Origin of the sequence: Subsaximicrobium wynnwilliamsii (genome assembly GCF_007997225.1) — a bacterium.
Lineage (GTDB): Bacteria > Bacteroidota > Bacteroidia > Flavobacteriales > Flavobacteriaceae > Psychroserpens > Psychroserpens wynnwilliamsii.
On record NZ_VORM01000014.1, the window covers coordinates 1 to 57671 of the forward strand.

General features: G+C 38.7%; 47 protein-coding genes and 1 tRNA gene (1 of these 48 running past the window's edge). 28 read left to right on the plus strand and 20 right to left on the minus strand.

The annotated features are described in order from the left end of the window. Window positions 1-313 precede the first annotated feature (313 nt). From ESY88_RS12235 to ESY88_RS12245, 3 genes are all read left to right on the plus strand, one after another. Window positions 314-1357: an alkane 1-monooxygenase gene (locus ESY88_RS12235; RefSeq protein ID WP_147086952.1), complete on the plus strand. Its 1044-nt coding sequence runs from the start codon at window positions 314-316 to the stop codon at window positions 1355-1357. Between the two features lie 290 nt (window positions 1358-1647). Then, window positions 1648-3159, plus strand: a complete 1512-nt coding sequence (gene gltX, locus ESY88_RS12240; protein WP_147086953.1) for a glutamate--tRNA ligase — start codon at window positions 1648-1650, stop codon at window positions 3157-3159. Window positions 3160-3249: 90 nt separating this feature from the next. Continuing rightward, window positions 3250-4176 carry an SPFH domain-containing protein gene (locus ESY88_RS12245; RefSeq protein WP_147086954.1) on the plus strand — a complete coding sequence of 309 codons (927 nt, stop codon included), beginning with the start codon at window positions 3250-3252 and terminating at the stop codon, window positions 4174-4176. Between the two features lie 168 nt (window positions 4177-4344). Here ESY88_RS12245 and ESY88_RS12250 read toward each other — a convergent pair whose 3' ends face one another. The 5 genes from ESY88_RS12250 to ESY88_RS12270 all read right to left on the minus strand — a co-directional run bounded on the left by ESY88_RS12250 (window position 4345) and on the right by ESY88_RS12270 (window position 9263). Then, window positions 4345-4554, minus strand: coding sequence for a hypothetical protein (locus ESY88_RS12250; protein ID WP_147086955.1), 210 nt, complete (start codon window positions 4552-4554; stop codon window positions 4345-4347). A gap of 248 nt (window positions 4555-4802) precedes the next feature. Next, window positions 4803-5963, minus strand: a complete 1161-nt coding sequence (locus tag ESY88_RS12255; protein WP_147086956.1) for a GNAT family N-acetyltransferase — start codon at window positions 5961-5963, stop codon at window positions 4803-4805. A gap of 252 nt (window positions 5964-6215) precedes the next feature. Continuing rightward, on the minus strand, window positions 6216-6698 hold the full coding sequence (locus ESY88_RS12260; protein WP_147086957.1) for a DUF1761 domain-containing protein: 483 nt from the start codon (window positions 6696-6698) through the stop codon (window positions 6216-6218). Window positions 6699-6718: 20 nt separating this feature from the next. Further along, on the minus strand, window positions 6719-7090 hold the full coding sequence (locus ESY88_RS12265; protein WP_147086958.1) for a helix-turn-helix domain-containing protein: 372 nt from the start codon (window positions 7088-7090) through the stop codon (window positions 6719-6721). 163 nt (window positions 7091-7253) lie between these two features. Continuing rightward, complete coding sequence (locus tag ESY88_RS12270) at window positions 7254-9263, minus strand: glutamine--tRNA ligase/YqeY domain fusion protein (protein ID WP_147086959.1); 2010 nt, start codon at window positions 9261-9263, stop codon at window positions 7254-7256. Between the two features lie 331 nt (window positions 9264-9594). Between ESY88_RS12270 and ESY88_RS12275 the strand changes: the two genes are divergently transcribed. The 3 genes from ESY88_RS12275 to ESY88_RS12285 all read left to right on the plus strand — a co-directional run bounded on the left by ESY88_RS12275 (window position 9595) and on the right by ESY88_RS12285 (window position 10319). After that, on the plus strand, window positions 9595-9804 hold the full coding sequence (locus tag ESY88_RS12275) for a zinc ribbon domain-containing protein (protein ID WP_147086960.1): 210 nt from the start codon (window positions 9595-9597) through the stop codon (window positions 9802-9804). Between the two features lie 2 nt (window positions 9805-9806). After that, on the plus strand, window positions 9807-10175 hold the full coding sequence (gene folB, locus ESY88_RS12280; RefSeq protein WP_147086961.1) for a dihydroneopterin aldolase: 369 nt from the start codon (window positions 9807-9809) through the stop codon (window positions 10173-10175). 73 nt (window positions 10176-10248) lie between these two features. Beyond that, window positions 10249-10319 (plus strand) — tRNA-Cys (locus ESY88_RS12285). A 296-nt stretch (window positions 10320-10615) separates the two neighbouring features. Here the strand turns inward: ESY88_RS12285 and ESY88_RS12290 are convergent. The 5 genes from ESY88_RS12290 to ESY88_RS12310 form a co-directional block, all read right to left on the minus strand. Then, window positions 10616-10966 (minus strand): ribose-5-phosphate isomerase, encoded by a 351-nt coding sequence (locus ESY88_RS12290; RefSeq protein WP_147086962.1) that lies wholly within the window; start codon window positions 10964-10966, stop codon window positions 10616-10618. 17 nt (window positions 10967-10983) lie between these two features. Then, entirely contained in the window at window positions 10984-11658 is a 675-nt protein-coding gene (locus ESY88_RS12295; RefSeq protein ID WP_147086963.1) for a LysE family translocator, read from the minus strand. Between the two features lie 66 nt (window positions 11659-11724). Continuing rightward, window positions 11725-12399 carry a head GIN domain-containing protein gene (locus ESY88_RS12300; protein WP_147086964.1) on the minus strand — a complete coding sequence of 225 codons (675 nt, stop codon included), beginning with the start codon at window positions 12397-12399 and terminating at the stop codon, window positions 11725-11727. Window positions 12400-12564: 165 nt separating this feature from the next. After that, entirely contained in the window at window positions 12565-12891 is a 327-nt protein-coding gene (locus tag ESY88_RS12305) for a YbjQ family protein (protein ID WP_147086965.1), read from the minus strand. Between the two features lie 280 nt (window positions 12892-13171). Then, the gene (locus tag ESY88_RS12310) at window positions 13172-15409 is read right to left on the minus strand and encodes a ribonuclease R family protein (protein ID WP_147086966.1); all 2238 of its coding nucleotides are present in this window, start codon (window positions 15407-15409) and stop codon (window positions 13172-13174) included. Between the two features lie 1026 nt (window positions 15410-16435). Here ESY88_RS12310 and rpiB point away from each other — a divergent pair. From rpiB to ESY88_RS12330, 4 genes are all read left to right on the plus strand, one after another. After that, the gene (rpiB, locus tag ESY88_RS12315; RefSeq protein WP_147087052.1) at window positions 16436-16870 is read left to right on the plus strand and encodes a ribose 5-phosphate isomerase B; all 435 of its coding nucleotides are present in this window, start codon (window positions 16436-16438) and stop codon (window positions 16868-16870) included. A 3-nt stretch (window positions 16871-16873) separates the two neighbouring features. After that, window positions 16874-17785, plus strand: a complete 912-nt coding sequence (locus ESY88_RS12320) for a cation diffusion facilitator family transporter (protein ID WP_147086967.1) — start codon at window positions 16874-16876, stop codon at window positions 17783-17785. 195 nt (window positions 17786-17980) lie between these two features. After that, window positions 17981-18745 (plus strand): SDR family NAD(P)-dependent oxidoreductase, encoded by a 765-nt coding sequence (locus ESY88_RS12325; RefSeq protein WP_147086968.1) that lies wholly within the window; start codon window positions 17981-17983, stop codon window positions 18743-18745. 70 nt (window positions 18746-18815) lie between these two features. Then, a complete protein-coding gene (locus tag ESY88_RS12330) occupies window positions 18816-19259 on the plus strand; it encodes a GNAT family N-acetyltransferase (RefSeq protein ID WP_147086969.1) in 444 nt (147 codons plus the stop codon). On the opposite strand, the gene ESY88_RS12335 is transcribed toward ESY88_RS12330, so the two are convergent. The 4 genes from ESY88_RS12335 to ESY88_RS12350 all read right to left on the minus strand — a co-directional run bounded on the left by ESY88_RS12335 (window position 19256) and on the right by ESY88_RS12350 (window position 22929). Next, on the minus strand, window positions 19256-20113 hold the full coding sequence (locus tag ESY88_RS12335) for an OmpA family protein (RefSeq protein ID WP_223270814.1): 858 nt from the start codon (window positions 20111-20113) through the stop codon (window positions 19256-19258). The two genes, ESY88_RS12330 and ESY88_RS12335, sit on opposite strands and share 4 nt — an antisense overlap. Window positions 20114-20179: 66 nt before the next feature. Beyond that, window positions 20180-21814 (minus strand): S41 family peptidase, encoded by a 1635-nt coding sequence (locus tag ESY88_RS12340; RefSeq protein ID WP_147086971.1) that lies wholly within the window; start codon window positions 21812-21814, stop codon window positions 20180-20182. Then, window positions 21814-22203, minus strand: coding sequence for a ribonuclease P protein component (gene rnpA / locus ESY88_RS12345; protein ID WP_147086972.1), 390 nt, complete (start codon window positions 22201-22203; stop codon window positions 21814-21816). Before rnpA ends, ESY88_RS12340 begins: the two co-directional genes overlap by 1 nt. 174 nt (window positions 22204-22377) lie before the next feature. After that, entirely contained in the window at window positions 22378-22929 is a 552-nt protein-coding gene (locus ESY88_RS12350) for a hypothetical protein (RefSeq protein WP_147129038.1), read from the minus strand. A 68-nt stretch (window positions 22930-22997) separates the two neighbouring features. Between ESY88_RS12350 and ESY88_RS12355 the strand changes: the two genes are divergently transcribed. The 4 genes from ESY88_RS12355 to ESY88_RS12370 all read left to right on the plus strand — a co-directional run bounded on the left by ESY88_RS12355 (window position 22998) and on the right by ESY88_RS12370 (window position 28060). Then, window positions 22998-25724 (plus strand): reprolysin-like metallopeptidase, encoded by a 2727-nt coding sequence (locus tag ESY88_RS12355; protein WP_147089861.1) that lies wholly within the window; start codon window positions 22998-23000, stop codon window positions 25722-25724. Between the two features lie 67 nt (window positions 25725-25791). Beyond that, on the plus strand, window positions 25792-26904 hold the full coding sequence (locus ESY88_RS12360; RefSeq protein ID WP_147086975.1) for an NAD(P)/FAD-dependent oxidoreductase: 1113 nt from the start codon (window positions 25792-25794) through the stop codon (window positions 26902-26904). A 9-nt stretch (window positions 26905-26913) separates the two neighbouring features. Next, the gene (mtgA, locus tag ESY88_RS12365) at window positions 26914-27612 is read left to right on the plus strand and encodes a monofunctional biosynthetic peptidoglycan transglycosylase (RefSeq protein WP_147086976.1); all 699 of its coding nucleotides are present in this window, start codon (window positions 26914-26916) and stop codon (window positions 27610-27612) included. Continuing rightward, entirely contained in the window at window positions 27602-28060 is a 459-nt protein-coding gene (locus tag ESY88_RS12370; protein ID WP_147086977.1) for a GreA/GreB family elongation factor, read from the plus strand. Before mtgA ends, ESY88_RS12370 begins: the two co-directional genes overlap by 11 nt. Before the next feature lie 172 nt (window positions 28061-28232). Here ESY88_RS12370 and ESY88_RS12375 read toward each other — a convergent pair whose 3' ends face one another. Both ESY88_RS12375 and ESY88_RS12380 read right to left on the minus strand, forming a co-directional pair. Next, window positions 28233-29636, minus strand: a complete 1404-nt coding sequence (locus ESY88_RS12375) for an RtcB family protein (RefSeq protein WP_147086978.1) — start codon at window positions 29634-29636, stop codon at window positions 28233-28235. Between the two features lie 156 nt (window positions 29637-29792). Next, window positions 29793-30320: a hypothetical protein gene (locus tag ESY88_RS12380; protein WP_147086979.1), complete on the minus strand. Its 528-nt coding sequence runs from the start codon at window positions 30318-30320 to the stop codon at window positions 29793-29795. Window positions 30321-31083: 763 nt separating this feature from the next. On the opposite strand from ESY88_RS12380, the gene ESY88_RS12385 reads away from it, so the two are divergent. From ESY88_RS12385 to ESY88_RS12450, 14 genes are all read left to right on the plus strand, one after another. Continuing rightward, window positions 31084-32217, plus strand: coding sequence for an NAD(P)/FAD-dependent oxidoreductase (locus ESY88_RS12385; RefSeq protein WP_147086980.1), 1134 nt, complete (start codon window positions 31084-31086; stop codon window positions 32215-32217). Further along, window positions 32214-32930 (plus strand): methyltransferase domain-containing protein, encoded by a 717-nt coding sequence (locus ESY88_RS12390; protein ID WP_147086981.1) that lies wholly within the window; start codon window positions 32214-32216, stop codon window positions 32928-32930. The genes ESY88_RS12385 and ESY88_RS12390 overlap by 4 nt, the downstream gene beginning before the upstream one ends. Before the next feature lie 102 nt (window positions 32931-33032). Continuing rightward, window positions 33033-34085, plus strand: coding sequence for a type III polyketide synthase (locus ESY88_RS12395; protein ID WP_147086982.1), 1053 nt, complete (start codon window positions 33033-33035; stop codon window positions 34083-34085). Between the two features lie 513 nt (window positions 34086-34598). After that, on the plus strand, window positions 34599-34913 hold the full coding sequence (locus tag ESY88_RS12400; protein WP_147086983.1) for a GIY-YIG nuclease family protein: 315 nt from the start codon (window positions 34599-34601) through the stop codon (window positions 34911-34913). A 201-nt stretch (window positions 34914-35114) separates the two neighbouring features. Then, a complete protein-coding gene (locus ESY88_RS12405) occupies window positions 35115-35912 on the plus strand; it encodes an SDR family oxidoreductase (RefSeq protein ID WP_147086984.1) in 798 nt (265 codons plus the stop codon). Window positions 35913-36518: 606 nt separating this feature from the next. Then, window positions 36519-38102: a DUF6377 domain-containing protein gene (locus tag ESY88_RS12410; protein WP_147129039.1), complete on the plus strand. Its 1584-nt coding sequence runs from the start codon at window positions 36519-36521 to the stop codon at window positions 38100-38102. 257 nt (window positions 38103-38359) lie between these two features. Continuing rightward, window positions 38360-41398, plus strand: coding sequence for a SusC/RagA family TonB-linked outer membrane protein (locus ESY88_RS12415; RefSeq protein ID WP_189702599.1), 3039 nt, complete (start codon window positions 38360-38362; stop codon window positions 41396-41398). Between the two features lie 12 nt (window positions 41399-41410). Beyond that, window positions 41411-42883 (plus strand): RagB/SusD family nutrient uptake outer membrane protein, encoded by a 1473-nt coding sequence (locus ESY88_RS12420; RefSeq protein WP_147086987.1) that lies wholly within the window; start codon window positions 41411-41413, stop codon window positions 42881-42883. A gap of 19 nt (window positions 42884-42902) precedes the next feature. Beyond that, on the plus strand, window positions 42903-44405 hold the full coding sequence (locus ESY88_RS12425) for a SusF/SusE family outer membrane protein (protein ID WP_189702600.1): 1503 nt from the start codon (window positions 42903-42905) through the stop codon (window positions 44403-44405). A 23-nt stretch (window positions 44406-44428) separates the two neighbouring features. Beyond that, window positions 44429-46189, plus strand: coding sequence for a glycoside hydrolase family 66 protein (locus tag ESY88_RS12430; protein ID WP_147086989.1), 1761 nt, complete (start codon window positions 44429-44431; stop codon window positions 46187-46189). Window positions 46190-46199: 10 nt separating this feature from the next. After that, window positions 46200-47114, plus strand: a complete 915-nt coding sequence (locus ESY88_RS12435) for a PKD domain-containing protein (protein ID WP_147086990.1) — start codon at window positions 46200-46202, stop codon at window positions 47112-47114. Window positions 47115-47434: 320 nt separating this feature from the next. Next, complete coding sequence (locus ESY88_RS12440; protein WP_147086991.1) at window positions 47435-48415, plus strand: SusF/SusE family outer membrane protein; 981 nt, start codon at window positions 47435-47437, stop codon at window positions 48413-48415. 8 nt (window positions 48416-48423) lie between these two features. Then, window positions 48424-50907, plus strand: coding sequence for a glycoside hydrolase family 31 protein (locus ESY88_RS12445; protein WP_147086992.1), 2484 nt, complete (start codon window positions 48424-48426; stop codon window positions 50905-50907). Window positions 50908-50919: 12 nt separating this feature from the next. Beyond that, a complete protein-coding gene (locus ESY88_RS12450; RefSeq protein WP_147086993.1) occupies window positions 50920-53037 on the plus strand; it encodes a glycoside hydrolase family 97 protein in 2118 nt (705 codons plus the stop codon). 250 nt (window positions 53038-53287) lie between these two features. On the opposite strand, the gene ESY88_RS12455 is transcribed toward ESY88_RS12450, so the two are convergent. From ESY88_RS12455 to ESY88_RS12470, 4 genes are all read right to left on the minus strand, one after another. Next, window positions 53288-54478 carry an ATP-binding protein gene (locus ESY88_RS12455; protein WP_147086994.1) on the minus strand — a complete coding sequence of 397 codons (1191 nt, stop codon included), beginning with the start codon at window positions 54476-54478 and terminating at the stop codon, window positions 53288-53290. Window positions 54479-54707: 229 nt separating this feature from the next. Continuing rightward, complete coding sequence (locus tag ESY88_RS12460; RefSeq protein WP_147086995.1) at window positions 54708-55151, minus strand: GIY-YIG nuclease family protein; 444 nt, start codon at window positions 55149-55151, stop codon at window positions 54708-54710. A gap of 314 nt (window positions 55152-55465) precedes the next feature. Continuing rightward, a complete protein-coding gene (locus ESY88_RS12465) occupies window positions 55466-56644 on the minus strand; it encodes a proline dehydrogenase family protein (protein WP_147086996.1) in 1179 nt (392 codons plus the stop codon). Then, window positions 56628-57671: the 3' portion of a cytosine permease gene (locus ESY88_RS12470; RefSeq protein ID WP_147086997.1), read on the minus strand. Its footprint extends 255 nt past the window's final position; 1044 of the gene's 1299 nt are visible here — the last part of the coding sequence; its start codon lies beyond the right edge, outside the window; it ends in the stop codon at window positions 56628-56630. Before ESY88_RS12470 ends, ESY88_RS12465 begins: the two co-directional genes overlap by 17 nt.

Genomic DNA, 57671 nt, shown 5'->3' on the forward strand with positions numbered 1-57671 from the left:
CTCGTTCCTCTTTAAAATGTGTACGACAGCTCTTTTCGTCTGTGAAATGAACTCCAAAATCAAATATATTCATAATCAACTGTTTTAATATCAAGTGAATATACGATAATTATTTCATTTTAGGGCTGTTTGCGGATATACAAATTTTATTTTAACCTACAATTGACTAACTTTGGTAAGTTTCTGTTAATTTCAATTCATTTACGTAGCTACTTATTTCTGAAAAGGACTTCGTTTGATTTTGAAAACTGAAACTCGGCGCAGTATTTTCAGATTCAACTAACCAATCGCAATAATCACAAAAGCTATTCTTATGAAAGACCTCAAATATTTAGCTGCCTTTTCTATTCCGCTCGTGGCTTTTATAAGCCTTTATTTTAAAGGTGCATTTGTATTTCTCACGCCTGTTTATGCTTTCATTCTTATTCCAATATTCGAATTGATTTTTACTGTGGATCCTAAAAACTTGTCTTCAGAAGAACATAATGCGCGCCTCAAACGAAAAGTTTTCGATTGGTTGCTATATCTCAATCTCCCTATTGTTTATGTCTTGATTGGCTTCGGCATTTATCAAATCACACAACAACCGCTGGCTACTTACGAAATTGTAGGAATTGTCATTTCCGTAGGTATCGTTTTAGGCGTCAACGGCATCAATGTCGCACACGAATTAGGCCACAGGCATACCACCAACGAGCGTTTTTTGGGCAAAGCGCTGCTGCTTCCGGCTTTGTACATGCATTTTTTTATAGAGCATAATTATGGGCACCACCTTCACGCCGCTACTGCAGAGGATCCTGCAACCGCCCGCTACAACCAGACCGTATATGGGTTTTGGTTTACTTCGGTATTTAGACAGTACGTCAATGCGTGGAGTATCCAGAAGACACTATTGAAAAATTCCGGTCGCCCTTTTCTCAGCCTAAAGAATGACATGTTTTGGTATAGTATCCTGCAACTGGTTTATTTAGCAATGTGTTTTTTGTTCTTCGGCAAAATGGCGCTTATTTTCGTAATCTCCGCAGCCATTGTGGGCATTTTGCTTTTAGAAACCGTCAATTATATCGAACATTACGGATTGTTGCGCCTCAAGACCAAATCGGGTCGTTATGAACGTGTTCAAGAAATGCACTCCTGGAACTCCAACCACGTCATCGGCAGAATCGTGCTTTACGAACTTACCAGGCATAGCGACCATCATTTCAAGTCGACCAAAAAATACCAGATTTTAGATTGCCATGATGAGAGTCCGCAAATGCCTTTTGGATATCCTACATCAATGGTTTTGGCGATGGTTCCTCCAATATGGTTCAAGATTATGAACAAGCGCGTGCCTAGACAGATGCTGCTGAATTGAAAAAAACAGTATAGAACATAGCGACTAGCACATAGATTCATAAGGAAATGAATCGTGCTTTTAGATTATCTTAAAAACCTTCGCATTTAACCTCATTTTGTGTGAATTCTTTTGATTAGGCTATGTGCGACTTCACTAGAGTCGGTTTTAAACGCCACTCGTTGCCAAAAACCCCAAACTTTCATATCGCAAGCTTGACCATTGAGGCTTGAACCTTTATCTTTGTTATTATAAAATCACATGCGGTCTTAGATCGTTGTGACTAATCGATAACCTTTCAATTCAATAAGATGAACAAACCTGTTCGCGTGCGTTTTGCACCAAGCCCAACTGGACCACTACATATTGGTGGGGTACGTACTGCCCTATTCAACTATCTTTTTGCCAAAAAACACAAGGGCACATTTGTGCTGCGCATTGAAGATACCGATCAAACTCGCTACGTTGCAGGTGCCGAAGATTATATTGTTAAAGCACTCAATTGGTGTGGTATTCCCTTTGACGAAGGCCCCAACAAAAATGAGAAATTTGGTCCCTACCGACAAAGTGAGCGTAAAGACCTCTATAAAAAGTATGCAGACCAACTCATTGAAAGCGGTCATGCCTACTATGCTTTCGATACCGCCGAAACCTTGGATTTCCATAGAAAAGACCATGAAGCCAAAGGCAAAACCTTTATCTACAATTGGCATAACCGGCAAAAGTTGGATAATTCCCTATCACTTTCAGCAGAAGCCGTGCAGCAAAAGTTGGATGCCAACGAGGATCATGTCGTTCGCTTCAAGTCCCCTCAAGACGAGACCCTTCATTTAACAGACATGATTCGTGGCGATATTGAGATTGACACCAATATTTTGGATGACAAAGTGCTGTTCAAAAGCGATGGCATGCCAACCTATCACTTGGCCAATATTGTGGATGACCATTTAATGCAGATTTCCCACGTGATTCGTGGCGAAGAATGGGTGCCTTCCCTAGCGCTTCATTATCAACTTTACGATGCCTTTGGTTGGGATATTCCACAGTTTGCGCACCTTCCGCTAATTCTTAAACCTACTGGTAAAGGAAAATTGAGCAAGCGCGATGGCGATAAAATGGGCTTTCCAGTGTTTCCGTTAGAGTGGACCGATGCTGAGACTGGAGCAGTTTCCGCAGGTTATAAAGAGAATGGTTATTTTCCTGAAGCCATGGTAAATTTTTTGGCATTATTAGGTTGGAACCCTGGTACCGAACAAGAAATTTTCACTTTGGAAATCTTGAGCAATGTCTTTGAATTGGAACGCGTCAACAAAGGCGGTGCCCGCTTTGATCCAGATAAAATAAAGTGGTTTAACCACCACTACATGCAAGAACAACATGATGCCGATTTAGCTAAAGCATACAAAGCCTCGCATAAAGCCTTAGCAGATATCGATATTCAATATATCGAACTTGTAGTCGCTTTAATAAAGGAACGCGCGACCTTTGTAAGTGATTTTTGGGAATTGAGCAGCTTCTTTTTTGTGGCGCCAAAAGATTTCGATGACAAAGCCTATAAGAAAGCAATAAAGGACGACACTCCGGAATTGATGACACAGCTCATACAAAAAGTGACCACCAATGCTGAGTTTACAATAGAAAGCCTTCAGGAGGATATTAAAAGCTGGATTACAGATAACAACATTGGCTTCGGAAAAGTGATGATGCCCCTGCGACTGGCGCTAGTGGGCGCTTTACAGGGTCCAGATGTATTCGATATCATGTTTATGATTGGTAAAGCCGAAACCGTGAAACGAATCGATACCTTATTGGCATCCATTTAATTTTAAGCTGAAAAGCCTAAACTACGTCAAAATATAGCTTATTTCAGTAAGAAGCCTAAGATTACAAACCCCCTTAAACCTTCAATTGCCATGGAAAAATTTATTTTAATACCCATACTCTTTTTCGGATTCATCATCTTGATCTCGGCTTTTTTTATAGTCAATCAACAAACCGCAGCCATTGTAGAGCGCTTTGGTAAATTTCACAGTGTGCGACAATCGGGATTGCAACTAAAAATTCCCTTGATCGATAAAATTGCTGGGAAACTGAGTTTGAAAATCCAACAATTGGATGTGATCATTGAGACCAAAACATTAGATGACGTCTTTGTGCGTTTGAAAGTATCTGTTCAATATCGTGTGATCAAAACCAAGGTTTACGACGCATTTTATGAGTTGGACTATCCGCATGAGCAAATCACTTCTTACGTTTTTGATGTGGTTCGTGCAGAAGTACCCAAAATGAAACTCGATGATGTCTTTGTTAAAAAAGATGACGTTGCATTGGCCGTAAAAGCAGAGCTCAACGAGGCGATGTCCACTTATGGCTTTGATATCATCAAAACCCTTGTAACCGATATTGACCCAGATGCGCAGGTAAAACAAGCCATGAACCGAATCAATGCTTCAGAACGTGAGAAAATCGCAGCACAGTTTGAAGGAGACGCCCAACGGATTCTTATCGTCGAAAAGGCCAAGGCTGAAGCAGAAAGCAAGCGTTTACAAGGTCAAGGCATTGCCGATCAACGTCGTGAGATTGCACGTGGGTTGGAAGAATCGGTTGAAGTGTTGAACCGTGTGGGAATCAACTCCCAAGAAGCCTCTGCGCTTATAGTGGTAACACAGCATTATGATACGCTACAATCGCTAGGTGAGGAAACTAACAGTAACTTGATTTTATTACCAAATTCGCCACAAGCCGGAAGCAGCATGCTTAACGATATGGTTGCAAGCTTTACTGCAAGTAACCAAATTGGCGAGGCCATGAAGAATGCAAGGAAGAAGGAGGATGACTAAAACCACCTCAAAAACCGATATTGATTTTTGCAACGTTACATAAACCCATTAAAGACCGCTCTACTTTTGAAATCCTGAGCGGTCTTTTTAATAGGCTTTAGAAAAAAAGATGAGATAAAAAAAATGCCTCAATTCAATTTGGGGCATTTTTATTGATGTGGAAGCGAATCAATGCTCCTCTTCGTATTTTTTGATCATTTCTTTTAGAGTATTCAAATACGTCTCAAGTGATTTTTCATCCATCTTGGCATTTGTGTTGGCGCCTTCTGGCAAAGTATCCTGAGTTTCATCCAAATATTTTTGGAGCTCGGGATAGTTTTCCTCTATGTCTCTGGCTACCGTTGAAATCTCGGTTAATATCCTACTTGCTTTATCCATGATTGATGCTGATTTTATAATGTGAGTTAAAAGTTAGTCATATTTGGGAGCCCATCAAAATGTTAAATTGCTTTTAACTGTAATTTCACAGAAAAACAGAACATAGAATGAAGAACCAAGAACAACGACTCAATTTCAACTAACTCATAGGCTACATTTTTTAGAGATATATTTTGATCATATACACTGTATTCTTTTTCTGAAATGCTTGAAATAGCACGTTTCAACAAAATTCCTAAATAAAAAATTCAATCCTTAAAAGGATGGCGTTCTTCCCAAACTTGCACAGGATTCATGTATGTCACAATCAATTTCAAAATGCGATTCGCCAAAAATGTATTGCTGTGTTTGATATAAACAGCCATAGCATAAGGTTTAGCACCCACAGAACTTTTGATTTCCATGGCGGTTCTTGCGAAAATAACACTTTCAAATCCCTGTTCTATCCCAAAAAAAGCCATGTCATACAACATATTGAGATACATTTGATGCTTGTGCTGCAAATTTTGATCATAACCCAAAAAATAGGTTTCCAAATGATTTCCGTTTAAGATCAAGCTATAAAAACCAACCAGACGCTCATCCATAAAATGACCGAACAGTTTAAATTTAATACCCAGCTGTTTTTTCAACTCATAAAAGTGTGTTTTAGGCAACTTAAATGAATTTACACCTGCATTGTCCGACACGCTTTCGTAGAGGCCATAAATAGCTTCTTTATGGTTTTCAATCTCCACTAAGTTGAGTTCTTTGCTAATTATTGGATCTGCCTTTTTCCTGGCCGTAGCGTACCGCCTTCTGTACTTTTTATTGAAAACTGCTGTATATTCGTTTGTAGATTTCCAATGCTCGGGAATGTTAAGAATCATATTGGGCTGCATCTGTACTTTGTATAATTTTTGACTTCGGAAGAAATCCGTACTTGCATGAAGCGTATCGTTTTCAAAATAATCCTTAAAGGCGATAATGCGAATTTTTTTACCGAACTGCAGCTTGATATCAGCAGAAAGTTGGGCGATCGCTTTCGTAATCGTTTCCAGAAAGTCCCTTTGCGAAATGGCTTCTGAAGCAAATGAAAGTCCGTGTTGACCTGTATGCATCAAATTGCCAACAACTAAAGCATTTCCCTTGGCAATCTTCGCTACTAGATCTTTACCCAATTGCTTGTACCAAAGCTTTTGCGATTTTCTAAAAATGTCTTGAGCATAAAGTTCCACACGCTGCACAATAGCAAGACCTACTAGGCCTTCCGCAGAAAAAACGCCCACATAATAGGAGCTTATATTGGCTGGACTGGCATGCTCCAAAGCCTTTAAAAAGGGTGTTTTTAGGAAGATATCTTCCGTAGAAAATGCATTCCATTCCTTCGGAAGATTCTCTACTGAATTATAAATTTTAAAGTGTATCAAGGCAGCAAATAAAACGGTTTGGCAGCAGTTTACAAAATTAATATTAGGTCATGAAATATAGAACACCGCTGCCTTAAAAGACTTAAACCCTAAGACATGATTCCAAATTACTAAATGCAAGCGCTATACTATCAGAATTTCAAAAAAAAAAGGCTATTGATGGTTATATACTCACATATCTTGGAATATTGAAATCATTAAATTCCCAGAGGACACAAACCTTATGCCTCGTCTCAAATCGATTAATTTGGACTAATTCCAGCCACAAATAATCGCGCCCATAATCGTTAAACTCAATGTCCAAAAGCCGGTATTGATGAAGATGTATTTCCAACTGCGGCGCTCAAATAAGGCATTGATCGCAATGACTGGAAAAAACAGAAACAACGCAGACAAAAACCCATGCAAAGCGCCATGTTTGAAGGTTCTAAAAGCGGTACCATAATCGTCCATAAAGGCCTGGTAAGAAGGCAACGCTGCTTCAGGGTTTCCTCCCATTAAGCTGTAAACTCCCATTTGGTGTATGACCAATAGTTGCACTGAAAATGCAAGCACAATGGCCAATAGCAAGCTAACCCCATAAATAACCGCTACGTTGCTGCTTCTAAATTTCTCTTCGGTCATGCCTGATTCTCGCATCCAAAGGATACCCAAGGTTTTAGGATGGTACCACAACAGACTAATTACGATTGGCACTGCAGAAGCCGCTAAAATAGCGAGATAATTGAATTCCATAAGATTGGGTTGTTTTATGATTATTTCTCGTTAAGTTGATAATTATGTACTAAAACCGATGCAGATAGTTGAAGTGTTTTTTCAAGTTCTCGAATCATCTCAACCGTTAGCCTCTTTTTTATATTCAGAATTTCTGACACCCTACTTTTTCCTCCTATGATTCCAACCAAGTCCTTTTGACGCATGTTGAATGCTTCCATACGTATTTTTATAGCTTCAATTGGGTCAGGTGCTTCGATTAAATAATGTTCATTCTCATAATTCTCAATTGATAAGGACAAAACGTATGCCTCATCACCTTCCTTAGTATCGATTTCTGCATCGAAAATGACCTCTAGTCGACCTAGGGCGTTTCGGTAATCAATTTCAGATTTATTAGGTCTCAATTCCATAATTAATTTTTTAAACGGTATTTGCGTCTCTAATTACGAATGTAAATATCAACCACAAACGGCCATTCAGCAATGAAAACTTTGAAGGCGTAAAGTGTATAGACCTAACTGGTTATGAAAACCTCTTAGGTCTTACAATCATTACGTAAAATGCCGTTAATCATTAACCAACAGCATTCGCCTCAACCACCAAAGTTGTGTTACTATCAGCTTTTGCACTCGCCAAAAATTCTTCGATTTCTGTGTTTCTTTCCTGACCGTTTTTAAGCAATACACTCAACATTAAAACCGTGGCGATGCGGGTTCCCGTTTTTTTGACAGAGGTGTTGAACAAGTCTTGAACCTCATCATAACTCACATCTTCAGCTAACTTGAGGATTACAGTCTTTGTTTTTTGTTGCTTGTCTTCTGGTAAGTTAGCGTATTTCTTACCTAATTTCTTTATTTCATCAATTGCTGGACGCTTTTGCTGCTGTTGCGCTTGAGGCGTGTTTTGCTGCTGCTGAGGCTTGGGTTTCTGTTTTGCCCAGGAATCCCTTAAACCAACAGTTTTGTTGAAAACCAGCAAATCTTCAGTAGAATCATCATCCACATTAAAATACCCCAAACGCTGAAATTGAAACCGCTCTCCTACCTTGGCTTCCGCCAAACTTGGTTCTACAAAAGCCTCAATGATTTTTAGAGAATTGGGGTTTAAAAATTCCATGAAATCGGTTTCAGGATGTGAATCTGGTGCTTCATCCCTAAACAAACGGTCATATTCGCGAACTTCAACCTTAATAGCGTGCTTAATGGATACCCAATGCAAGGTGCCCTTCACTTTTTGTTCGGTATCTGTGGAATAGGTGCAATGGATTTCTGTAATGTTACCATTGCTATCTTTGACCACAGTTTCGCCTTTGATGATATAAGCATTTTTCAGTCTCACTTGTCCGCCCAGTTTCAACCGAAAAAAATTGCTGCTTGCTTCTTCCTTAAAATCATCACGTTCAATATACAATGCCTTCGAAAAAGGCACTTTTCTGAAACCAGCACTATCATCTTCCTGATTATTTTCAGCCTCCAGCCACTCCTCTTTTCCATCGGGATAATTGGTAATAATCAATTTTACTGGATCTAATACCGCCATGACCCGTGGTGCAGAATAATTCAAATCCTCTCGAATACAAAACTCCAACAAGGACACATCGATCACATTTTCACGTTTTGCGACCCCAACTTTATCAATAAATTGGCGGATTGATTTTGGCGTATAACCACGTCTTCGCAAACCAGAAATGGTAGGCATTCTTGGATCGTCCCAACCAGAAACAACACCATTCTGTACCAATTGAAGCAATTTACGCTTGCTCATGATGGTATAACTTAAATTCAAACGTGCAAATTCACGTTGTTTTGGTTGCATTGGTAACTCATTTGAAGCATATTGATATACATGTTCTTTGAACCAATCGTAAAGTTCTCTATGAGGCTTAAACTCCAGAGAGCACAAACTATGCGAAATCTGTTCGATATAGTCACTCTCACCGTGGGTCCAATCGTACATTGGGTAGATGCACCAATTGGCTTTAGTACGGTGGTGTTCTTTTTTGAGCACGCGGTACATAATGGGATCACGCATCAACATGTTGGGGTGTTGCATATCAATTTTGGCCCGCAAAATATGCTTACCTTCGTCGAACTTCCCTGCCTTCATGCTTAAGAATAGCTCTAAGTTTTCATCGACAGTTCGGTTGCGATAAGGTCCATCAACACCTGGCTCGGTAGGTGTACCCTTCTGGGTTGCCATCGCCTCACTGGATTGGGAATCTACGTAAGCTTTGCCATCTTTTATGAGTTGAATCGTCCAATCGAAAAGTGTTTGAAAATAATCTGAAGAATAAAGCTCATTTGCCCATTCATAACCCATCCAAGCAATATCACGTTTGATGGCGTCTACGTATTCCTGCTCTTCTTTTGCAGGATTGGTATCATCAAAACGCAGGTTTACCGGCGCGTTATACTTTTCACCAAGCCCAAAGCTAATGCCTATTGCTTTTGTGTGCCCAATGTGCAGATAACCATTGGGTTCTGGCGGAAAACGAAAACGCAGCTTATCCTTTGACAACCCGGCTTTTAAATCCTCCTCTATAATGTGCTCAATGAAATTGAGCGATTTTGGTTCTTCTGACATGTCTTACGATTATAAAACAAAATTAAGTAATTATGTGCTTTTAAGTGCGGTTTTTAATCATTAGTGTCAGCAGACACTCAAGACCGTTAAGCCACCAGAATCTAGAATGATCTCAAAAGCTTTCGGGATGATACTAACTAACTGATAAACAAACTTACCCATATACATGTTTGAGCTAAATCTTGATTTTTGTACTATTTAAATGTTAAACATCAAATCACTAGAATCAGGAAATCATCTAAACAATTGGAACTACATCTATTCTGAATTAATGCATTGAATGAGATCGATTTTAAAACAGAATAACTAATTTTAACGAAAATTAAAATTCATGCAACACAGAAATTATAAATGTCCCAAGTGCAACAATACCACGTTCAAAACAGGACAAATGCGCGCCACTGGTGGTACTTTATCAAAAATATTTGATGTGCAAAACAAGAAGTTTAGCAGCGTGACCTGCACCCAATGCACTTATACCGAATTCTACAAGACCAAAACCAGCGGATTGAGTAATGTATTTGATTTTTTTACTAGTTAATTATGGGTACTATTAAAGTTGAAAATATCCGGGTTTTTGCGCACCACGGTTGTTTAAAGGAAGAAACCAAGATTGGTAGTGATTATCGTGTGGATTTGAAAGTCCAGGCGAATTTACAAACCTCTGCCAAAAGTGACAAATTAAGTGAAACAGTAGATTATGTATTGCTCAATCGCATTGTGCGCGAGGAAATGGCACAGCCCTCCTATTTGTTGGAAACTGTAGCCAAACGCATCTTAAACCGCATATTTATGGAAGATGCATTGGTCACAAAAGCATGCGTCTATGTGAGTAAATTGAATCCGCCTATTGGTGGTGACGTAGAGCGTGTCACCATTAAAATGAGTGAAAGTCGAAAAAACGCGGTCTAACTAGCTTACAAGGCTAATTTTTTATACATTTGCAGACTCATTGCTAAAACGATATCCTGATTTAGCAGATATTGGCATCATGGCCGAGTGGCTAGGCACAGCTCTGCAAAAGCTGCTACAGCGGTTCGAATCCGCTTGATGCCTCAAAACCTTCAAGTTTTTTCTTGGAGGTTTTTTTATACCCAAAGATCTCGGAGGTTTTTTATACAACTTTCAATTAGATGTAAAATGGGATTGCCACAGTTGCCAAAATGTTTAAAACGTAGCTAATCAATAAGCTCAAGGCATAAAACCCTCTGGAGCATTTCAAAAGATTTCTTCCTGAAATGATTAGATAGTTTTACTATAAGAAACTGCTGATTATATCGAATGCATGTATTTCTAGATGCAGTTTGCTTCGTGCTTCCCATTAACGACAAGCCATCTCAAAAAAGAACACTTCAATTAAACCAAACCGCATAACGCTGGCGCCTTAGACTCAGTGCGAGCGCTTCTTCCATTTGGAGTGCTTCTAATCTAGTGTCTAAAGGGTCAATATGATTGTACAGACTTGGTCTCAAGTAAGTCCCGTATTTTTCAACAATGTTTGCAGAGAGTTTGTGTCCTTTTTTGTTTCGGTATCCTGTTTTATGTTGCAAAAAACGCTCTTTTGCGGTTTTGCTGGTCATGCCAACATACAAACATTGCAACACTCCATTAAATTGCGGGTTCGCCTCACGGAATTTACGGTTTTCAGTAAATACTTTTTTGGAGAGTTCTACCACGTAGATGCGATATTGTGCTTTTGGCATTGGCTTTTAAAATGGGTTTATAAACTTTGCTCTATGGTTTCTTGCAAACGCTCGGTACCACTAGGAAACAGCCCTTGAATAAGCAACAAGATACCAAAGCCCATGATCACTAAGGACACTATTTTTTTTGTCTTATAAATAAGCTTAGGCGTGAGACGGTTTCTAAGGCGTTTGGCAACTGCGATTTTTATTAAATCGGTAAGAAAATAAACACCTAGCATCGTAATGATAAATACAATCACACCATTTTCGCTTTCAGTCACTGTACTGCCAATCACAATAAATCCCAACCAGCCAATTAAAACACCAATATTTATAAAATTGAGCAAAAACCCTTTGACAAAAAGTTTTCCCAAGGCGTTTTTTTCGATATTCACTTTATAATATTCCTTAACAATGGATCGATAGGATTTGGAGGTTTTTACGAAGGTTATCAAACCATAAGCGATAAGAATAACACCTCCCAGGATTATGAAATTGGGATCGTCCTTTAATTTTTCAACCAGTTTATTGGTACTGTAAAAAGCCACTATAATGAAGACAATATCGGCTAAGATTACACCCAGATCAAATATAATAGCACTCCTAAAACCTTTAGTAGCACCAGTTTCAAGCAGTACAAAAAAGACTGGACCAATGGTAAAGGCCAAAATGATCCCAAAAGGAATTGCTGCTAATATATCTTTTAACATCTAGTGAATCGCTTTACTACAAAGCTAACAAAAAAAGATGCGTATTTCACGTGAATATTTACACGATTAGCGCATGCGTTGGATACGACCACCAAAGGTGGTTTTTTCCTTGATATTTTGAGGGTTCCCGTAGATGTAGACATCGCCTCCTGCGATAACTCTAGCGTCCACATTTTCACTGGCATTGACATTGGCCTCACCAGCCGCTTTGATATCTACCTTTGTGGTTTTGGTTTCAAAATCCTTACCCTCATAAATACCACCTGTATTTAGTACAATGTCTTGACTATTGGCTCTACCACGGGTTTCAACAATCCCTCCTGTGACTGCCCTGATATTAACTTTATCCACATCCAAGCCTATTTTTAGTCTGGCCCCTTCTTGAGCTTTCAGGGCGATTTGGTCTTGCTCAATGAGTTCGTTGGCGGTAATATAAGCGCCTTCATTAGCATCAATGATTTCTAAATTTGTATAGTATACTGAGACGAAAGTACGCTCGCCATTGAAACTCTTATCCAGTTTCATCCTGATTTTAAGCTTGCCATTCTTGTTGATAACCTCCACATCCTGAATATCATCTCCAGTAATTTCAACGCGATTTTCATCGGCTTTAATCAAGTTGACCGCAATCAAATCGAAGACCTTGATCTCGGTAAAATCGTCAACTTCCTTTTGTATAGGGTTTTGAGCGAATGCATTTAATGCGAATAGAAAAACGAGAAGATTTGCAATGGATTTCATCTTAAAGAAGCGTTTAGTTATGTATGTACGTATGTTTACGAGGTAAAGATGACTTAACTGAAGAATTGTTACACTTAGAGAAAATTATAACCACGAATTGAATGAACACCCATTCATTTGAATTGTAGAATATTGGCATTAATTCGAAAAAATACCGACTTATTTTTACTCGGCCACAAAAACTGCAGTACCAGTAATGGAAACAATCAAGGTATATGAATTTGCCAAAGGTTCAATATCCACCCTTATGCCAACCACTGCATTAGCACCAAGTGCCTTGGCATTTTCCCGCAATTTTTGAAAGGCCTTTTCTTTAATGGATTCCAATCCCGCTGCATACACTTCATAATATTTACTGGTATTGAACATATCCTTGAACGACAGATTTGCACCCTTGTGCTTATAGCTGCTGTCATAGGCAACACCTGTGACAATACCCTTATATTCTGCAATTTTAAAACCTTCTATGGAATTTGTTGTGGTAAGAATCATGAGTTTTGTTTTGTAATTGGTATGAGTTTCTTCGAAATTGTTACAAATTTATATTATTTCTGAAACTAATTCCCAAAACCGATGGATTACAAATATAGAACCGAAAGTTAATGTGCTGAATGCGTTAAGGATGGAAGTGGCATCCTTTTTAATTTAATCTGGCCATTTAGCCAGATTAAATTAAAAAGATATAACGCACAGCCTGACCTAAAGCCAAGCTTACTTGGCTTTAGGTAACGCCCAAAACATAAAAATAGGTGTGAAACAGATTGCTAAAAGACTAAGCTTCGTGCTTTCCAATCAGGGTAAAATCCAAGTGTTTTTTGACCAGATCTGTTGATTTTACTTTTACAACCACTTCTTCGCCCAATTGGTACATGATGTTATTTTTCTTACCAATCACCGCGTAATGATCTTCGTCAAATTGATAGTGGTCGTCTTTCATATCGCGCACGCTTACCATGCCTTCGCACTTGTTTGCAATAATTTCAATATAAATACCCCAATCGGTCACCCCTGAAATCACGCCTACAAACTCTTCGTTTTTATGGTCTTCCATAAATCGAATTTGCATGTATTTGATACTGTCACGCTCTGCCCTAGTGGCCAAGCCTTCCATATTGCTGGAATGGTTGCACTTATCTTCGTAAATATCTTCATTGGCCGATTTACCGCCTTCCAGATAATGCTGCAACAAACGATGCACCATCACATCTGGATAACGACGTATTGGCGAGGTAAAATGGGTGTAATAGTCAAATGCCAATCCGTAGTGGCCAATATTACGCGTGGTGTACTCCGCCTTGCTCATGGTGCGAATGGTCAAGGTATCCACCAGATTTTGTTCTTTTTTACCATTAACCTCTTTTAAAAGATTGTTTAGGGAATTAGAAACGCTTTTGCGATCCTGCAAATTGAGTTTATATCCAAATCGTCCCACTACATTTTGCAAAGCTGCCAATTTACTTTCATCTGGCTCATCGTGAACACGATAGACAAAGGTCTTTTTGGGATCTTGTTTGCCTATAAATTCTGCCACCTTTTTATTGGCAAGCAGCATGAATTCCTCAATGAGTTTATTGGCGTCCTTACTGGTCTTGAAGAAGACTCCAATGGGATTTGCCTCTTCGTCAAGGTTGAACTTCACTTCTACTTTATCAAAAGAGATCGCACCAGCACTCATACGTTTACTTCGCATGATCTTAGCGAGCTCATCCAATTTTAGGGTTGCTTGAGCAACCTCTTGGGTGGTTTTATATTCCTTGCCACTAATCGCCACTTCTTGTGGGATGGTAGTATCAATTTTTCCTGGGTTTTTAATAACTTCGGAAGCCTTTAGTCCTAGATTATTTTCTATGATGGCCTGAGCTTCCTCATAGGCAAAACGCGCATCGGAATAGGTAACGGTTTTACCGAACCACTGGTCCATGATTTCTGCTTTGTCGTTTATTTTAAAAACTGCTGAAAAGGTATATTTCTCTTCGTTTGGCCTTAAAGAACAGGCGTTGTTTGATAAAATCTCTGGCAACATTGGCACCACACGATCTACTAAATACACTGAAGTGGCACGTTCATAGGCTTCATCATCCAATACGTTATCTGGTGTAAGATAATGGGAAACATCTGCGATATGGATCCCGATTTCGTAAAGTCCGTCTTCAAGAACCGTAAACGAAAGCGCATCATCAAAATCCTTGGCATCTTTAGGATCGATGGTAAAGGTTAGATCTTTTCGCATGTCGCGACGTTTGGCAATTTCTTCCTCAGTAATTGAGGTATCTATTTTATCTGCGAAAGCTTCAATTTCTGGTGGGAAATCCAATGGCAGGCCATATTCAGCCAAAATCGCATGCATTTCGGTATTGTGCTCTCCCGGTTTACCTAGAACCTCAAGGATTTTTCCGTTTGGTGAATCGGCTTTTTCTGGCCATTCTTCCAAAGCCACAAGCACTTTATCTCCATTTTCAGCATTATTGATCTTGCTGATAGGAACAAAAATATCGGTGTACATTTTATTGCCATCCACCACCACAAAGGCATAATTTTTATGCAATTGGATGACACCAACATACTCGCTTTTGGCGCGTTTGATGATGTTGGTTACTTCACCTTCCTGTTTTCCGCGGTTTTTGCGTTTATACACATAGAACTCTACCTCGTCACCGTGTAGGGCTTTGTTCATATTGTTGGAGGAAATATAGGTATCATCCTCAAAATCGTCTGAAATGATATATCCAGACCCTCTGGAAGCCATATCAACCCTACCAGTGTGGTACTCGTTATTATTCACAATCGCGAATTTACCACGTTCTACTTCTTCTATCTCTTCCTTAGCTTTGAGCTGTTGAAGCTTTTTTATGATTTGATTGCGACTACTGGCATCGTTGACCCCAATCTTGGCAGCAATTTGTTTGTAGTTGAAATTTTGGTTTCTATCTTTTTTTAAAATACTTAGAATGGTATTTGTAAGGTTGGAAATCTTATTATTGGAAGGTTTCCTGGTTTTTCGTTTTGTCATTATGTATGAAATCTTATTCTAGTCTTACTGAGTGCAAGACGTTATTAATTTTAATTCAATATTAGAAGAGGAGAAGTTATTGAATTTATACAAAACTACGGTTAAATTTTTTAATCATGTTTAGTTAAGGTTAAATTTAAGAAAAACCTTGTTATCAACATATATATACATATCATCAGTTTTCTTTTAAAATTTTAAAAATAAATGGTGCTTATGATGGGTTGTTAATAGTGACCATAACTTTTAGGTCTTTTGCTTTGATTAGTCACTTATCGCATTTACTTAATAGGAAGTTAACAATTAATTAACATACAAAGGCCTTATAATGAATGCTATCTTAAGAGCTATCAACAGCTGTTAACAACCCCAATCCACAACTTAAAGGTAACAACTTATTTCAAAATTTATGTTAGCAAGCGCATGTTTTACCTCTTAAAACTCCTCCAAAGAAAATGACTAAGTTTTTTGGTGGTTCATTTTAAGATCTGGTTGGGAAAATTTATTGGATATTACTAGTAAAACTTTTTAGCACTTGTGAAGAGATATGAACAAGTAATGAAACGGAAATAGACGGAAGTTAACAATGGTGGTTTATTGTTGATAAGTCTAATTAGTGCTTATCACAAGTTGATTGATATAATTTTTATTTCTCAAACTAACTAAAAATCAGTTACTTAAAAATATTATGTTGTTCCGGAATCTTCTCAACCTCGAACACGACTGCCAGATGGATTTATATAAAAATCTGTTCGAGATTTGAGCCTGTAAATTTAGATCAATTACGTTCCATTTCGTTTTTAAACAGAATGAAACTCGGTTTAATCCCTGCAGAGGTTTTTATTCCACGAGGCTATTGATTAATCTACGCACTTTAGTACATATTTGGAATTGCGCAAACTATTTTGAGTGTATTAAAAGCATGTGTGTTATAAGGAGCCCTTTTACTAGCAATTTTTTAATTATACAGTTTACCTAGTTATAATAACAGAGGCTTTATCTATTTTTGTAAAAACACAACTTCACATGATGACCATCTCCATAGGCAACGATCACGCAGGTACCGAGTATAAGAATGCTATTGTTAAGCATTTAAAGGCTAAAGGCCATACCATCAATAACTACGGAACAGATAGCAATGATAGTGTGGATTATCCAGATTTCGTTCATCCGGTCGCAAAGGATGTGGCTGCGAAAAAAGTGGATTTTGGCATCATCATCTGCGGAAGCGGTAACGGTGCCAACATGACCGCAAATAAACATCAAGAAGTGCGATCTGCACTTTGCTGGACTAAAGAAATCACAACTTTGGCAAGACAGCATAATGATGCAAATATTTTGAGCATCCCAGCACGATACACTGCCGTACAACAAGCTATTGGGATGGTAGATGCGTTTTTGGAAACCGCTTTTGAAGGCGGTCGTCATCAAAAGCGGGTTGATAAAATTCCTGCGGAACACTAATTTATGGATCATTCTCATAATCATGGGCATTCACCAAGTGAGCTTTCTGGTAGAAACTTGGTTATTTCCATTTTTCTAAACATCATCATTACCATAGCTCAAGTCATAGGGGGCTTGCTGTCTGGCAGTCTGGCATTATTGAGCGATGCGCTGCATAATTTTAGTGATGTCCTGTCTTTACTGATAAGCTATATAGCAAACCGCTTTTCTAAAAAAGAAGCCTCCTTAAAAAAGACCTTTGGCTATAAACGTGCCGAAATTTTAGCAGCCTTCATCAATGCGGTTACTTTGATTATTGTTGCCGTTTTATTGATCATTGAGGCTATAAAGCGCTTTCAGAACCCCCAAATCATTGATTCCAATTTAGTGATATGGCTTGCCATCATTGCTATACTAGGGAACGGTTTTAGCGTGTTATTGCTCAAAAAAGACGCTAAAAGTAATATGAACATGAAAAGTGCCTATTTGCACTTGATCACAGATATGATGGCTAGTGTTGCCGTTTTGATTGGTGGCTTGCTCATGAAATACTATCAAATGTTTTGGGTAGATAGTGTTTTGACTTTGGCAATTGCCATTTATCTCATTGTTGTGGGTTATGATTTGCTTAAAAACTCATACAAGGTGCTCATGCTTTTTACACCAGATACCATTGAGATTGATGATATCGTGAACGTGGTGCAACAAATTGAAGTCATAAAAAATGTACACCATGTTCATATTTGGCAGCTTAATGAAGATGAGATCCATTTAGAAGCCCATATCGATTTCAATGAAGACATCCAATTGTCCCAATTTAATGAAGTACTGCATGAAGTGGAGGCATTGGTGTACAAAAAATTCGGCATCAATCACTTGAACCTTCAACCTGAATTTGGTAAGAACGATACCAAAGATATCATTGTGCAGGATTGATGCGTATTCACAAACTTTAGGCGCTCATTCAATTTCAGTAAACTTAAACATTTTACAATGTTCCTTCCCTTTCACGTTCCCAAAACCATTCTTTTCAATCGTGTCAATTTTTAAATTTATAACGCAAGTCTAAGGTTTAGATAAAGCTTAACTTAAAAGTCAAGTTCGAAAACGTTTAATCTAAATTGCAATAAAATGGAACGATTCAAAGATAAAGTAGTCATCATTACCGGTGGCTCAGGAAGTATTGGTTTTAATACCGCGCAGAAATTAGCTTCTGAAGGTGCCAAGATCCATTTGGTGGATATTGATGAGGATGCTTTGAAATCTAAAGTGAAAGAAGCGAAGAAAAAGGATTATAGCATGTCATATTCAGTAGCAGACGTCACAAAAAGCAAGGATGTTGAAACTTACGTGAAAGACTGTATTAAGCAACATAAAAAAATTGACCTATTTTTTAACAATGCAGGCATTGAAGGGGTGGTCAAACCAATACCCGATTACCCTGAAGAGGAATTTGATAAGGTCATGGCGGTTAACGTCAAAGGTGTTTACCTTGGTATGAAATACGTCATGCCAAAAATTGAGGATGGCGGAAGCATCGTAATTAGTTCCTCTGTTGCGGGGCTTCAGGGCACTGCTGGTATGGTGGGCTATATAACCAGTAAACACGCCATTATTGGTATCATGAGAACCGCAGCCTTGGAGCTGGGCGAACGCAAAGTACGGGTCAATACTGTAAACCCTGGTGTAGTAGATAGTAGGATGATGCGCTCTTTAGAAGATGGTCTCAACCCAGGCCATGGTGATGATGTTAAAGAAGCCTTCGAAAAGCAGATTCCTTTAGGCCGTTACGCTAAAGTTGATGACATTAGCAACATGGTATGCTTCCTGTTTAGCGAAGATTCTGCTTATTGTAATGGCAGTGTGTATCAAGTAGATGGGGGCATGCGTGCTTAAATTGTGTAATTTTTATTCGGAAGTTGTACAACTTACAATAATGCTTACTTTTGAATCCTAATACTCTAGGATGCTCAATATAACTATTAAAGGATTTTCAGAATTATCAACTGAAGCACTCTACGAAATCTTACAGCTGCGAAGCGAGGTATTTGTAGTGGAACAAGACTGTGTCTATCAAGATATCGACGGAAAGGATCAAAAAGCGCTTCATGTTTTAGGATATGAAGCAAAAGAATTGGTGGCATACACCCGCATTTTTAAGCCGGGAGACTATTTCGAAAAATCCAGTATTGGTAGAGTAGTTGTACGGCAGAAAAAAAGAAAGTTCAACTATGGGTATCAAATAATGAGTGCTTCCATAGAGGCTGTAAAGACGCATTATGGTGAAACCGACATTAAAATTTCTGCTCAGGCCTATTTAAAGCGCTTTTATAATAATCTTGGTTTTTTTGAGGAAGGTGAAGGGTATTTGGAAGATGGCATCCCTCATTTTGCGATGTTTAAAAGCTAACCTTTATTAAGGCTATCATTGGCATAGGTGACTAAGATCTCAACACGACGATCTAATTTTGGATCTCCTCCCAAGGGAAATTTCCTGCGCATTCCCACATATTTCATGCGTTCTTTGGCAATACCTTTTTTGGCCAGATAGTCATAAATGAATTTCGCTCTTGCGACAGATAGATTTCGTTTTTTGGTTTGTCTATCAATGGCATCTCTACTGTTTTGCGTACAGCATACGTGGCCTTGGATGGTAAAATAAATATCTTTACGTTTTAATAACACTTCTGCCAACTCTTCCAAGGTTGGTTTAGACTCAGCAAGTAATTTGCTATAGCCTGTTTTAAACAGAATGTTTTCTAGTGTAAACTTATCACCAGCCTTGAGCTGCTCATCCAATAATTTCTTTAGATCCTGCTTATCATTTGCTAATTCTGTTTCTGTTTTCTTAGGTTTCGGAGGAAATACTGGAGAAACCACGATTTCCACTTTGCGATTGAGACTCCGTATTTTGTGAATATCATCTTCCTGAATCAGTTTCAGAAGAATTTTACCTTTACCATCAACATTCGTGATGATGGACTCGTCAAATTCGTTATTTGAGAAGATGGTTTTGATGGCATTGGCCCGCTCTTGGGATAAATTCATGTTATAGGTATCGCTGCCGCGGTCGTCTGTAAAGCCGTAGATGGAAACCTTTGCGATATCCATGCCCTCAATTTCAGAAATAAATAGAAGCAACCTGCTGTGCTCAGTGGATAGCACTTCATATTTATCGGTTTCAAAATAAACCTCGTGAGTCATGTCCTTTTGAGCAAAAAAGACTTGACTGGAAAGTATCAATAAGATAGGTAAAACTTTCATCTTCATTTTAAAATGGGATTCTAATATACCTCTTTTAAAGCTTACTTCAAACTATGCTCAAAATTTTTAATTTAAGTAATTTAAGTAATTACTAGGATTTTTCAAAATCTCAACCGCTTTCTGAATTTCAAAATTATGGGCCACATAATAGGTGTATAAGCCTTCTCTATAAAAATAGCGTTTCACTATTTCATCGGTAATCATAGATAACAATTGTGCTTTATTATCGTCAACGGCCTTGTCTTTATAAGTGTTTAAGGCTGTGATGAGCGCGTTGTAATCAGTATTGATTTCGCTTCCAATTTGTTCATCCTTGGCAATTTCAAAGGCATCTGCAAATGCTTTTTCAGTTTCGGTCTCAAAATCAAAATCATTTTTTGATAAGTAAGATTTAAACGCTTTGAAATCACCAGCGTTCAATTCAAAGCTATCCAAATCAGAGACCTCATTGTTGTAATAATAATCTGTGGCGTATTTAAATATGAGATTTTCTTCGATTATGGCTTTAGTTATGGGGCTCAGCTTGGTTTCATCCAATTCTAAATCGGGCTGTATGCCTCCACCGTCAAAAACAATTCTCCCTTTTTTAGTTTTGAATTCGTTGTAATTTTCCTGTCTTATGCGGGTGGCTTTGCCATTTTCGTCACGGTTCCAGTAGTCTAAAGCTTGAATAGATCGGCCAGAAGGCGTGTAATATCTAGAAATGGTAATTTTCATTTGCGTGCCATAAACGAGCTTTTTTGGACGTTGTACCAAGCCCTTACCAAAGCTACGAGCACCCACCACAACGGCACGATCCAAATCCTGTAAGGCACCAGAAACAATCTCGCTGGCCGAGGCGCTTCGCCCATCAATTAAAACCACTAAAGGGATTTCGGTATCAATGGGGTCTTTTTGGGTGTAATAGGTCTTGTTGTATTTCTCAACCTTGGATTTGGTGGTTACTACCAATTGATTTTTAGGCACAAATATATTTGTAACGTTAACCGCTTCACTAAGCAGGCCTCCTGGATTGCCTCGAAGGTCTAAAATCAATTTTTTGGCGCCCAGATTTTTTAGGGCTCTTATGGCACTAATTGTTTCAGAAGACGTCTTTTCATTGAACTTGCGCAACACCACGTAGCCTATGTTTTCATTAACCATCGAGTAATGGGGAACCGCATGAATGTCTACTGCCTCACGTTGTATGGTTGTTGATTTTGTTTCTCCTTGTCTTATATAGGTTACGGTTACCGAAGTGCCTGCCCCTCCTTGTAATAAATTACCCGCATCTTCCTTAAAATCGCCTACAGCAACATTATCCACTTTAATGATTTCATCGCCAGCTTTCATCCCGGCTTTATCGGCAGCATACCCTTTATAGGGTTCCATAATAACCAGTTTATCCTTTAGAGTAAGTACGTTTGCGCCAATACCAGTGTAATCTCCTGCATTGTTGATGCGTGCTTTTTCAACATCCTGCTCATTGTAATAGTTGGTATAAGGATCGAGATCGTTAAGCATGCTTTTTATGGCGGTATCCATCAAATCCCCAGGGTTGGTCTCATCAACATAGTTCATGTTTAACTCTTTGAAAAGCGTTGTGAAAATTTCAATTTGCTTGGCGATCTCAAAAAAGTCGCCTTTGAAGGCACTGGTGGTCGTAAAAATACAAATGGCCAAAATTGGGACAATGACCCGTTTCTTTAGTAGTGTTTTCATTAGGGAGCAGTTTTGTCTGTAAGTTCTTTCTCGGAGAATTTATTAAGGAGTTGTTGCATTTTTTTTTCTATTAAAGCGAAATCAACAGTCTCTTTTCCAATGTACAATATCATTAACGCAAATTCGTTGGAACTATTGTTAAAATAGGTGCTTTTGTGGCATCTGTACGCTTCTCTCATAAGGCGTTTGATATGATTTCGCTGTACGGCCTTTTTAAAATTGCGCTTACTTACTGAAACACCCGCCTTAAAAGCAACACCATCATCAAAACTGGTCTTCAAATAGACCATTCGCAACGGATATGCCGCAATCGAACGCCCCTCACTGAATAATTTCTCAATCAATTTTCGGCTTTTGAGCTTGTCTTTTTTTGAATAAGTGAGAGCCATAGGTCTAAAGTTGACAGGTTTTTGATTGTGATTTGGGAATGCAGCCAAAGTAATTAAATATTGCTTCGGAATGAAGCTATTTTGAAATAAAACTATATTACGAAGCCAAGAGGCTATTTCATTTATAGCGTTATGGGTATGCACCAGTCTCTATAAAATACTGTTGGCCTTTGTTCAGGGCTGCTCTAATTTAAAAGATTTGTTAATTTGTGTGATAACTTGGGGCAGGTCCTTGGCTCTAAAATTTAAACTTAATTCAAAGCTGTTATCTTTAAGCTTACTCAGCTTTAATTGACCCTTGGTTACTGGATAATAGCCATTTTGTCCTGGGCAAAAACAGACTCTACCAAAAGTGACATTGGCTTTCTTTAGGTCTTCGTCCTTTAAGTCCAACATTTCTGTGTCTGGATCTATTTCAATATAAATGAGTTCGTTGTATTGACCGTCGGCGGTATTTTCTGGGGTGTTTGGTATATATTCAAAACGCAGTAAGGTTTTATCACTAACAACTAATTTACCATAGGAGAGTCCATACTCGTCTTTTTTGATTTCGAAAGCTGAATTGGTCAACACTTCAAATGTGCAATTCCCATCTTCGGGACAGTCTTTCACTTGGTCATGCGTTTTATTTTGTGTATCGATGGATTTTGTGGGCTTGCAGTTTAAAGCCATTATGGAGACGATAAGAATACAAATAATTTTCATGTCCAAATATAGGATATTCAAATTTTAACCTCAAATACTTGTTGATTATTCGATATCAAATTATCTTTCATGGATAAAAAATCAAAACAATGAAAAATAATTACTTAAAATGTATTTCCAATTTTGTGTTTTGCATCTTAGTGTCGGCGCCAACATTTGCACAAAATCCCCGGTCTTTTTGGACTGAGGCAACTCCCAAGCAAAAGCTTGTAGCACCAGTAAACGCTGATGATTTTGCTACAATGCCATCAGCCAAGCATTATGTGCTAAACATCGACCAACTCAAATCGGCATTGGAAGATGCGCCAAGCAGAAAAGGGAATAGCAATCCTTCAAATGTGATTTTGGACTTTCCTAATTCGAGAGGCAGTTTTGACTCGTATCGTATCTTGGAAGCCTCAATAATGGAAGAGGCGCTGCAGAATAAATACCCAAACATGAGAAGTTATGTAGGTCAAGGCGTAAAAAATCCGTCTAGCCTCATCCGCTTTAGTGTTACACCAAAAGGTTTGAATACAGTTGCATTTACAGATCAAGGTATTGAATTGATCGACATTTCTGAAAATGGAGCCGATAATGAGTATTTAGTTTATAATAGAAGAGATGTAAATAATTCACAAGAGGAATGGATTTGTGATTTTGTTGACGATGTTGAGGACAATACTACTTTTGATGAAAGTGGCCTAGCTTCAAGAAATGCCAATGATGGCCAAATGCGTGAGTTTAGATTGGCCATAGCTTGTACTGTAGAATATGCTCAATTTCATGGAGGCACTGTACCAGACGTCATGGCTGCTATGGTAGAGGTCATGACAAGTGTCAATGGCGTTTATGAAAAAGATTTGTCTGTCACAATGGTCATGGTCGACAATGAGAGTATTATTTTTTTAGGCCCTGATGTAGAGTCAGATCCTTACACCAATTCCAACTCTAACGCTATGCTAAATCAAAACCAGACCACTGTAGATGCAAACATTGGTGTTGCCAATTATGATATTGGCCATGTATTTACCACTGGTGGAGGCGGCATTGCGGAGCTAAGGTCTCCCTGCACAGGAAGTAAAGCAAGAGGAGTAACAGGATTGCCAAACCCTATTGGCGATCGTTTTGCATTGGATTTTGTCGCTCATGAAATGGGACATCAATTTGGATCTCCGCACACCTTCAATGGCAACGCAGGATCGAATTGTTTGAACCAAAGAACTCAAAGTACCGCTTATGAGCCAGGAAGTGGTTCAACTATTATGTCTTATGCAGGTATCTGTTCACCACAAAACGTGCAATTGAACTCCGATGGTTATTTTCACCAAAAAAGCTTGCAAGTGATGTTCGATAATATCACCAGCGGATTGAGCCAATGTGCAACGCTCACGCCAACTGGTAATAGTGCACCTACCGCAGATGCAGGAACAAACTACACCATGCCTAAATCAACACCTTATAAATTAACAGGAAGTTCAACAGATCCAGATGGCATAGCATCCCATACCTACACTTGGGAGCAATATGACTTGGGTCCAACAGGAGCGCCTACCGAAACAACCCTCCTTGGCCCCATCGTAAGGTCTAGACAAGGTACTGTTAACCCTGTAAGATACATTCCAAGATTGGAAGACATTGCAGTAAATGGCGGTGTTTCCGCAGCATGGGAGAAATTGGCCGCTATAAGTAGACCATTGAATTTTAGGCTTACCGTTCGTGATAATGTTATTGCAGGTGGACAAACTGCTACAGATATTATGACGGCTACGGTAAATGCCGATGCAGGACCTTTTCAGGTCACTTCCCAATCAACCAACCAAATTGTTTGGACACCAGGTGACACCGAAACAATTACTTGGAATGTTGCGGGAACTACTGGAAATGGAATAAACACAGCCAATGTAAATATCTTATTATCTACCGATAAAGGTGTCACTTATGACACTGTACTGGCATCCAACGTTCCAAATGATGGAAGTCAAGATATTACAGTACCAAATGTAAGCGCGGCTTTTTGTAGAGTTATGGTCGAAGCTGTTGGCAATATATTTTTTAATGTGAACGAAGAATTTTTGGCCATTGGAGATTATACATATATACCAGGAAATGCTTGTCAAGATTATTTCTTTACTGCCGATATTCAATTGGAAGAAAATGCAAGTCAGTTTAGTGGCTACACCTTGCCAATTCCTGATTCTAAAACAATTACAGATATCAACGTTAGCGTAGATGTCACAACATCTAACAATGCAGAGTTGGTTATAGGAATTAGAGGCCCATACAACAGCCCAAGTGGCATTACCTATTTGCTTCAAAACGTCAATAGATGTCCTGGTTTACCCGATGTCATTGTTACTTTTGATGATGAGGGTGTTGTGAATCCTTGTACCGACACTAGTAACAATATCGCCATCCAGCCCGCTCAACCCTTGAGTGCTGCAGATGGATCTAACTCCCAAGGAGATTGGGTGTTTTTCATTGGCGATGTAGTTGTTAACAATAACTTTGCAACTTGGAATAACGTGACCTTGACCATTTGTGAGGAAGGTGGTTTTGAACCCGTGCTTAGCACAACCAATGTTGGCTTGGATGCTAGTTTTAGCGTATTTCCAAACCCCAACAACGGCGAGTTCACTGTGAAGTTCAATGGTACTTCAGGAAACGTTGATTTACAGGTCTTCGATATTAGGGGGCGCTCTGTGTTCAACAACTCTTATGATAGTGCAGGGGAGTTCAACCAAACCATTAATCTGGGTAACGTACAATCAGGCATGTATTTACTCAATGTGAATACCGATGCCGGTAAAGTCACTAAAAAGTTGATTGTTGAATAATCCACTTAAACCCATAATTATTAAAAGGCTCTTGAAATTCAGGAGCCTTTTTTTGTAACTTGGCTTTATGAACCTATCTTATTGGGAAATAAAATCTTGGCTTACCAATGTGGATTTCACCATTATTGGCAGCGGTATCGTTGGCCTAAATTGTGCTATTTCGCTTTCGCGGAAGTATCCCAAAGCCAAAATCCTAATTCTTGAAAAAGGAATGATGCCGCAAGGTGCCAGCACCAAAAATGCTGGATTTGCCTGCTTCGGAAGCCTTAGCGAGCTCATAGATGATTTGGGCACTCATAGCGAAGCCGAAGTGATTGAACTTGTTGAAAAGCGTTGGGAAGGTCTTCAACTGCTCAGGGAAATGCTGGGCGACAAGACTATAGGTTTTAAAGCTTTTGGAGGCTATGAGTTGTTTGCTGAAACTGAAAACGATTTATTCGAAACCTGCCTTTCACAAAAAGAACACATCAATTCTTTGTTACATCCCATTTTTAAAGCGGAAGTTTTTGAAACGAGGCCCAATAGCTTTCATTTTGAAAACATAAAAGACACCTATAGTTTCAATGCCTTTGAAGGTCAAATTGATACAGGTAAACTGATGGAAGCCTTATTGCTCAAAACAGCTTCGGCAGGTGTGAAAATCCTGAATGATTGCAGGGTTAAATCCTTTGCTGAAGACAATGCTGGTGTTCACGTGCATACGGAGCACTTCGATTTTAAAACTAAAAAACTGCTCATTGCCACCAATGGCTTCGCGCAACACTTCAACATTTCAGAAGTCAAACCTGCACGAGCCCAAGTGCTCATCACAAAACCCATTGAAAATTTGAGCATAAAGGGTACATTTCATTTAGAAAAAGGCTATTATTATTTTAGAAACATCGATAATAGAATACTTTTGGGAGGTGGGCGACACCTCGATTTCAAAACCGAAGAGACAACGGCATTCGGAGAGACCGAAATCATTCAAAATAAATTGGAAACTTTGTTGAAAACCGTTATCCTTCCGAAGCAAAACTTTGAAATAGACCATCGCTGGAGCGGCATTATGGGTGTTGGCAACCAAAAAAAGGCCATTGTAAAACAAATGTCCAATAATGTATTCTGTGGCGTAAGACTCGGCGGAATGGGCATCGCTATTGGCAGCCTTATTGGAAAGGAACTTGCTGAATTGACCTAATTTTAAGACATGATCAAACGCTTTTTTAAATTGATATTCAAAATCTTGTTTTGGGGTTTCGTAGCTTCGGTCTTTACTGTTGTGGTATTTAAATGGCTGCCAGTACCTATCACCCCATTGATGGTGATTCGCAATACGCAAGCTACTTCAACCCAAAAAAATAGGGGTTGGAAACACGATTGGGTACCTATTGAAAATATTTCAACAAATCTGCAACTTGCTGTGATTAGTAGTGAAGACCAGTTGTTCGTCAAGCACAATGGTTTTGATATCGAAGCCATTGAAAAAGCTTACGACAACAACCAGAAGGGTAAAAAAATAAGAGGCGCAAGTACCATAAGTCAGCAAACTGCAAAAAACGTGTTTCTTTGGCCAAGCCGAAGTTGGTTGCGCAAAGGTCTTGAGGCGTATTTTACGTTTCTAATCGAGCTCATTTGGAGTAAAGAGCGCATCATGGAAGTCTATCTCAACAGTATCGAAATGGGTCCGGGAATCTATGGTGCAGAGGCAGCCTCACAATATTGGTTCAAAAAATCGGCCGCCAAATTATCACGACAGGAAGCTGCCGCCATCGCAGCCATTTTACCAAGCCCATTGCGTTATCGTGCCAATCCTGCCACAGCCTATATTCAAGGTCGAAAAGCATGGATTGTGAAACAAATGTACTTTTATGGACCGTTAAATTACGAGAACACCGATGACAAATAGCACACTAAAACAAGAGTTGTTCAAGCAATGCAGCGCTTATGTGGCGCAAAAATTTGCGACCATTCAAAATCAGATTCGAGACGTGCAGGACGGTTTGACTTCTGAAACCAAAAGCTCGGCAGGCGATAAGCATGAAACCGGCCGCGCCATGTTGCAATTGGAACGCGAAAAACTGGGGCATCAATTGGCAGATATTGAAAACACCAAAGCAAACCTCCAAAAAATTGAGCCTTCGGCAGTTTCAAAATCCGTGATTTTGGGGAGCGTGGTTTTTACTACAGAAGCCAATTATTACATTGCGGTAAGCGCTGGAACGTTGACAATTGACGGTCAATCTTTTTATGCCATTTCTCCAAACACACCAATAGGCTTGCTATTGATGGGAAAAGTGATTGGCGACCAGGTTTATTTTAGGGAGGCTGGTTTTGAAATTCTTAAGGTTTTATAGATTCGAGGTTCCATACTCATGATGCTATGTCTTGGTCTTTCTGGCTTTAGTTGGCTTAGGTCTTTTCAATGGTTATAGATTGTAAAAAGCTTGTAGTTAAGAATCTAAAATCAACTTAATGTGTTAATCTCATAGCATGCTGTGAGGTCTCCTTTTAATTCAAAAACCAGTCTCAAGAACGACGTCTTTTTTGGCGTTTATCACGTTTCTTTCGCCAGGGTGCATTCTTCTGCCAGTCGCCTGCCATGATGCAACCATAAGGCATCACTTCATCAATGACAGTTCCGAGACTGAATTCGTCCATCTGCTGTCTTACAGAATTTGCATTTTTATAAGCGCTTGGCAATTCGGTAATGTCGATTTCTTTGGAAAAGAACCGAACGTCCAAACCTTTGGTTTCCTCTTTAAAGATTTGCATGATCGTTCCTGTCTTGTTTTTTCTATGCTGGGTTCTGCTCACGTTCCTGCCCGCACCATGCGGAGCAAATCCTAAATTGGAGCCTGTGGTCACGCCTTCAACAATTAAGACTGGCTCGCTCATGTTCAAGGGAATCAATCGTGGACCTGTGATGTCTGGCATAAATTTAGCATCTAAGGGCGTTGCGCCTTTGGCATGGTAGAACAAATCGCCATCCCTAAAGACGAAGTTATGCTCGTTCCAATATCTGTTTTCGATAGTTATCTCCAAGCTTTCAGCAACAGAGTTGTGCAGCACTTCATGGTTTGTTTTGGTCCATTGTCTTATCACTTGTAAAGCCTCCCAATAGGTTTTACCTTCTTCAGTATGAAAAGGTATCCAAGCATTTTGCTTCATGGTATCTGGCGACAATTCCTTTCTAAAGCGTTCTGCAATTTTCATACCTTTATCATACAATCGCGCTCCGGGACCACGAGACCCATGGTGGGTAACGAGCATGGTATTTCCAGTTTTTTTGGAAGTCCCAACAAAGAGAAAATGATTGCCATCGCCTTGGGTTCCCAAATGCGACCTAGCAATGGAAATCATCTGCTTATCGTTGAGCAGATTATTGTGCTCAAAAGCTTCTGATAATGCGGTAGGCAATTGAAATTGCGAATCCCTATCGCGACCGCCAGGACCAAAATGTGTCTTGGCGTGCGCTGCATCTAAAATCGTTTTCGGATTGATTTTACCGAAATCGGTCAACATTACAGAGCAGCAAATATCGGCACTGTGCATGCCGGGGTGAATGGCATTTTTGGCAACCGCAATGCCTCCAACAGGAATGGTTCCGTCTGGACCGGTTGGGCAAGCATCGGGCATGAGGGCACCATTGACCAAGGTTGGTGTTTTCATCAAGGTTTTCATCGAGTTCACTACCTTGAAAACATTATCCTGCTCCAAATCGCTATCTGCCTTGATGTTAACGGCAAAACCAATTGGTTTTGTATGAAGTTCAATACCTGCTGGCAATTTGAATTGCTCCAAATACTGCAGCATCGCCTCAGCCTCTAAGCGATTGGTATTGATGTGCGCAATGGCATCTTTCATCCATTTTCCTCGTCTAAACCCCATCGCGACCAAATCATTTCCTGTGATTTTTTTTTCTGTTGACATGCTGTTTGTTTTAAGTGATGCTACAAGAATCAAAGCTTGTTGCGCACTGTTTTGGCGCAGTTCATTTTTTAAGACTAAAACCTGTTGGATTATAAAACCCAAGGCTTCGTGACGCCAGGGGTATCTGAGAATCCCTAGGTCTCAATAACAACCATCTTAGTTTTTCCGCTTCTTTTGATGCTTTGATTTCTTGGCTTTCTCTGATTTCTTTTTCTTCTTGATTCGTGATATCTCAGTGTTGATTGAATTTAAAAAATCATCGTCGAAGCCATGTAATTTAGCCTTTTTATGCGCTTTTAATGCTTTTTTCAATTGATGTTGATGTTCTAAAAGCCTTCCCTGTAATGCATAAACAAGACCTTTGTCTAAACCTTTGACTTTAAATGCAAAGGCGATGAGTTTTTCAGCCTCCTCATAATCTTCATTCCAGAGCAATACTAAAATGTAATGTTCATATACTTTGAACAGGTATAGGTTATTGGCCAAAGCTGCAGCATAATAAGACTTGGCTTTTTCATAATCGCCAAATTGTTCGGCTTGCAAACGTCCCATTAAATACAAGGCATGGGGGTCATTGGCGTCGTATGCCAAGGCATAGTTGAGGTTTTCTGCTGTTTCCTCAAGGTCGTACGGGTAGGCGTCCATCGCCTTGAGCACGTAATTATTTAATAAACTTGTGTCCATTATTTTATGTGTTTTTGGTCGCCAAATTCACTCCACAGTGTTGCAAGAGCTTCAGCAACAGCAGCTCATTATTGTGAGCAATAGCTGTCTTTAAATATTGTTTGTAAATTTCCATTAGCGTTTTCGTGCTGTCTTAGTTTGAAAAAGCAACCCAAGAAAGGGAGTGTTCAACTGAGCCTCGTGCAACGCCAATGCGAAATTTGTTTTGTAAAACTGTTTTAGAAAAGAGTCTTGCAGGTTCGCAAGGTAACGGACTGAAAACAAAGCATCCGAAACAGTTTTAAGTGCTTCGGATGTGTTATTTATAAATCTAAAAGGTTTATTTAACTACAAGCACGAAGCATCACAGCAGGGAATTGGCCCTCTGGATCTATTTGATATGTGGTAAAAAAACGCATGAGTTCTAGTTTTAATATAACCTGTCTTTGGTTAGTGTGCGCTGCAAAGATTGAAAATAATTTTCGGCTTTTCAAAATTTATTTTTCCCAAGCTATCGTTTTTTAGCTCTTAATACGACGTATTAACTTTTTTATTATTTGCAAGGATTTTTTGAAATCTCCTGTTTTTATTCAGCTAAAGCTAATGAACCTTAGACTATTGCGCAGTAAATTTTATCATGCTTGGTATCCTAAAATCAGTCTAAAATTCAACGGGGTTGCCTTGGTTAATGTAATACGTCATCAAGAATTTAAGCTCTTATTTTGAAACTTTCTAAGTTAGAATCTGCCTATATTTAAACTTTCAAAAAATTCAAGAATTGGCGATGCAACCCATAGCAACAGAGGTATTGATTATTGGAGGTGGTTTGGCGGGATTATGTGCTGCCATTCATTTGTCAAAAGCAGGCTTTGAGGTTATCCTTATCGAGAAAAACAGTTATCCCAAACACAAGGTCTGCGGCGAATATGTAAGCAATGAAGTGCTGCCTTACTTGGAGTTTTTAGGAATTGATGTTTTTGCGGAAGGCGCCAAACGCATTTCAAAATTTGAGTTGACCACAACCAACAATAAGACCATAAGCGCCAATTTACCGCTTGGTGGTTTTGGGATGAGTCGCTATTGTTTGGATGCCATTTTAGCCGAAAAAGCTCAAGAAAACGGAACGAGAATCGTGCAAGACACTGTTACCGACATTCAATTTGAAGCCCATAATTTTTCAGTAGCCACCAAAACCGGAAACACCTATCGTTCAAAAATAAGCATTGCTGCTTTCGGAAAACGCTCTAATCTCGATGTGACCATGAATCGGGAATTCATTCAGAAAAAATCGCCTTATTTGGGTGTGAAAACGCATATAAAGGCTGAGTTTCCAGAAGATTTGGTTGCCTTGCATAACTTTAAAGGCGGCTATTGTGGACTTTCAAAAGTAGAGAGCAATGCCATCAATTTGTGTTACATCACGACCTTTAAGGCCTTTAAAAAGCATAAAGATATCGAGAGTTTTCAAGAGGAAGTACTTTTTAAAAACAAGGCGTTAAAGCATATTTTTGAAAACAGCAGGCCTGTCTTTGATGTGCCCTTGACCATCAGCCAGATTTCCTTTGAGACCAAGAGTCCGGTGGAAAACCATATCTTGATGTGTGGCGATTCCGCAGGGATGATTCATCCGCTTTGTGGCAACGGGATGGGGATGGCCATAAGAAGTGCTCAACTGGCGTCGCAATTGATAATTGAGTATCTTGAAAATCGAATCCCATCACGCGAAGCCTTGGAACATCAATACACCAAGCAATGGAATGCCAATTTTAGTCAACGCCTAAGCATGGGTCATGCGATTGCTGCGATATTTAGAAACGATTCGCTCGCTGCATTGTTATTGGGGCTTTTGAAACTATGCCCTTGGATGCTGCCCAAAATCATAAAACGAACCCATGGTAAACCGATGCAAGTAACATGAGCGTCTTAGTGAATACAAAACAGCGCTCGCAGGAGCCCGAAATCATGGACGACTTGGATTATAATGGTCCCATTCTCCATGATGCATTAGATAAATTGGCCAAAATCAATCAATGGTTGGGCGGCAACAAAGTGACCGTCAACGCACTCAAGAAAGCACTAAAGGACCATCCCAAAAGTGAGCCCATTACGATTATCGATTTAGGCTGTGGTGGAGGCGATATTTTAAGGGAAGTTTCGAGATTTGGCAAGAAACAGGGCTTTCAGTTTCAATTGATAGGCATTGATGCGAATGCGCATACAGTCGCTTATGCTTCGGAATTGTCTCAGGATTATGATAACTTGGAGTTTCTGGCGATGGATGTTTTTTCCGAAGCATTTGAAAACTTACAGTATGATTTGGTGTTGACCACCTTATTTTTGCATCATTTTACAGAAGAAGAATTGGTACATTTTCTAAAACCAGTGTTGGAAAAATCAAAATTGGGCATCGTCGTCAATGATTTACACCGGCATAAATTAGCCTATTATCTGTTCAAATTAATGTGTACCGCTTTTAATATTAAGAACAGAACCATCGTGGAAGACGGGCTGACGTCTGTATTAAGAGGTTTTAAAAGACCAGAACTGGAATCTATTTCAGAAAAAATCAATGCCAACTATGAGATTTCATGGAAATGGGCGTTTCGGTTTCTATGGCTTTTACGAAGTTAGATATTAGAAGTAAAAAGGAAGTTAGATATTAGAAGTAGTGAAAATCTCAGCGAAACAACCCACAGGGTTCGTGAAAATTAGTGAAATTAGTGTCTCATTTATATGAAAGTAAAAATAACAGCAGTAGCAAAACAACTCCCAAAATATTACAGGGAAACCAAAGATATCATTCCGTTTTTGAATGTGTGGTTAGACGGACAGGAAGAACGGTTCCAGCGCAAGGTCATCAAGCTCTTTGAAAATGCGGGTGTGGATAAGCGCTATTCCATCATGGACCCCGAAGAGGTATTTACAAAAACCTCTTTTCAGGAAAAAAATGACATTTATGCGCGTGAGGTCGTCAAACTAGGCGAGCAATCGCTCAAGAAAGCCTTGGATAAAGCACAGCTCAAACCAACCGATATTGACTACATCATCACGGTAAGTTGCACCGGGATTATGATTCCTTCCATGGACGCCTATCTCATCAATAATTTAAAGATGAAGCAGGATATCGTGCGGCTTCCAGTTACTGAAATGGGATGTGCAGCAGGAGTTTCGGGTATTATTTACGCTAAGAACTTCTTAAAGGCCAATCCCAATAAACGCGCCGCGGTCATCGCGGTGGAAGCGCCAACCGCGACGTTTCAGTTGGACGATTATTCCATGGTCAATATCGTGAGTGCTGCGATTTTTGGCGATGGTGCAGCGACGGTTATCTTATCATCTTATGAAGACGAGCAAGGTCCAGAAATTCTGGATGAAGCCATGTACCATTTTTACGATGCCGAAACCATGATGGGCTTTAAGTTGGTAAATACCGGCTTGCAAATGATTCTCGATAAGGCAGTGCCAGAAACCATTTCCAGTCATTTTCCTCAAATCGTACATCCATTTTTAGAGCGTAATGGCATGAGCATTGACGATGTGGACCACTTGATATTTCATCCCGGCGGAAAGAAAATCGTGCAAACCGTTGAAGACTTATTCGGAAGCCTCGGTAAAAACATCGACGACACCAAGGCGGTTCTAAAACTTTATGGAAACATGAGCAGTGCCACCGTTCTTTATGTCTTGGAGCGTTTTATGGACAGAAACCCTGCTAAGGGCGAAGTTGGGCTCATGCTCAGCTTTGGTCCGGGATTTTCTGCTCAGCGGGTGTTGTTGAAGTGGTAGTTGGGAGTTTTTAGTTGAGAAGCGGGTAGAGGGTAGGAGATAGCCCCTGGAATATAGAGAATAGACTTAAGACCTAGGACGAGATGACTTAGGACTGGAAATTTATAATAGATTTAATAGTGTCATTTTGATTGTGCTTGTCAATCAAAGCATTGTAATCCTAATTTAGAGTATAATATTAATGTCAGGCTGAGCGCAGTCGAAGACCCTTATAAGGACTAAATTTGATATGGTATTGCTGTCAGTCTGAGCGCAGTCGAATACTTTTGTAAGGACTAGATTTGATATAATATTGCTGTCAGGCTGAGCGCAGTCGAAGCCCCTTGTAAGGACTAAATTTGATATGGTATTGCTGTCAGTCTGAGCGCAGTCGAATACTTTTGTAAGGACTAGATTTGATATGGTATTGCTGTCAGTCTGAGCGCAGTCGAATACTTTTGTAAGGACTAGATTTGATATAATATTGCTGTCAGTCTGAGCGCAGTCGAAGACCTTATAACCAAAAAATTTGAAATGTATTTTTATTACGTTTATATCATAGAATGTTCAGATAAATCATACTATACCGGTATTACAAACGACCTTGATAAGCGCTATAAAGAGCATGAATTTGGTAAATATAAAGATTGTTATACATTTAAACGAAGACCTTTGATTCTCAAGTTTCAAGAACCCTTTAATGATGTTTTACAAGCAATTTATTTTGAAAAGAAGTTAAAGGGTTGGACAAGAGTTAAGAAAAAGGCTTTGATAGAAGGTGATTCTGATATGTTGCAAATACTATCGGAATGTAGGAATGCGACGCATTATAAGTATTATGGAAAGTGAAATAATTGCTTCGTATGCACTTCATAAGCTTCACTTAGGTACTTTTCAATGAAAACATATTTTCATTTCAGTAATGCTCAGTGTGACACCATCCTTGCAAGTTGACAGATAATTAATTGAAACCTAAGCTCTGAGATTCACTAAATTTGAATATAAAATTACTGTCAGTCTAATCCTAAACCAAACAAAATACAACTCATCGTGACACAAGAATTTAAAGACAAAAACTACTGGGCGCTCATTTTGGGAGGCTCTAGTGGATTAGGCTTGGCGACCGCCAAAACACTGGCTAAGCATGGCATGAACATTTGTATCGTTCATCGCAACTCAAGAGCCAAAGAAGCAGAAATCGCTTCAGAATTTGAAGAGATTAAAGCGGAAGGCGTAGCGTTCAAGGCTTTCAATACCGATGCTTTCAAAGCTGAAAAACGACAACAAGTTATTTCAGAATTGAAAGCGCTATTTGGACCAAACGGAAGCCTAAGAACCTTGGTGCACAGCGTTGCTAAAGGCAACTTAAAACCCATGTGGTCTGAAGATAAGCCGATGCTTAAAAACGACGATTTCAGCTTGACCATTAATGCCATGGCCATTAGTCTGTACGATTGGACCAAGGCTATTTTTGAGGCGGATTTATTTTCCGAGGATGCCCGCATCATCAGTTTTACAAGTGAGGGCAATACCAAGGCTTGGAAAAATTACGCAGCAGTTTCTGCAGCGAAAGTGACCTTAGAAGCCATTTCTAGAAATATTGCCTTGGAGTTTGCGCCATTCGGCATTCGCGCCAACTGCATTCAGGCAGGCGTGACCGATACGGCCTCCTTACGCATGATCCCCGGAAGTGAGAAGCTTAAGGCGCACAGTTTATTGAGAAACCCATTTGCACGATTAACCCAGCCCGAAGACGTCGCCAATGCAGTTTACCTATTGAGCAAGGACGAAGCCCGTTGGATTAATGGTTGCGTGATCCCTGTGGATGGTGGGGAGCATATTTCTTGAGTATTTTTGGTATAGACAAAGTAGTTGCAATAGATCTAAGTGCATCGTTTAAATTAGTGGCTCCGCCTGGGCTAATATTGAACTTAACACGTATTATTTCAAGATACTCAAAAATACCAAAATCCTCTTATTTCCTTATACGCTAATAATTACTCCATAATTAGCATATATTTGAATTAAGCTTAGATCGACATCCTGCTTTCCCTTATGAAGTATTCTTGTTTCAATGATTTAAACCTCAAGAAAAGTAAGATTCAGAAAGACCTGAAAAGACGAATAAAAGCAACTTAAAACAAATGTTGATGCAGACTTAGGTAGAACTCTTCAATGCAAAGCGTACCTGCATTTTTCTGTTATGCTGATTGAAGGCCCAAAGGATCTAAATTAATACACCCGAAAGACATTCGACTCAATCAAGCAATACAGTATCCATTTACATGAACTTCCTTGAATTGAATTGTAATATTCGGCCATAAAATTTACGCTTTTAAAAGAATTGATTTGAAGACCTATTTTAAAATAATTAAACAATTGACGCTGCTGCTAGCCTGCAATTTTTGTTTTATATTTTTCAGTCAAGCCCAAGAAAAAACCGTCTTACAGGATTTGCAAAGAGCACTTGATTCTTCCATAATCTACGACCAGAACAAGCGCCATAGTATCAACCTCCTAAAGACCCAACTTTCCAAAATCAATCCTCAACAATTGGAGGAAAAGTTCAATATGTACAATCGCTTGTTTGATGAATACAAAGTATTTAAAAGTGATTCAGCCTATTTCTATAGCTTGAAAGCAAAAGAAACGGCATCTAAATTAAATGATTCCTCATTGATAAATAAAGGATATCTTAATTTGGCAGATATAGCCATATCGGTTGGCATGTATAAGGAAGCCTTAGATTATCTTGAAAACATAAACATTGAAACTGTTAGGGCCATCGACAAACCTATGTACTTTGGTCTTTATGGTCGATGCTACAGTGATATGGCTGAATATAGTGGTCTGCTGGATTTTAGTCAGAAATACAATGAAATGGCACGTTTTTACAGGGAAAAAACTCTAAAACTTACAGAAGAAGGCAGCTTTTTCAATGTTTTTATGGCGGCATTTAATGAATACAGATCTGGTGGAGAGGATTCAGCAATAATAACTCTAAAAACGCTCTTGAAGCGAGATCTGGGTCTAGGTGAGTTGGGTTTGACAAATTATGTGCTAGGGGAAATCTATCAAGCCAAAGATAAGCTTGATTTAGCAGAGTATCATTATGCCCAAGCTGCTGTTGCGGATATCAGGAACTCCACAAAAGAGTCGTTGGCCATTATCAAATTGTCAGAACTGCTGTTCAAGAGAAATGAGCTTGAATTTGCCTCAAGACTCATACAAAAGGCCTTTGAAGATGCTCAATTTTACGGTGCCCAACAAAGGAAATTACAGGTTGGGGCTATTCTACCCTTAATTGATGAAGAAATAGTGAAGGGTGTAGAGAGTGAGAAAAGAAGATTATACATACAATATATTGGAGCAATCGCATTTCTATTGATTTCGATTCTTTTTACCTCCATTATCTTTTTTCAATATAAAAAGCTACAACGAACTAGGTTTATTGTTTCAAAAGCACATAATGATTTGAAACAAACGCACGAGCAATTAATGATGGTTAATGAAGAGCTTAAAGGTAGAAATGATGAGATTGTTATGGCCAATGCGAGATTATTTGAATCCAATAAGATTAAGGAAGAATATCTAGGACTTTTTTTTACTGAATATGACAATATTTTTGAAAAATTCAACAGCTTAACTTTAGAGATCAAAAAAAACCTTTCTAATGAAGATTACAAAAAAGCCATATATAATATCTCTCGTTACAATTTAAAGAAAGAGAAAGAGAAATTATTACACAATTTTGATACTGCATTCATTAAGTTATTCCCAAATTTTATAAATGAGTTCAATAATTTAATGACAGAGGGCAACAAGGTCAATCTAAAATCCAATCAAATACTTAATAAAGATTTGAGAATATTTGCCTTATTAAGATTAGGAGTAAAACATAATGAAAAAATTGCGCAAATTTTAGGCTATTCGGTAAACTCAATTTACGCTTACAAATCGAAAATTCGTAATAAATCCTATCTGAAAAATGAACTTTTCGACGAACAGCTAAATGTTAATACTACAATAGAAGCCTAGTTTAAATTGATATAGTTCAAAAAATAGTGTCAAAATATGAAATTTTAATAATTCAATTTCTATATTTTTCTGCTATTTCAAATTACATCAGTATCTTGAATGTCATATAGATACAATTTATTTACTTAAAAATAACACCTAAATAATCTATATGAAATTTTCAAACTAAAGTTTGAGCGTTCAATTTTTGTTTCTTTGAGTTTCATTGTATGCACAATTATCTATTAAGTGTACTATTTAAACTCAACGAATTCATAATGAATAATAAAAAATCCAATAGTAACAAGTCAGTCAACGGCCGTTACAAGTTTAGCTTTTGCGTTCTAATTCTGCTTTTGTGCTTTTCACAAAAAAATAGTGCACAAAATAGTGTATCAGGAAAAGTACTTGATGAGTATAAGGTACCATTGATAGGGGCAACTATACTCGAGGTTGGAACAAATAATGGTGTAGTTACTAACTTTGATGGGGAGTTTGAGATCGTTTTAAAGAATGAAAATGCCTCTTTGAAGATTAGTTATGTAGGATACATAACCAAACAAATTAAGGCGACTGCTTCAGATTTGGAAGTTATAATGGAAGCGGATGTCTCTGCATTGAACGAAATAGTCATCATTGGTTATGGGGAATCAAAGCAAAAAGACATAACCGGTTCAGTGTCCTCAGTTGAAATGGAGGACATTCAATCACAACCTTCTTCTAATATAGGTGACGCGATTCAAGGTAGGGCAGCTGGTGTCACGGTAATAACCTCTGGCCAACCAGGTAATAACCCAACGTTTAGAATTAGAGGTTCTGGCACTATAGGCAACAATGATCCCCTGATCGTGGTGGACGGAATGCCCCTCAACGGTGGATTGAACCAAGTGAATATGAAGGATGTGGCGTCCTTTCAAGTTCTCAAGGATGCTTCATCAACTGCTATTTATGGCTCAAGAGGGTCTAATGGCGTCATCATTATAACCACTAAAAGAGGAAAGAAGGGCAAAGGGAGACTTGACGTTGATGTATTTACTAGCATCCAGCAAGCCACCAGTTTATTGGAGGTTCTAAATGCGGAACAATTTGGAACATTAAGCAATGAGATTTTGGCAAACGGCGGGCAGCAGCCAAACCCCGATTTCGCAAATCCCAGTGCACTGGGTAATGGAACAGATTGGTTAGACGCATTTTTCACTACTGGTAAACAAACCAATGCTACACTGTCTTATTCTCAGGGTTCAGAAAAGTCAAATTTATATACCTCTTTGAATGTTTTTGATCAAGATGGAATTATTATTAATTCTGAATACACGCGTTATATATTGCAATTCAATTCAGATACCGAAATAAATGACCATTTAAAGTTTGGCAATAGTTTGAAACTTAATTATGATATTAAGAAAAATGGGGATAATAATATTCAGAATGCGCTATTGTCATTGCCTACTCAGCCTATCTTTAGAGACAATGGAAATTACTCTGGGCCTATAGGTCAGCCTATTTATTCTGGGGACGTGGAGAACCCTATTGGAAAATCAAATAGCGTTGAAAACTCAACTAAAGGCTATAATCTTCAAGGCGTTGTTTATGCAGAGTTAAGTTTTGCGAAACACTTAAAATTCAAGACCTTATTGGGCGTGGAGGCTAATTTTTTTGACACAAGAACTTGGGCGCCGTCTTTCAGTTGGGATTCAGATGTTTCAGAAAATGCGTTCTTGTCTGAAAGCTCAAATAAAAGCACCACACTTTTATGGGACAATACCTTGACCTTTAATAAGGACTATGATTCTGGAAGCTCATTAACTGCGGTAATAGGCACAAGTGCTCAAGAAAATCAGTTCAAATTTATTAGCGGGTCTATTCAAGGCTTCCCCAGTGAAAGCACCCAAACCCTTAACAATGGCTTATTGCAACCTACAATTAATGGAAGTGGTTCTGAATGGTCTATCTTTTCATTCTTTGCTAGAGGTCAATACGATTATAAAGACAAGTATTATCTTACCGCCACCGTAAGGAGAGATGGTTCTTCAAGATTTGGGGAAGGCAATAAGTACGGGACATTTCCATCGGCTGCGCTTGCTTGGAGAGTTTCTGAGGAATCGTTTCTAGAAAACTCAAATGTCATTAATGATTTAAAATTGAGACTTGGTTATGGGGTTACTGGTAATCAAGAGATTGGTAACTATTCGTTTGCTTCGGCCTATAATACAAATCTGTATAATTTTAATGGCAGCTTTGTCACAGCTGCAGTCCCCACCGTTTTGCCTAACTCTAATGTGCAATGGGAGTCGCAAAAGCAACTAAACGTAGGTATCGATGCAAGTTTATTCAATCACTTTATAGATGTTACAATTGATGGGTACATTAAAAATACCGAAGACATGTTGGTTCCTCAAACTGTCCCGATCACTTCAGGTTACTCAGATATCTTTGTGCCTTTTATCAATGCCGGAAAACTTCGAAATAAAGGCATCGAACTATTACTAACAACCTATAATATGAATAGAGATAAGTTTAGGTGGTCCACCGATTTTGTCTTTGCATATAACGATAATGAGGTTATCGATATCAATAGTGACACGCCTTTGACCACTGGAGGCATTGGCCTAAATTACACCTTAGCAAGAATTCAGCCGGGGTATCCAATCAATGTCTTTTATGGTTTTGTACAGGAAGGCATCTTTCAAACCCAAAATGAGGTTGATACCCATGCCGTTCAAGTACCAGGAACCAATCCTGCAACCAGCACATCGCCAGGCGATATACGATTTAAAGATTTGAACAGTGATGGGGTCATTAACGACGAGGATAGAACATTTATTGGAAATCCCAATCCAGATATCACATACTCATTGAATAATACGTTCACATTTGGAAATTTTGATTTGAGTGTTTTTTTTCAAGGGGTTTACGGTAACGACATTTTCAATGCCAATAGGTTATACACTGAAAATATGTCTGTAACTACAAACCAATCCACTGCCGTTTTGAATAGATGGCGCGGTCCAGGCACTAGTAATTCCATTCCAAGAGCGGTTTTTGGAGACCCAAACAATAACAATCGACAATCGACAAGATACATTGAAGACGGTTCTTATTTAAGACTCAAAAATGTCAATCTATCTTATAATGTGCCAACTGACTTTTATGATAATAAAACATTTTCATCAATTAAGGTTTATGTTTCTGGTCAAAACCTATTTACTATAACCGACTATTCTGGTTTTGATCCAGAGGTTGGGCCAAATGGCATTGATAATAACATCTATCCAGTAACAAGGACTTTTACCTTAGGAGCAACACTAGGATTTTAAAATTTAAACACTATGAAAAACTTAATATATTTAATAGTAGTCGCCATTTTATGTATTGGGTGTAGCGATGATTTTCTAGACAAGCAACCGCTAGACACCATAAATACTGAGAACTATCCACAAACTGCTGAAGAGTTAGTTACCGTTGTCAATGGCGCATATCAACCCCTACAGAGGCCGAAATTGTACAATTTGAGAATGTGGACATCAGATATCATGGCAGGAAACAGCATTGTGGGTGCTGGTGGTGGTACTGATGGCATAGAAACTCAAGATATGTCCAATTTCATTACCCAACCAGACAATGCAGGAGTGCTAGATTTATGGAGGGGTCCATGGCCGGGTATTTTAATGTCTAACATTGTGTTAGAAACCGCTCCCACATTAGACATTGATGAGGCCATAAAAAATAGATCCATGGGCGAAGCCTATTTTTTAAGAGCCCATTATTATTTTATTTTGGCACGGTATTTTGGCGATGTGCCAATCGTAACAGTGCCGCTAAATGCAGATGATGATCTATTCCCCCCAAGAGACCCTGTGAATGCCGTTTATGATTTGATCATATCCGATCTCAATAAAGCTATTCAATTTCTACCTCCTAAATCTTCATTTGGTCAGTCAGATTTGGGTAGAGCATCAAAAGGTGCTGCATTGGGTATGCTGGCAAAAGTACATTTAACCTTAGGGAATTATGACGAAGTGATCACTTTAACCACTCAAGTCGAGGGGCAAGGTTATGCCTTGAACATTAACTATTATGATAACTTCAATATAAATGATGAAAACTCCCAAGAATCGATGTTTGAAGTCCAATATGCTTCAGATGGTGGCTTTGGTTTTTTCTCTGATGAAAATCAAGCATCTTGGACAAGTCCATTTATGGGGCCTAGGAGCTCCAATTTTGTGGGAGGTGCATTTGGCTGGAATCAACCTACACAGGAATTTATGAATCAATATGAAGCTGGTGATTTGAGAAAGGACATATCAGTCTTGTATCCAGGTGGTCCAGATTTTGATGGAAACGCCTACCAAAGCTCTTATTCGACGACAGGATACAATGTTAGGAAGTTTTTAGTTCCTTTAAGTGTTATTCCCGGTTACGACAATAGTCCCATGAATTTTCCCGTCTTGCGTTACGCTGATGTTCTATTAATGAAAGCTGAGGCGCTAAACGAACTGGGACAAACCAATGAAGCCCAAAATTATCTTAATATGATTAGAAATAGAGCTGGACTTGATGATATCGAGACAGGTTTGAGCCAAGTTCAATTTAGAGAAGCTGTACTCAAAGAACGCCGCTTGGAATTGGCTTTTGAAGGCCAAAGATGGTTTGATTTAATTCGTGTCAACAATGGTCAATATGGTCTTGATTTTTTACAGTCGATCGGAAAAGACAATGCAGCACAAAAGCACCTTTTGTTTCCAGTGCCTCAAATTGAAATCGATCGAAATCCAAATCTGACCCAAAATCTAGGTTACTGATCAATAAAACTATACAATGATGAGAACACATATAAAAGTGAAATTTGTTAGCGTGATTTTTTTGACGGTAATTTTTTCAGCATTTATGTCCTGCGATGATGAGCTCACTAATGATGCTTTTGATCAAGAGGATACATTAGCGCTTAGCATCTCTAATGAGGATCTTGTTTTGGAGGAGTTGTTTTTTACCAACAAAGTAAATTTCAATTGGACCACAGGAACAAACCAAGATACAGGAGCAGCTATTACATATACTTTAGAAATGGACATGGCTTCAGGAGATTTTACAACGCCTTTGGCCACTTTATTCTCGGGTGTTCAGGCCACTTACAGGTATGAAATGACTTACGGCGATTTGAACAATTTGCTTTTGGATAGTGGATTGAACCCAAATGAGTCTCATCAGTTATCCGTGAAAGTCACAGCTACAATTGCTGATGCCTCTGTGGCTGAGCAAACAGCAGTAACAAATTTTACGGTAACTACGTTCAAACCCATAAGCTCGCGTTTATTTATGGTAGGTGATGCCACGCCAAATGGATGGGATCTTACCAATGCAACTGAAATGGTACCCTCTACAAATACGAGAGGTGTGTTTACTTATGAAGGCGGTTTAATACCTGGTAATTTTAAGTTTGCTGTCAATCAAGATGGATGTTTCTGCCAAGATTTCTATACGAAAGACGCTACTGATGATACACTTATGGTTTATAATGAAGGTGGCAGTGGGGATGATTTGCAATGGACGATTGACCAAGCGCTTGAGCCAAATGAGAATTATAGAATTACGGCCGATGTATTAAACTTGACTATCATTATAGAAGTTGTTGAATCAAGTGTTGATACGCCGCCTTTCAGCACGCTTTGGATTGTAGGAGATGCGACTGAAAGTGGATGGAACATTGATGCGCCAATAGCATTTAATCAAGATGAGGAGAATGCCTTTTTATTTTATTATGAAGGCCAATTCAATTCAGGGAATTTCAAGATTTTTGCAGGTCCTTTAGGCGATTTTTGCGGTCAATGGTATAGACCCTTTACAAATAACGAGGTGATGGAGAATGGACCAGTCAATCAAAATTCAGGATGTGATTCTGACAATAACTGGCTGGTAACGGAGCAAATAAAAGGAAGATATAAAGTTGTTTTGGACACTCAAAACAATACCGTTTCATTTAATAAAATCGCTTTATACATCATTGGTGATGGGGGTCCAAATGGTTGGAATATTAGCACTCCGGCACCAATGACATACTCAGATGGTGAATATGTTTATACAGGTCCTTTAGGAGCCAACAATCCAACCGGGGAATTCAAAATATCAAAATTCAAGGGCGATTGGTGCAACGGGGATTGGATAAATCCTGCCACAAATGGGCAATCCATAACTAACACCAATTTTATTAACACTTATGATTGTGATGGCCCTGATAATAAATGGAAACTTCAAACGGGCCAAGCCGGAAACTACGAGATTCGAATTAATCTAGAAACCGATCAAATGACCATAACTGCCCAATAATAAATAGTTTAAAACACATTAAAATGAAGAATTTTCAGTTAAAATATGTTCAAACCGTCAAGGCTATTTTTGTGCTGCTTTTGTTAGTTTCATGCGATAGTGATGATGACGCCATAAATTCCAATCTTGAAATTCAAAGCCCTTCATTATCATACAACGAGGTGCTCAACCTATCAAAGGATAAGGCAAAATACAATGCTGGTCAAGAAGTTAACTTCAGGGTTAATGCTGTCCACCCAAATACGACAATTAGATATAAACATCTAGGAGAAACCATCCTTGAATCACCATTGACAAGCACATCTTGGAGCTGGACACCGCCCATGGATGACTTTAAGGGTTATATGGTAGAATTGGTTAAGAATACCAATGGCGATGAAACCGTTTTGGGCACTGTAGGTGTGGATGTATCAACAGATTGGACCAAATTTCCACGATATGGTTTTCTCTCAAACTTTGGGAATATTTCTGAAGCGGAAAGAAATGCAGTCTTAGAGAACTTAAAAAATTTCCATATCAACGGACTCCAATTTTACGATTGGCATTATAAACACCACATTCCCTTGCCGGTAGATACCAATGGGAATGCTGAAAATTCATGGCTTGACTTATTCAATAGAGAAGTAACTTATGAAACTGTCGACGGTTATATCAACAAAGGTCATGAACTGAATATGGCTTCCATGTTCTATAATCTAATGTTTGGAGCTTGGAAACCAGAGGAAGGGGATGGGTTCTCTAACCAATGGCTCCTCTACAACGACCAACTTCATAATAATATAAACGCTCATGATTTGGGGGATTTTGGAGATATTTTAGTCACTAACCCTGCAAATCAAGATTGGCAGAATTATATTTTCAGCAAAACAGAACATGTGTATCAAAACCTAGATTTTGATGGTTGGCATTTAGACCAATTGGGAAATCGAGGCAATGTTTATGAATATGGCGGGTATCAGGTAAACATGCCTAACGCCTATCAGGATTTTATGATGGCAGTGACTGAAGCTTTCCCTAATAAGAATCATGTCTTAAATGCAGTTGAACAATATGGTCAAGATAAAATCCTCTCTACACCTGTCAATTTTGCCTATAGCGAAGTGTGGGATAGAGTTCAATATGCTGATTTGGTAGAAGTGATTATGGAAAACAATCAAATGTCAAATAATGAATTGAACACGGTTTTAGCGGCTTACATGAATTATGAGTCTTCAGAAGGTAGTTTCAACACCCCCAGTGTTCTATTAACAGACGCCGTTATATTTGCCTTTGGTGGCGCCCATCTGGAACTTGGAGAGCACATGCTATCACGGGAATATTTTCCTTACAACAATCTTTCAATGGATGCTGAACTCAAAAATAGATTGATGGAATACTATGACTTTATGGTGGCTTATGAAAATCTCTTAAGAGATGGTGGGAGTTATACATTACCCAATGTTTCTTCAAGTGATTTGGGAGTGAATAATTGGCCACCCGTATTCGGAAATGCATCGGTAGTCTCTAGAAAAGTTGAAGACCGAGAAGTATTTCAATTATTGAATTTTAATGGCGTTTCCACATTGAGCTGGAGGGACAATGCCAAGATACAAACCAAGCCCAACGCGTCCCAAGATTTTGAAATCACTATTGCCACAAATATGACTGTCTCCAAAGTATGGTTTGCCTCACCAGATTATAAAGGCGGCGCCTCCCAAGAATTGGAGTTTCAAAGCAACCAAGGTCAAATTACAATCAAGGTTCCCTATTTAGAATATTGGAGCATGCTTGTGTTTGAAAACTAAAATTATAGCCATGAATACAATTTTAAAATATTTATCATTAGCTGTTATTTTCATGTGTTTTGCATGTAGCAATGACGACAGTGACATCATAGAATATCAGCAACCGGTCGTGGATTTTTCAAATGAAGCTATTGAAGGAAATTCGCAACTTTTGAGCTTCACAAATTTAAGTGAAAATGCGACAAGCTTTCAATGGGATTTTGGCGACGGAAGCGATAATTCTTATGAGAAACATCCTAGTCATCTTTACAATCCCGGAGGTGCCTATATGGTAACATTGAAAGGTTTCAATGGCGATAAAGCAACTGTTATCTCAAAAGAGATTATGGTTGCAGGAAATCCTGTTGCCAATTTTTCCTATACTACCGACGCCATTGTATTGTATCAACTAAATTTTGAAAATTTAAGCCAGAATGCCGATAGTTTTCAATGGGATTTTGGTGATGGTGAGGGTACTTCAACAGTAGAAAATCCAAGTTATACGTATACATCAGCTGGAACATACTCAGTGACGTTGTTGGTTCAGGGCGCTGGAGGTACTAATTCCACTTCCATAGATGTAATTATTACAGAACCCCAACCCAGTTATGATGCCCTTTACATTGTAGGAGATGCCTCTCCTAGTGGCTGGAACATTGGATCTCCGGAGGCATTCACTCAAAGTAATACCGATGCCTTTATATTTACTTATCAAGCCGTTTTGACCGCTGGAGAATTTAAAATATCAACCTTTCAAGGGGATTGGTGTGATGGCGATTGGCTTAACCCTCCAAATAATGGGGATGACTTATCAGAAAATAGTTTCATTACAACTTCAGGTTGTGAGGGGCCAGACAATAAATGGATGCTAACTTCTGCTAACGAAGGAACTTATTTAATCACTGTTGATTTATCTGACCAAACCATAGTTTTTGAATTGCAATAAGTGAGTAATCGAATATCCGTGAATCAATCATAACTAATTGATAATGTTCAATTAATGACCGAATAAGCTTTTGCCCCGACCCTAAAGGGTGGCTCATTCTAAACCTATTTATTTAATTGAGAATTTTTGCTTAAGCCGCGGCTGATGGGGCAAACAAAAATTCAGGTTGCCAAACGAGATATTTAGTGCTTATGACTAAATGAGGACATAAAAGGTAAATAATTAAGCACACATAAACAGGACATCAATCAGGAAAAAAAATTTCTGATGAGAAGATTAATTTTTCAATTTATATCGTAAAACAACTAAAATCAAAGATTATGAAAAAAACTACTATTACATTTTTAGTGTTATTCGTTACTGGACTATTCGCGGTAAATGCTCAGGATTATATGGGAATCGTTGGTGATGCAACACCTATAGGTTTTACCCCCACAGGACTAGCCATGGCGCAGGATTCAGGGAACCCTGACCTATTTACCTATGAAGGCGTACTAAAACCAGGACGTTTCAAATTTCATTTGGTAGAGGCAGACTGGTGTGTTGGCGAATGGTTGAATGCAGGAGTTGAAGACCAAGATTTGGCGTCTAATAACTATATCACAACTACGGGTTGCGATGGACCAGATAACCAATGGTTAGTGTCAACATCTGGCAGTTACTCAATCGTTGTTGATTTAGGACTTGAAACCATTTCAATTTCGACTTTGCCATATTATCCAAATTTATATTTAGTTGGCGATGCGACTCCCAATGGATGGAATATGGATAATGCAACACCCATGACGGTAGATAGCAGCAATCCGGCCCTGTTTACTTGGACCGGTCCTTTAGTTGCTGGTGAGTTTAAAATTTCAACCGCAAAAAGCTTTGATGATGGATGGGATTGGATTCATCCTGTAGCTCAAGCTCAAGACTTAACTCTAGATACTTATGAAATTCTAGCTGCCGGCAGTGGAAGCGATAACAAATGGGTCATTAGTAATCCAGATGATTATACATTTACTTTGAATTTACAAAATGCTACACTGCAAATTGAGCAGGGAACTTTAAGCGTGGATAACTTTCATAAAATTGAGATGTATCCAAATCCAGTTTCCCAATTTATAAATCTTGATTTCAAAAACATTGTTGAGGCCAAGGCTGTAATCTTTGATGCTAAAGGTTCTAAAATATACGAAAAAAAGCTCAACTCAAGCTCTAATTATTTAGACCTGTCAAACCTTAATGTTCAAGGGCTTTTGTTTCTTCAAATCACAAGTGAAACCTATTCCGAAACGTTTAAGATAATTAAAAAATAGACATCACTATGAATAAAATATACAGCCTTATTTTAATGTTTTTTATATTCAGTTTTAGTTGGTCACAAGATCAATTAAATGTGATTGATGCTATAACTCATAAGAATAAGGTTGTATTTACATGTGAAAACAAGTCAAAAATTTCACTTGAATTTTTAGACTCAAAAAACATTAAGTTTTGGTTCTCACCCAACGGAGAGTTTGTTCGAAATAATGAATCATTCGCAGTAATCAATGCGGTTTTTGATGAAAATTACACGATCAATGTCAACGAATCCTCATCAGTATATGAAGTTTTTACTGAAGATTTACGTGTGATGGTCCATAAGTCGCCATTCAAAATTCAAATCTTTAATAAATATCAAAGGTTGATACTTGGAGATACTGTTGAGCAGCCTTATGTGGTGGATGGCACAGACATAAAAACCAGCAAAGTGTTGCGGCAGGATGAGCATTTTTTTGGCTTGGGCGAAAAAACTGGAACCCTGGACCGAAGAGGCAAATCATATACCATGTGGAATAGTGACAAACCCTGTTATTCAGAAAAAGAAGACCCACTTTATAAGAGTATTCCTTTTTTTATGAGTAGTTATAATTACGGGATTTTCTTCGATAACACCTATAAGACGCAGTTCGATTTTGGTAAAGACTCAACGGATTCTTTTTCGTTTTCATCACCTGATGGTCCTTTCATTTACTATTTCTTTTACGGTAAAGATTACAAAGAAATCATTAAAAGCTATACCAAATTAACTGGCAAACCAATTATGCCTCCTAAATGGGCATTTGGATGGGCACAAAGTCGTGGGCTATTAACCAATGAAACACTTACAAGAGATATTGCTCAAGAATATAGAGAGCGAAACATCCCATGTGACATCATTTATCAAGATATAGGCTGGGTTGAAGGCCTTCAGAATTTTGAATGGGCGAAAGAAAAATATAAAAACCCAAAAAAGATGCTTTCAGACTTGGCAGATACCGGTTTTAAAGTCATCGTTTCCCAGGATCCCGTTGTTTCTCAAGCTACCACCAAACAGTGGGAAGAAGCAGATGCAAAAGGGCTTTTCGCCACAGATATTAGAACAGGAGAATCCTACGACATGCCTTGGCCTTGGGGTGGAAATGCTGGCGTTGTCGATTTTACAAATCCAAAAACTGCGGCTTGGTGGGGCGATTTGCAACAAATTCCTATCAATGATGGTGTCAAGGGATTTTGGACAGATATGGGAGAACCTGCCTGGAGTAATGAAGAAAGCACAGATAGGTTAAACATGAAACATCATTTGGGGATGCATGATGAAATCCATAATGTTTATGGACTCACTTGGGATAAAGTGGTAACCGAACAATTTGAAAAACACAACCCAAATCAGCGTGTTTTTCAAATGACACGCGCTGCATATTCCGGCATTCAACGCTACGCCTTTGGGTGGTCTGGTGACAGCGGAAATGGTGAAGATGTGACTGATGGTTGGGCAAATCTGGCAAATCAAATCCCTTTAGGTCTGTCCGCAGGTTTGGGATTGATTCCGTTTTGGACAACAGATATTTCAGGGTATTGTGGCGAAATTACAGACTATCCCGAATTTGCTGAACTCTATGTGAGATGGTTGCAATTTGGGATTTTCAATCCCTTGAGTCGCGCCCATCATGAAGGGAATAATGCGGTAGAACCTTGGCTCTTCGGTAAGCAAGCTGAAAAAATAGCGAAGGCATCCATAGAATTAAAATACCAATTACAGCCCTACCTGTATTCCTATGCGCGTCAATCTTATGACACCGGGATTCCAATAATGAGAGCTTTGGTTTTGGAATATCCAAAAGATGAAAACACCTTCAACATCGATGACCAATTCATGTTTGGAGAATACTTATTGATAGCGCCAGTAGTAGAAGAAGGAGCAAAAACCCGAAGCGTTTACCTTCCAAAAGGCGAATGGATTGATTATAATAATCCAGCGACGACATACAATGGAGGCACAACAATCAAGTACCCAGTCACTTTGGAAACGATTCCAATGTTTGTGAAAGCGGGTTCAATCATTCCAAAATCACCAATTGTGCCATACACAGGTGCGCTTAAGAATGCGCCTGTTATTTTAGAAATTTTCCCGTCTAACAACATGAATTCTTTTGAGCTTTATGAGGACGACGGCGAAACCAACAACTACAAGAATGACGAATTTGCCCTTACTAAAATTGAGGCTGAAAACGCTCCAAGCATTTTGAAAGTTGACATCGATGTCCCACAACAGAATGAGTTCAAAACAGAAATTAGAAATTATCTCTTAAAAATACATACCACTTCAAAGCCAAAAAGGGTTGAAATAAATAGCAATCAGATAAAACCAGTGTCACCCTCTAAAATCTCCGAAAATCTAAACACAAACTTTAAGGAATCAAATTATTTCTTTGATGAGAAAAATCAACTGTTGATGATTAGATTGCCAGACACTAAATTAAGAACCGAAATCACAATTTTCAATTAATAGATCCACAAAATGACAAAACAAATTTTAAGCATCCTCACGCTGTCTCTTTTTATTAGTATTCAAGCAATTGCGCAACAAATTGTTTCGCCTGACAAAAGCATCCAACTGAACTTCTCATTAAATGCGGAAGGCGTGCCAACCTATCAAATGTCTTTTAAGGACAAAGAGGTCATTAAAACCAGTCGTCTGGGTTTTCAGATTAAAGAGGATGAGCAAGATTTGAAAAATGGCTTTACCGTTGTGAATTCAGAAAACTCAACTTTCGATGAGACTTGGAAACCAGTTTGGGGAGAAGAAAGCGAAATCAGAAACCATTATAACGAATTGTTGGTAAGTCTCAAACAAGAACCATCGCAACGCATTATGAACATCAGATTTCGAGTGTTTAATGATGGCGTGGGTTTTAGATACGAGTTTCCTGAGCAGGCCAATTTGGGACATTTTGTGATTGAAAAGGAATTGACCCAATTCGCCATGACCAATGACCATACTGCTTTTTGGATTCCTGGGGATTATGACACACAGGAATATGATTATATCGAATCGCGACTATCAGAAATACGCGACTTGATGACCAATTCAATTACTTCCAATCTCTCCCAAACCTCATTTTCACCAACCGGGATTCAAACCTCGTTGCTATTAAAAACAGATGATGGCTTATATATTAATTTACATGAAGCCGCATTGATTGATTATTCAACAATGCATCTTGAATTGGATGATAAAGATTTCGTGTTTAATGCTTGGTTGACTCCAGATGTTCAGGGGAGTGGTCCTTATATGATGGCTCCAGCAACAACACCATGGCGAACCATCATCGTTAGTGATGATGCTACAGATATTTTGGCATCAAGAATGACCTACAACCTAAACGAACCCTCTAAAATTGAAGATACTTCTTGGATTAAACCCATGAAATACGTTGGGGTTTGGTGGGAAATGATTACAGGAAAAAGTTCTTGGGCTTATACCGACGATTTGAAAGCGGTCAAATTAGGCGTTACCGATTACACAAAAACCAAACCGAATGGAAAACACGGCGCCAACACCAAACACGTCAAGGAGTTGATTGATTTTGCCTCCGAACATGGATTTGACGGCGTTTTAGTTGAAGGATGGAATGAAGGATGGGAAGATTGGTTTGGACATTCCAAAGATTATGTGTTTGATTATGTGACACCCTATCCGGACTTCGATTTGGAAGGCATTGAGACCTACGCCAAAAACAAAGGGGTGGAAATGATTATGCATCATGAAACCTCATCTTCTGTAAGAAACTATGAACGGCATCTGGACCAAGCGTATCAGTTTATGAAAGACCATGGTTACAATGCTGTAAAAAGCGGTTACGTTGGTGATATCCTTCCACGAGGAGAAAATCATTACAGCCAATGGATGGTAAATCATTATCAATATGCAGTTGAAAAAGCAGCAGAATATAAAATTATGGTCAATGCCCATGAGGCAGTTAGACCAACGGGAATAGCGAGAACTTATCCTAATCTCATTGCTAATGAATCTGCACGTGGCACCGAATATCAAGCTTTTAGTGGTTCCAAACCAAACCATGTCACGGTGTTGCCTTTTACAAGATTGATTGGAGGCCCTATGGATTATACCCCGGGGATTTTCGAGATGGATTTGAGCAAATTAAACCCTGATAACAAATCCCATGTCAACAGCACCATTGCCAATCAATTGGCGCTTTATGTTACGATGTATAGTCCATTGCAAATGGCGGCAGATTTGCCAGAAAATTACAATCGCTTTCTTGATGCCTTTCAATTTATCAAGGATGTTGGCCTAGACTGGGAAAAGAGTGTGTATTTAGAAGCCGAACCAGGCAGTTATATTACCATTGCCCGAAAAGAAAAAGGAACCAATGACTGGTTCATTGGTAATGTGAACGGTAAGAAAGATAGGGTTTCTGAAATTAGCTTAGACTTTTTGGACAAGGGTAAAAAATACCTTGCCACCATCTATTCAGACGGAGAGGATGCCAATTACAGAACGAACCCGCAATCTTACACAATTAAAAAAATGAATGTCACTTCAAAGTCAAAATTAAGTTTGAAAAGTGTTGAAGGCGGAGGTTATGCGATAAGTATTATTGAAGTGAGGTAATTGTATTGTATTTTGACAACTCATTCCTATGTGAAATGAAACTTACAGTTGTCGTCTCCTTTGGAAACAAACAATCCGCAGAACGTTTATTTTAAACAGTCTGCGGATTTTATTTTTTGTGGTCCACCTGGAATGACATTGATCCATTTAAATAACTATAATTCAAAGTAATAGAATGACGTATTAAATTTGGATATCAAAATAGTATCAAGAAAAGGCATTTTCGCTATATCAGCACCAAGTTTATCCTTTAATACAAAAATCCAAACAACCAAAGTGGTAATTTAGTTATAGGATACGCTGCATCATCAGCAACTACAAAAGCATTTTTTATACCGCTTATTTGTTTGTTGGTTTTGTCTTTGCCTCCAACTTCAAAAGTAAACATATCGTCAACTAAAAAATCACCTTGATTAGGATATGAAACTTTATGCCGAACTGCAACTTGGGAAATAAAATAGGTTTCCCGTAAGTTTCCCTTATTTGGATCAGCCGTTGAAAATGAAAAGGCAAGATTTGGGTTGTCTAAATACACTTTTTCAGGCTTTTGAAGTGTAGCCAAACTTATTCCCGATGCATACAATAGCCTTATTAACTTTGCTTGCTCTAAAAAATGAAGATAGGTTACTACAGAATTTCTATGAATATCACTTTTTGAAGCAATATTGGTAATATTGGGCTGAAAGGGCACGTTAGCAGCAACTACATTTAACAATTGTAACATCTTTTTTGCATTGCGGATGTCAAAACCTTTTAGCTCTGCCATATCATACTCCACAATCAAGCGCAGCAATTGTTGCAAACGAGTGGCATAACCTTGTTTGTCTTCCATTGAAAACGGATAATATCCGTACTGTAAATAGTCTTTAAAATAGGCTAATGGTCTAAAATCAGAAGAAAATAGTTCTGTCCATTTACGATCTACAGATAGCATGTGCTCTAATGATATAGGCTCAAAATCATACAAATCGTTAAATGCTAAATATTCACGGAATGAAAGACCAGGCAAGGTGTACATCAACATTCTCCTACTTAAATCGCCTTCTTCTCTAGAAATATCAATAATGGAGGATCCTGTGAATACGATCTTAAGGTCTGGATAGAAGTCGTATAAGTTTTTTATATGTATAGACCAATTTTCGTACTTATGCACTTCGTCTAAGAAAAGATATACCCCTCCTTTTTTAAAGAATTCTTCGGCTGTTTCTACTAATGAATGTGTTGTAAAATAAAAATCATCTAAAGACCAATAGGTGCCTTGTGTTGGCGCTAACCGCAACTCTTTTAGCTTTTGTAACAAAAGTGTGGTTTTACCAGTGCCTCTTGCGCCTTTGATACCAATTAATCTGTTATTCCAATTTATCTCATGGTATAGGTAGCGTTTTTTTTTAGTGCTGATCCGTTGCACTAATGCTGCTGACTTTTCTAATAATTGCTCCATGGTGCATATTTAGATGTGCAATATAGTGTATTTATTGCATTTCCGTGTGTGCATATTGAGTCATTTTAATCTAAGTTCAATATTAGGATTTAATAAAAGTGTTCTAATCTAAAAAAGGATATAGCAGTGAAACGTTGAGTTATTAAAAAAAAACCTTCAAGTCGAAGGGTTTCGTGGTACGGCTTGGGCTCGAACCAGGGACCACCTGTCCCGATAGCTATCGGGAGCGTCAGGTGGATTCCCTCTTTATTTTTTCTAGGAGTTCAAGATGTTTTTTCAAGTTTAGAACATAGGTCTTGCTCTTCATGGATTTTATCTTAAGTTCCAACCTTCTAGCATTTGGGAAGTTTTTGGTCTCAATGTTTAAAAACAATACCCAATCATTGGCAGTCGAGGTAAAGGTGCTTTTGCCATACTTTCCTTTATTGTGGTTATGGATGCGTTTATTCAAGTCTTGACAGGCACCCACGTAAAATCGGTTGAGAGAATTACTGAAAAGTATATAGCAGTGGCACATTGGGCCAAGGTAATAAAAAAACCCTTCGGATGAAGGGTTTTCTAGTGGTCCCACCTGGGCTCGAACCAGGGGCAATTGAACACCATATGATTCTGGCAGGCAAGAGGTCACCGGTTCTCCCGAGGCGTCGGGACGGCATTCTCCACTAGTATCCATAGCGCTTCAAGACTTTTTGACTTTTGAAGCTTTTTTCATTTATACTCAATTTGCACGTAAACATAGTTAAAATCAAATTTGGTAATATGTAATGCCATTTGGTTTACTTTAATAGCTCTTCTCTCTTTGCGGAATGTTTTTTTAAAAGTTTCATATCCTTCATTTACTTTAACCTTCAATGCTAGATTAAGGAATTTAAGTCCCAAGAGGTCAATTAACGAGACTACTTAAAAAGACCAAAGAGGGAACTCTTAGGGCGAGGTTTTACTTCAGGTTATAAACTGGATTGAAAATCAATGGTTTCATTAAACCTGTTATACAGATTTTACCAATTTTCTCCTCTTCATTTCATTTTTTATCAAATATAGCTCTCTTGAAGTCTGACCCGCTACGGAGGTATTTTCTTCTGCTCTCCTAAACAAAAATGGCATTACATCTCTTACTGGACCATATGGCAGGTACTTTGCAACATTGTATCCGAAGTTTGCGAGATTGTAACTGATATGGTCACTCATGCCGAAAAGTTGACCAAACCAGATTCGTTTATCATTTTCTGCTATTTTACAACGCTGCATAATCTGCAATACTAAATAGGTGCTTTCTTCATTATGTGTGCCGACAAACAAAGCCATGTTTTCCAAATTCTTTATCATGTATATAAGTACTTCGTTAAAGAGTGCATCGGTCGTTGCTTTATCCTTGCAGATGGGATCTTGATATCCTAATCTAATTGCCCTTTCCCGTTCTTTTTCCATATAGGCGCCCCGTACGAGTTTCATACCTATCTTAAACCTACCTTCAGTGGCCTGTTGATGCAGTTCTTTTAGATAGTCCAATCTATCATGACGATAGAGTTGTAGGGTGTTAAATACAATTGCTGTTTCTTTATTATATTTAAACATCATACTTTCTGCCAATTCATCAGCAGCATCTTGCATCCAACTCTCTTCGCCGTCTATTAAAATAGGAACATCATACTCAAATGCTTTCCCACAAACCCGGTCATACCGATTTTTAATTCTATTCCATTCAACTTGTTCTTCTTGTGTCAGCTTTTTCCCCGCTGTCAATTTCTCATAAATCTCAAAACGGCCAAACCCTGTTGGTTTAAATACTATATAGGGTATGGCTTTGTTATGTCTGGCGTACTCCAGAGTTTTCAGAATTTTAAACATCGCCTTGTCAAATTGCCCTTCTTCTTCTTTCCCCTCTACAGAATAATCTAAAACAGCATGCACATTTTTTGAAAACATTCTATCAATTACCGGTAAGCAATCGTCTTCCGTGATTCCCCCACAGAAATGGTCAAAAACGGTAGAGCGAATCAATCCTTCGACGGGCAAACGAAATTTTAGCGCAAACTTGGTTACTGCAGCTCCTATTTTCACCAAGGTATCCCGTTTTATCAATTCGAAAAGAAAGCGCGCCCTTTCAAGTTCTGAATCTGATTTAAGCGCTAAAGCAGCTTCGGTATTATCAAATATTTTTTCCACTTAGTTCTATTTTCAGTGTATTATTCAAAACAGCGTATAGCGCACCTGAAACGATTAAAGATTGAACTGCTGGTATTCCAATAGGAAATTGATATTGTGTTAAATATCCTACCAAAAGACCCGTCATAATACTTATTGTAGCTAACCAGTTCCAAGATTTTTCTGTTGTAAACACCGTTTTACTTACAAAAAAATAATGCGCCATAATAACTCCGGCTATAACAGGAACTATTAATGCTAGCGTATAAAGGAAATTAACAAACTGGTCCATAATGCCCAATAATGCCAATATGATTCCTATTACAGCGAAAACCAGCGTCATTGTTTTTCTACCTTTGTTATCATGTAGATTAAACATATTGCACAACACCAAACCACCCGTATAATTACTTACCAATTGACTGGTCCACGTTGCGACCCATAACACCACAAAGCCCCAAGCAGGAAAACCAAGTTCTTGCATCACCTGTACGATATCTGAATTACCAGTACCCATAGACATTATACCACCGACTATAAACAGTGGGAAACCTACGATGATAATGCCCAACGGAATTAAAATATTGTCTCTCCAGGTAGGCTTTGCAAATCTTGTATAATCTGGTGCAATTAACCATTGCGCAACATTAATACTGATAACCAGATTGATTGCCCCAATAAAAGACATTGAGCCTTCCGGGTTCCATGTGGTTATTTTTTCCCAACCCATATTATTTATGGATAAATAGAGCGCTACGGTTACCAGCAGCAATCCCGCTGGTATGGCTACATAATCTACCCATTTGATGGAAGCATATCCTAAAATGGAAGGAATCGCAAAAAGAATACCGATACCCGCAGTACTTAAAATATATAACAAGAAATTTTCATCTTTATTAATGCCTACCAAAGCACTAAAAGCATCTGCGGCAACAGAGGTCTGTATGGCCCACCAACCTAAAGTCAAGGCTAAAATGACAATACCTACTATGATTCGTGATTGCTCTTTTCCAAAACTTAATGATGCCAGTGCCGACGATGTTAAGCC

Coding starts and splice junctions, on each gene's coding strand:
- ESY88_RS12330 (WP_147086969.1), top strand. CDS start 18,816: ATGCTCAATATAACTATTAAAGGATTTTCAGAATTATCAACTGAAGCA.
- ESY88_RS12415 (WP_189702599.1), top strand. CDS start 38,360: ATGAATAATAAAAAATCCAATAGTAACAAGTCAGTCAACGGCCGTTAC.
- ESY88_RS12455 (WP_147086994.1), bottom strand. CDS start 54,478: ATGGAGCAATTATTAGAAAAGTCAGCAGCATTAGTGCAACGGATCAGC.
- ESY88_RS12265 (WP_147086958.1), bottom strand. CDS start 7,090: ATGGAATTGAGACCTAATAAATCTGAAATTGATTACCGAAACGCCCTA.
- ESY88_RS12290 (WP_147086962.1), bottom strand. CDS start 10,966: ATGCCAAAAGCACAATATCGCATCTACGTGGTAGAACTCTCCAAAAAA.
- ESY88_RS12440 (WP_147086991.1), top strand. CDS start 47,435: ATGAAAAAAACTACTATTACATTTTTAGTGTTATTCGTTACTGGACTA.
- gltX (WP_147086953.1), top strand. CDS start 1,648: ATGAACAAACCTGTTCGCGTGCGTTTTGCACCAAGCCCAACTGGACCA.
- ESY88_RS12400 (WP_147086983.1), top strand. CDS start 34,599: ATGTATTTTTATTACGTTTATATCATAGAATGTTCAGATAAATCATAC.
- ESY88_RS12395 (WP_147086982.1), top strand. CDS start 33,033: ATGAAAGTAAAAATAACAGCAGTAGCAAAACAACTCCCAAAATATTAC.
- ESY88_RS12385 (WP_147086980.1), top strand. CDS start 31,084: ATGCAACCCATAGCAACAGAGGTATTGATTATTGGAGGTGGTTTGGCG.
- ESY88_RS12450 (WP_147086993.1), top strand. CDS start 50,920: ATGACAAAACAAATTTTAAGCATCCTCACGCTGTCTCTTTTTATTAGT.
- ESY88_RS12435 (WP_147086990.1), top strand. CDS start 46,200: ATGAATACAATTTTAAAATATTTATCATTAGCTGTTATTTTCATGTGT.
- ESY88_RS12375 (WP_147086978.1), bottom strand. CDS start 29,636: ATGTCAACAGAAAAAAAAATCACAGGAAATGATTTGGTCGCGATGGGG.
- ESY88_RS12445 (WP_147086992.1), top strand. CDS start 48,424: ATGAATAAAATATACAGCCTTATTTTAATGTTTTTTATATTCAGTTTT.
- rnpA (WP_147086972.1), bottom strand. CDS start 22,203: ATGGCTCTCACTTATTCAAAAAAAGACAAGCTCAAAAGCCGAAAATTG.
- ESY88_RS12270 (WP_147086959.1), bottom strand. CDS start 9,263: ATGTCAGAAGAACCAAAATCGCTCAATTTCATTGAGCACATTATAGAG.
- folB (WP_147086961.1), top strand. CDS start 9,807: ATGGGTACTATTAAAGTTGAAAATATCCGGGTTTTTGCGCACCACGGT.
- ESY88_RS12275 (WP_147086960.1), top strand. CDS start 9,595: ATGCAACACAGAAATTATAAATGTCCCAAGTGCAACAATACCACGTTC.
- ESY88_RS12380 (WP_147086979.1), bottom strand. CDS start 30,320: ATGGACACAAGTTTATTAAATAATTACGTGCTCAAGGCGATGGACGCC.
- ESY88_RS12425 (WP_189702600.1), top strand. CDS start 42,903: ATGAGAACACATATAAAAGTGAAATTTGTTAGCGTGATTTTTTTGACG.
- rpiB (WP_147087052.1), top strand. CDS start 16,436: ATGACCATCTCCATAGGCAACGATCACGCAGGTACCGAGTATAAGAAT.
- ESY88_RS12340 (WP_147086971.1), bottom strand. CDS start 21,814: ATGAAAACACTACTAAAGAAACGGGTCATTGTCCCAATTTTGGCCATT.
- ESY88_RS12250 (WP_147086955.1), bottom strand. CDS start 4,554: ATGGATAAAGCAAGTAGGATATTAACCGAGATTTCAACGGTAGCCAGA.
- ESY88_RS12325 (WP_147086968.1), top strand. CDS start 17,981: ATGGAACGATTCAAAGATAAAGTAGTCATCATTACCGGTGGCTCAGGA.
- ESY88_RS12390 (WP_147086981.1), top strand. CDS start 32,214: ATGAGCGTCTTAGTGAATACAAAACAGCGCTCGCAGGAGCCCGAAATC.
- ESY88_RS12460 (WP_147086995.1), bottom strand. CDS start 55,151: ATGGATACTAGTGGAGAATGCCGTCCCGACGCCTCGGGAGAACCGGTG.
- ESY88_RS12335 (WP_223270814.1), bottom strand. CDS start 20,113: ATGAAAGTTTTACCTATCTTATTGATACTTTCCAGTCAAGTCTTTTTT.
- ESY88_RS12300 (WP_147086964.1), bottom strand. CDS start 12,399: ATGAAATCCATTGCAAATCTTCTCGTTTTTCTATTCGCATTAAATGCA.
- ESY88_RS12320 (WP_147086967.1), top strand. CDS start 16,874: ATGGATCATTCTCATAATCATGGGCATTCACCAAGTGAGCTTTCTGGT.
- ESY88_RS12370 (WP_147086977.1), top strand. CDS start 27,602: ATGACAAATAGCACACTAAAACAAGAGTTGTTCAAGCAATGCAGCGCT.
- ESY88_RS12310 (WP_147086966.1), bottom strand. CDS start 15,409: ATGACAAAACGAAAAACCAGGAAACCTTCCAATAATAAGATTTCCAAC.
- ESY88_RS12235 (WP_147086952.1), top strand. CDS start 314: ATGAAAGACCTCAAATATTTAGCTGCCTTTTCTATTCCGCTCGTGGCT.
- ESY88_RS12305 (WP_147086965.1), bottom strand. CDS start 12,891: ATGATTCTTACCACAACAAATTCCATAGAAGGTTTTAAAATTGCAGAA.
- ESY88_RS12245 (WP_147086954.1), top strand. CDS start 3,250: ATGGAAAAATTTATTTTAATACCCATACTCTTTTTCGGATTCATCATC.
- ESY88_RS12360 (WP_147086975.1), top strand. CDS start 25,792: ATGAACCTATCTTATTGGGAAATAAAATCTTGGCTTACCAATGTGGAT.
- ESY88_RS12355 (WP_147089861.1), top strand. CDS start 22,998: ATGAAAAATAATTACTTAAAATGTATTTCCAATTTTGTGTTTTGCATC.
- ESY88_RS12295 (WP_147086963.1), bottom strand. CDS start 11,658: ATGTTAAAAGATATATTAGCAGCAATTCCTTTTGGGATCATTTTGGCC.
- ESY88_RS12430 (WP_147086989.1), top strand. CDS start 44,429: ATGAAGAATTTTCAGTTAAAATATGTTCAAACCGTCAAGGCTATTTTT.
- ESY88_RS12420 (WP_147086987.1), top strand. CDS start 41,411: ATGAAAAACTTAATATATTTAATAGTAGTCGCCATTTTATGTATTGGG.
- mtgA (WP_147086976.1), top strand. CDS start 26,914: ATGATCAAACGCTTTTTTAAATTGATATTCAAAATCTTGTTTTGGGGT.
- ESY88_RS12260 (WP_147086957.1), bottom strand. CDS start 6,698: ATGGAATTCAATTATCTCGCTATTTTAGCGGCTTCTGCAGTGCCAATC.